Genomic DNA, 54,531 nt, shown 5'->3' with positions numbered 1-54,531 from the left:
CCCTGCACCAGTGTCGGGTAGACGATGAGCTCGACATGCGGGGCGCGGCGGGCGAAGGCGGCGACGACGTCGCGCAGGGCAGCCGCCTGCGTCGATGTGACGATGCCGATGCGCCGCGGGTAGCGCGGCAATTCGCGCTTCCTGTCGTCGTCGAACAAGCCTTCGCTGGCCAGCTTGTCGCGTAGACGCAGGAAGGCCTCGTAGAGGTTGCCGAGGCCGGCGCGGCGCAGCGCCTCGACGTTGAGTTGGAAGTCGCCGCGCGGCTCGTAGAGGCTGGCCAGGGCGCTGGCCTCGACCTGCTGGCCGTTCTCGAGCCGCCATGGCACCAGCTGGGCGCGCGAACGGAACATCACGCAGCGCACCTGGGCGTTCGCATCCTTGAGGGTGAAATAGACGTGGCCGGAGGCCGCGCGGGTCAGGTTGGAGACCTCGCCGGCGATCCAGCTCAGCGGCAGGGCCCGCTCGATGCTGGCGCGCACGCGACGGTTGAGCTCGCTGACGGTTATCACTTCGGACGGCATGGCGCACGATTATAAGTGCGGTCGACTCGCCCATCAGAAAATGGAAATTCAGCGTTCGCTGATATGTCTGCGCTTTGATCGAATTGTTCTCCGGGTGCGCAGTTGCATCGACTGCGCGAGGTTTTTCACGAACGACTCACAGACTTTTCCACAGTTTTTGTGAATAACTCGCCCTTGCATGCCGCGCGGGATTCCGCGGGGAAGAGGCGTTCTTATCCGGCTCTTCTCGCGCTTGCCGAAGTGGCTGGCACGGACTAAAGTGCCGGCCAGACCTCGCCTTCAATGCTCAAGGAGTTGCCGTGTTTTCAATCATCCAGGCCGCCGGTTGGCCCATCTGGTTCCTGCTCGTCGCGTCCGTGATCGCGGTGGCCCTCATCATCGAGCGTACCGCCGCGCTGCGCCCCTCCAAGGTGGTGCCCGACGGATTGCTGCAGACGGTCGCCACCGAACTAAAGCGCGGCAGCATGGGTGAAGAGGCCTTTCGTCGCCTCGAGACGCATTCGCCGCTGGGGCGAGTCTTCGCCGCCGGACTGCGCAACGCCAGGGGGTCGCGCGAGATCATGAAGGAGTCCATCGAGGAGGCCGGGCGCGGTGTGGCCCACGATCTAGAGCGCTTCCTCACCAGCCTCGGCACCATCGCCTCGATCAGCCCGCTGATGGGGCTGTTCGGCACCGTCGTCGGCATGATCGAGATTTTCGGTTCGGCGACGGGAGCCGGCAACAATCCGCAGGCGCTGGCCCACGGCATCTCCGTCGCTCTCTACAACACCGGCTTCGGTTTGCTGATCGCGATTCCGGCGATGATTTTCTACCGCCACTTCCGGGCGAGGGTCGACGGCTTCATCGTCGAGATGGAGCAGCAGGCGATCAAGCTGGTCGAGCTCGCGCAGGGAGACCGGGCGTGAATTTCCAGCGCGGCCGTGCTCGCGAGGAGCCGGAGATCAACCTGATCCCGATGATCGATGTGCTGCTGGTGATCCTGATCTTCCTCATGATCACCACGACGTATTCCAAGTTCGCCGGCCTCGAGATCAATCTGCCCACCGCCGATACGCAGCAGGCACAGGAACAACCCAACGAGGTCAATGTCGTCGTCACGGCCACGGGCGACGTGCTGGTCAACAAGGCGCCGGTGAGCGGGCGCGATGTCGGCAGCATCAGCGCGGCGCTGCGTCGCGCGGCAGGCGATGCGCGCGAGCCGGTGGTCATCATCAATGCCGATGCCAAGGCGACGCACCAGAGCGTGATCGACGTGATGCAGGCGGCGCAGCTCGGCGGCCTCTCGCACATCTCCTTTGCCACCCAGCAGGCGCAGAAGAAATAGGCTGGCTCGCGCCCCGGCGTCATGTCTGTCGCAGTGCTGACCGACGCTTGGCGTAGCCGCGGCCCGCTGGCATGGCTGCTGTTGCCCGTGGGCCTGCTGTTCTTCGCGATCGTCGCTGTGCGACGCCGGCTCTATCGTGCCGGTCTCCTGAAGTCCACGACGCTGCCCGTGCCCGTGGTCGTAGTCGGCAACATCACCGCCGGCGGCGCCGGCAAGACGCCGCTGACCATCTGGCTCGCGCGCGCGCTGCAGGCGGCAGGCCGTCATCCGGGGGTCGTCAGTCGGGGTCATGGACGCGACGATGATGCCGTGCGAGAAGTCGGCGCTGGCGCCACGGCGGCCGAAGTCGGCGACGAACCCCTGCTGATCCATCGTCGCGCCGGCTGCCCCGTGGTCGTAGGCCGCGACCGCGTCGCCGCCGCCGTTGCGCTGCTTGCGGCGCATCCGGAGTGCGACGTGATCGTCGCCGATGACGGTCTGCAGCACTACCGGCTCGCGCGCGACATCGAACTCGTGGTCTGCGATGCTCGCGGTGTCATGAACGGCTGGCCGCTGCCGGCGGGACCGCTGCGGGAGCCGGTGTCGCGGCTGCGCGAGGCCGACGCGCTGGTCCTCAACGGCTGCTGCTCCGCGGTTGCGCATGGCGTGGCGGTGTTTCGCATGGACCTCGAAGGTGCGCGCTTCCACCGCCTCGACGGTCGGGCGCAATCCTGCACTGCCGCCGAACTGGCCGGCAAGCGGCTGCATGCGCTGGCCGGCATCGGCGATCCGGCGCGCTTCTTCGCGCACCTCGAGGAGCTCGGCCTGTCATGCGAAACGCATGCATTTCCCGATCATCACCGTTACGCCGGCGCCGATTTTCCGCGCGAGGGCGATGCGATCGTGACGACCGAGAAGGATGCAGTAAAATTTCCACCGGATCTGGCGTTGCCCGTCTGGGTGTTGCCGGTCGCTGCCCGCCTTGAGCCGGACCTTGCACAATTTGTCGTGGAGAGAATCGATGGACGCCCGCCTGCTTGAAATCCTCGTCTGCCCGGTCTGCAAGGGGCCCCTCGACTATCGCAAGGACAAGGCGGAACTGGTCTGCAAGCCCTGCCGTCTCGCCTACGCCATCAAGGACGACATTCCGATCATGCTCGAGGAAGAGGCGCGGCAACTCGCGGCCACCGAAGAGTGACCGCCCGTTGACAGCCTTCCGCGTCGTCATTCCCGCCCGCTACGCGTCGACGCGCCTGCCGGGCAAGCCGCTGGCGGACATCGGCGGCAAGCCCATGGTGGTGCGCGTGGTCGAGGCCGCGTTGAAGAGCGGCGCCTGCGAAGTCTGGGTCGCCACCGACGACCAGCGCGTGGCCGATGCGGTCGTCGCCCACGGCCATCGCGTCGCGATGACCCGGGCCGATCATGCCAGCGGTACGGATCGCATCGCCGAGGTGGCCGAAGCTTTCGGCTGGCTCGACGACGATATCGTGGTGAATGTCCAGGGCGACGAGCCGCTGCTCGATCCGGCGCTGGTCGCTGGCGTGGCGCAGGCGCTGGCGGCCGATCCGCAGGCCGCGATCGCGACAGCGGCGCACGCCATCGCCGATGCCGGCGAATTCATGAATTCCAACACGGTCAAGGTGGTCACGGACGTTGCCGGCCGCGCGCTCTATTTTTCGCGGGCACCGATTCCCTGGCCGCGCGATGCTTTCGCGAGCGACCGCGCGACCTTGCCCGGTGGGTTGGGCGCGCGCCGCCATATCGGCCTGTATGCCTATCGCGTCTCGTTCCTGCGCCGCTACGGCCAACTGGCGCCGGCTCCGCTCGAGCGGTTCGAGTCGCTCGAGCAACTGCGCGCGATGTGGCACGGCTTTCACATTCGCGTCATTGATTGCGTTTATGCTCCGGCGCCGGGGGTCGATACGGCCGAGGATCTGGAACGCGTGAGAGCGGCGTTTGCTGCACTGCACTAATCAGGCCGGCTATCAGGCGATAGATAAAATCGAACAAGCCGTACAATCAATAGTGTCAATATTAGTGAAAACCGATAAATCCAGCTCGACACCATGACATACCAAAGGAGATCTTCATGCGTTTGATTCTGTTGGGCCCCCCCGGCGCCGGCAAAGGCACCCAGGCCAATTTCATCAAGGAAAAATTCGGCGTTCCCCAGATCTCGACCGGCGACATGCTGCGCGCCGCGGTCAAGGCCGGCACACCGCTGGGCATCGAAGCCAAGAAGATCATGGATGCGGGCGGCTTGGTCCGAGACGACATCATCATCGGCCTGGTCAAGGATCGACTCAAGGAAGCCGACTGCAAGAACGGCTACATGTTCGACGGCTTCCCCCGCACCATCCCGCAGGCGGAAGCGATGAAGGACGCCGGCGTGGCGATCGACTTCGTGCTCGAGATCGACGTGCCGGACAGCGAGATCGTGACCCGCATGAGCGGCCGTCGCGTCCATGTGGCCTCGGGCCGCACCTACCACGTCAAGTTCAATCCGCCGAAAGTCGAAGGCAAGGACGACGAGACCGGCGAAGACCTGATCCAGCGTGCCGACGATGCGGAAGAAACCGTGCTCAAGCGCCTCGAGGTCTATCACCAGCAGACCAAGGCGCTGGTCGGCTATTACGGCAAGTGGGCCGAGAGCGGGGCCGCCGGTGCGCCCAAGTACCGCAAGATCGATGGCATGGGCAAGGTCGATGCGATTCGCGACCGCGCCTTCGACGCGCTGAAGTAAACAGGGAGAGACTGCACGAATGGCAGCCAAGAAAATGAACGCGTTCTACGCGCAATCGGGCGGCGTCACCGCCGTGATCAACGCCTCGGCCTGTGGCGTGATCGAGACAGCGCGCAAGCACAAGGACAAGATCGGCAAGGTCTACGCCGGCCGCAACGGCATCATCGGCGCGCTGACCGAAGATCTGATCGACACCAGCAAGGAATCCACCAAGGCCGTCGCCGGCCTGCGCACCACGCCGTCGGGTGCCTTCGGCTCCTGCCGCTTCAAGCTGAAGAGCCTCGAAGCCAACAAGCGCGAGTACGAGCGCCTGATCGAGGTGTTCAAGGCCCACAACATCGGCTACTTCTTCTACAACGGCGGCGGCGACTCGGCCGACACCTGCTACAAGGTGTCGCAGCTGTCCGAGACCCTGGGCTACCCGGTGCAGGCCATCCACGTGCCGAAGACGGTCGACAACGACCTGCCGATCACCGACAACTGCCCGGGCTTCGGTTCGGTGGCCAAGTACATCGCGGTATCGACGCTCGAAGCGACCTTCGACGTGCGTTCGATGTGCGCGACCTCGACCAAGGTCTTCGTGCTCGAGGTGATGGGTCGCCACGCCGGCTGGATCGCCGCCGCCGGCGCCATGGCCTCGACCAAGGACTGCGAACTGCCCATCGTGGTGCTGTTCCCCGAGGTGCTGTTCGACCAGAAGAAATTCCTCGCCAAGGTCAATGGCCTGGTGAAGAAGTTCGGCTACTGCACCGTGGTCGTGTCTGAAGGCTGCCACTACCCGGACGGCAAGTTCCTCGCCGAGCAGGGTACCCGCGACGCTTTCGGCCACGCTCAACTGGGCGGTGCCGCGCCGGTGGTCGCCAACATGGTCAAGGATGCCCTCGGTTACAAGTTCCACTGGGGCGTCGCCGATTACCTGCAACGTGCCGCGCGCCACATCGCTTCCAAGAGCGACGTGGATCAGGCTTACGCCATGGGCAAGGCCGCCGTCGAATTCGCCCTCAAGGGCCACAACTCGGTGATGCCGACCGTCGAGCGCGTTTCCAACGCGCCCTACAAGTGGAAGGTCGGCATGGCGCCGCTGTCCAAGGTCGCCAACGTCGAGAAGATGATGCCCAAGAACTTCATCACGGCCGACGGCTTCGGTATCACCGAGAAGTGCCGCCAGTACCTGGCGCCGCTGATGAAGGGCGAAGACTATCCGTCCTACAAGGACGGACTGCCGCAGTACGTGACGTTGAAGAACGTCGCGGTGCCGAAGAAACTCAGCAAGTTCGATCTGTAAGCACCAGAGCGTGCGCCTGGAGTCGAGGGGAAAAGTCGGCTCCGGCGATACGCCGATAGTAGAAAAAATGGACAGCCCGAACAACGAGAGAATGGGCCGGATTTTCGGCGTGAAACAATGAGGAGGCAGTTATGTCAGCAGGACTGATGTTCGCCGTGGCGTGCGCGCTGGTGGCGATCGCTTATGGCTTCATAATGAGTCAGTGGATCATGGGCTTGCCCACCGGCAACGACCGCATGCGCCAGATTTCCGGCGCGGTGCAGGAAGGTGCCCAAGCGTATCTGAAGCGCCAGTACACCACTATCGGCATGGTCGGTGCCGTCTTGGCGGTGTTGATCGGTGCGTTCCTGAGCATGTCCACCGCCGTTGGTTTCGTCATCGGCGCGTTGCTCTCCGGTGCGGCCGGCTTCGTCGGCATGAACGTCTCGGTCCGCGCCAACGTGCGCACGGCCGAAGCGGCGCGCAACGGCATCAATGAAGCCCTCAACGTCGCTTTCAAGGGCGGCGCCATCACCGGCATGCTGGTGGTTGGCCTCGGTCTCCTCGGCGTCGCCGGATACTATGCCTACCTCAAGGCCACCATGGGCAATGTCCCCATGGTCGACATCCTGCACCCCCTGGTTGGCCTCGGCTTCGGCTCCTCGCTGATCTCCATCTTCGCCCGTCTCGGCGGCGGCATCTTCACCAAGGGCGCGGACGTCGGCGCCGACCTGGTGGGCAAGGTCGAAGCCGGCATCCCCGAAGACGACCCGCGCAACCCGGCGGTGATCGCTGACAACGTCGGCGACAACGTCGGCGACTGCGCCGGCATGGCCGCCGACCTGTTCGAGACCTACGCCGTCACCATCATCGCCACCATGCTGCTCGGCGCGCTGATGCTCAAGGGCTACGCCGAACAGGCCGTGACCTATCCGCTGGTGCTCGGCGGCTTCTCGATCATCGCCTCCATCATCGGTACGCTGTTCGTCAAGCACTCGCCCGGCCAGAAGATCATGACCGCGCTGTACAAGGGCCTGATCGCCGCCGGCGTGCTGGCGCTGATCGCGTTCTACCCGATCACGACGAACTTCATCGACGACCACGCGCTCGACGCCGTCATGGGCATCAGTGGCGGCGCCCATATGCGCCTCTACGGTGCGGCCGTCATCGGTCTGGTGCTGACCGGCCTGATGGTGGTGATCACCGAGTACTACACGGCGACGGAATACGCCCCGGTGCGTCACATCGCGCAGGCCTCGACCACCGGCCACGGCACCAACGTCATCGCCGGTATCGGCGTGTCGATGCGCTCCACCGCGCTGCCGGTGCTGTCGGTGTGCGCCGCCATCTGGGCGTCCTACGTCCTCGGCGGTCTCTACGGCATCGCCATCGCCGCGACCTCCATGCTGTCGATGGCCGGCATCATCGTCGCGCTCGACGCCTACGGCCCGATCACCGACAACGCCGGTGGTATCGCCGAGATGGCCGAGCTGCCGAAGGAAATCCGTGACGTCACCGACCCGCTCGACGCCGTCGGCAACACCACCAAGGCGGTGACCAAGGGCTACGCCATCGGCTCCGCCGGTCTGGCCGCGCTGGTGCTGTTCGCCGACTTCACCCACGGTCTCGAAGCCATTAAGCCGGGCGTCAAGTTCCTGTTCGACCTGGCCGACCCGGCCGTCATCATCGGCCTGTTCGTCGGCGGCATGGTGCCCTACCTCTTCGCCGCCATGGGCATGGAGGCTGTCGGTCGCGCCGCCGGTTCCATCGTGGTCGAGGTGCGTCGCCAGTTCCGCGAGATCAAGGGCATCATGGAAGGCACGGCCAAGCCGGAATACGGCACCTGCGTCGACATGCTGACCAAGGCCGCGATCAAGGAAATGATGATCCCGTCGCTGCTGCCCGTCCTGGTGCCGATCGTCGTCGCCGTCGCCATGAACTTCCTGATGCCTCCGATCGACGGCGTCGGTGCCGGCGTTCGCGCCCTCGGCGGCGTGCTGATGGGTACCATCGTCACCGGTCTCTTCGTCGCCATCTCCATGACCACCGGCGGTGGCGCGTGGGACAACGCGAAGAAGTACATCGAGGAAGGCAACTTCGGCGGCAAGGGTTCCGACGCGCACAAGGCGGCGGTGACCGGCGACACCGTGGGTGACCCCTACAAGGACACGGCCGGCCCTGCGGTTAACCCGCTGATCAAGATCATCAACATCGTCGCGCTGCTGATCGTGCCGCTCGTGGCGTGATGGTCGCCTGACGCAGCTTCGTTTCAAGCAAACGGGCAGTCCCTCGCGGGACTGCCCGTTTGCTTTTGGGCGGCCTCCGCTAATCCGCCGGGTCGAACTTCAGCAGTGCCGGCTCGATATGGCACCATGCCCCTTCCGCCAGTCCGAGCGCGTCGAGCGTGATGCCGCCGATGGCGACGCGGCACAGGGCATCGCAGTGATTGCCGGCGGCGGCCAGCATGCGCTTGACCTGGTGGTACTTGCCCTGTTCGAGGACGATCTCCAGGCGATGCGCATCCAGCTGCCGTACCTGCGCCTTCAGTGGCGCGGGTTCGTCGTGGAGCTGGACGCCGTCGCGCAGTTGCGCCAGCAATGCGGGCGTCACCGGGTCGTGCGTGGTCGCCACATAGACCTTGGGCACGTGGCGCCTGGGCGAGGATTGCGCGTGGATGAAGGCGCCGTCGTCGGAGAGCAGCAGCAGTCCGGTGGTGTCGTGGTCGAGGCGGCCGACCGGCTGCACGTCGCGCCACGCGAACTGCTCCGGCAACAGCGTCAGCACGGCGGGATGATGGCCCGGCCGGCGCGAGCATTCGTAGCCGGCGGGCTTGTTGAGGGCGAGGTAGACCTTGGCGCGACAGGTCCAGGGTTCGTCGTGGACGGTGAATTCCAGGCCCTCGGGCTCGAAGGCTCGGTCGTATTGCGTCACCGGCTCGCCGCCGACGCGTACCGCGCCGTCGGCGATCAACTGGCGGCACCACTTGCGCGTGCCGAAGCCCTGCGACTGCAGGATCTTGTCCAGCGTCATCGTTTTCATGCGAAGCGCCCGCCCAGTTCTTCAAGTCCCAGAGACTGCAGCAGTTCGCTCAGGCGCTCGGCGGGACGGCGGCGCGGCAGGTCCTTGTAGCGGGCGATGATCAGCTCGTTCTTCATCGAATGTTCCCAGCCGACCAGCTCGGTGACGCTGACCTGGTAGCCGTGGGCCTCGAGCTGCAGGCAGCGCAGCACGTTGGTGACATGGCTGCCGAATTCCCGAGTGTGCAGCGGGTGGCGCCAGATTTCGGCGAGCGGACTGGAGAGAACCTTGCCCTTGTTCCTGCGCAGCGCCGCCGCCACCTCGGCCTGGCAGCAGGGAACCAGAACGATGAAGCGGGCCTGCTTGGCCAGCGCGAAGCGGATGGCATCGTCGGTGGCGGTATTGCAGGCATGCAGCGCGGTCACGATGTCGACCGACGCCGGCAATTGGTCCGAGGCGATCGATTGCTCCACCGACAGGTTGAGGAAGGTCATGGCGGCGAAGCCCAGTCGTGCCGCCAGCTCGCGGGATTTCTCGACCAGCTCGGCGCGGGTTTCGATGCCGTAGATATGCGATCCCGCCTCCCGCCCCTTGAAGAACAGGTCGTAGAGGATGAAGCCCAGGTAGGACTTGCCGGCGCCGTGATCGACCAGCCGAATCGCCGTACCGCCAGCGCCGACTTCTTCGAGCAGGGGCTCGATGAACTGGCAAAGGTGATTGACCTGCTTGAGCTTGCGCCGGCTGTCCTGGTTCATCTTGCCGTCGCGCGTGAGGATGTGCAGTTCCTTCAGCAGTTCGGTCGATTGGTCGGCCCTGATTTCGTGCATTTCGCTGTCGTCGTCCGGATGGGAACTGCCATTATCATGCGGGTCGTCGTCAAAACGGACCCTCCATGCAAACAGAACACTACATCGCCGGCAAGGATGCCTCCCTCGAATCGTCCATCGCCACCATGCAGGGCAAGCTTGCGGCGCTCGGCTTCCATGTCGAGGAGCGCTCGTGGCTGAATCCGGTGGATGGCATCTGGTCGGTGCATGTGCGCGACCGGGATTGTCCGCTGCTGTTCACCAACGGCAAGGGCGCCTCCAGGCTGGCCGCGCTGGCGAGCGCTCTCGGCGAATTCTTCGAGCGCCTTTCCTGCAATTACTTCTGGACGCATTACTACCTCGGCGATCAGTTCGCCAGGCGCGGCTTCGCCCATTACCCGCGGGAGCAATGGTTCCAGCCAGGCGCCAACGGCGAATGGCCGGAGCAACTGCTGACCCCCGAGCTGCACCAGCTCTACAACCCGGAAGGCACGATCGACGCCCAGTCCCTGGTGGATCTCAATTCCGGCGATGCCGAACGCGGCATTTGCGCGCTGCCTTACGTGAGGAGCCGCGATGGCGCCAGCGTCTGGTTCCCGGTTAATATCATCGGCAACCTCTATGTCAGCAACGGCATGTCGGCCGGCAATACGCAGGACGAGGCCCGCACCCAGGCCCTGTCGGAAATTTTCGAGCGCCACGTCAAGTTCCGCATCATCAGCGAAGGCCTGTGCCTGCCGGATGTGCCGGAGCAGGTCATCGCCCGCTATCCGCGCATTGCGGCGGGCATCCGCGCCTTGCGCGAGGCCGGCTTCGGCATCCTGGTCAAGGATGCCTCGCTCGGCGGCGAATACCCGGTGATGAACGTGACGCTGCTCCACCCCGGCGACCAAGGCTGCTTCGCCAGCTTCGGCGCCCACCCGCGTTTCGAGATCGCCCTCGAGCGCGCGCTGACCGAGCTGCTGCAGGGCCGTGGCCTCGATGCCCTCGGTGGCTTCCCCGCGCCCGGCTTCGACCTGGACGAAATCGCCGCCTCGCCCAACCTCGAGATCCACTTCGTCGATTCGAGCGGCATCGTCAGCTGGAACTTCCTCGGCGACACGCCGGACTTCGAGTTCTGCGACTGGAACTTCAGCACTACCACCGCGGACGATTATCGCTGGCTGGTGGACCGGGTCCACCGCGCCGGCCACGACATCTATATTGCCGACTTCACCCATCTCGGCGTCTATGCCTGCCGCATCCTGGTGCCCGGCATGTCGGAAATCTATCCGCTGGACGACCTGGAGTGGGAGAACAACAGCGTCGGCAATGCCATCCGCGAAGCCATCCTGCACCTGCCGCAACTGGACGACGACGAATGCGCCGATCTGCTGGAGACGCTGAACGAGTTGGACCTTCCGGACCAGCGATCCGTCGCCGAGCTGATCGGGCTGGCCGCCGATGCCGGCTCGTTCTGGAGCGACCTGCGCGTGGGCGAGTTGAAAACTCTGCTGGCCCTGGCCATCGGCGACGAAGCCGCGATCCGCGAAGGCTGCGAATGGGTGCGCCACTTCGAACAGATCGACGCCGGCCGTCGCAGCGTTTATCGCTGCATCGAGACGCTGCTCGATCTGGGCGGCGCCGATGGCCACCGTGGGGCGCTAGGACATCTCTACGGCGACGCGATCGTGGCAAGCGCCGAGGCCATGCTGCGGCAGGAACAGCGTTTCTTCGGCATCGCGGCGCCGGGCATGGATCTCAAAGGCTGCGACACCCACCGGCGGTTGCTGGCCGCTTACGACAAGCTCCCTCGCTAAGGGGCTTCGGGCGCGCTTACGCCGCTCCGGGGCGTTGCGTCCGCATCGCCGGTGTCGGGTGGTGCCGACATCGACGGATCCTCCGTCACGCCGCCGCCAGCGGCCTTGTCGGCGAGCTTCTGCAGGCGTTTTTCTTCCTGCTTGCGTTTTTTTGCCAGTTCCTTCTGGCGCTTTTCGAATTGGTAGTTTGGCTTGGCCAAGACGTTTCCTTTGAGCGATATCTACAAACCACACTGTAGCGCCTGACGAGAAGGCCACGCAAGTGCGACGAACGTTTCTTTAGCTCAGGCGTGGCGGCGAAAATCTCCGAGGCGGAAGCCGAGCAGGAAAAGCGTGGCGAAGTAGGCTGCCATGCCGGCGGCGACGATCGCCGACAGCCGCAGGATGCGCTCGCCGAAGGGCATCGCCAGCCATGCCGATTCGCTGCCCATTGAGAACCACAGCGTGGTCCCCAGCGCGACCAGCGCGATGGCGATGCGCGTCGAAAAGCCCATCCAGCCGGGGGCGGGAACGAAAACGCCGCGGCTGCGCAGGCCCCGGTAGAGCAGGGCGGCGTTGAGGCAGGAGGCCAGTCCGATCGACAGCGCGAGACCCGCGTGCCTGATCCAGCCGATGAAGGCCAGGTTCATCGCCTGCGTCGCGGCGAGCGTGATCAAGGCGATCTTCACCGGCGTGCGAATATCCTGCCGGGCATAGAAGCCGGGCGCCAGTATCTTGACGAGGATCAGCCCGGCCAGGCCGATGCTGTAGGCGACCAGCGCGCTGCGTGTCTGCAGCACGTCATTCGCGGTGAAGGCCCCATGCTGGAACAGCGTCGCCAGCAGCGGCACGGAAAGCATGGCCAGGGCAAGCGCAGCCGGCAGCGTCAGCATCAGGGTCAGTCGCAGCCCCCAGTCGAGCAGGGCGGAGAAATCTTCCCTGCGCCGGTCGGCATGGGCCTTGGCGAGGCTGGGCAGCAGGATGGTTCCGAGCGCGGCGCCAAGGAGGCCCGCCGGGAATTCCATCAGGCGGTCGGCGTAGTAGAGCCAGGAGACGCTGCCCGAGGGCAGGAAGGAAGCGAAGACGGTATTGATCAACAGCGAAACCTGCGCGACCGAGACGCCGAGCACCGCGGGGCCCATCAGCAGCAGGATGCGATGAACCCCGTCGTCCCGCGGCGACCAGTCCCAGCGCGGCAGCATGCCGATCTTCTGCAGTGCCGGCAGCTGCAGCGCGAGTTGCAGGATGCCGCCGAGGAACACCGCCCAGGCCAGTGCCAGCACCGGCGGGTCGAACCATGGCGCGGCGAACAGCGCCATGCCGATGAAGCTGAGGTTGAGCAGCACCGGGGTGAAGGCGGGCAGGGCAAAGCGGCTCCAGGTGTTGAGCACGCCGGCGGCGAGTGCCACCAGCGACATGAACAGGATGTAGGGGAAGGTGATGCGGGTGAGTTCGACGGTCAGCGCGAACTTGCCGGCGTCGGGGGCGAAGCCCGGCGCCGTGACGTAGATGAGTAGCGGTGCGCCGACGATGCCCAGCGCCGACACGAAGATAAGGATCACGAACAGCAGGGTGGCGACGCGATCGACGAGGTTTTTCGTCTCGGTTTCGCCCCGGCGGTTGCGGTATTCGGCGAGGATGGGGACGAAGGCCTGGGAGAAGGCGCCCTCGGCAAACAGGCGGCGCAGCAGGTTGGGCAGGCGAAAGGCCACGAAGAAGGCGTCCGTCAGCATGCCGGCACCGAAGGTGCGGGCGATGACGAAGTCGCGCACGAAGCCGAGCACGCGAGAGAGCAGGGTCATGCCGCTGACGGTGGCGAGCGAGCGCAGGAGATTCATGCTTGCGAAGGGCCGCCCCGAGCAAGCTGCCCCCCCGTGGGGGGCAGCGAGAAGGGTTTGCGAGCGTGGGGGGGCAACATGCCTCGAATGGTATCCGTTCGGCCTGTTGCGGGGTGTCTTGCAATACGCCATGGAAGCCCCTATAATCTCGCCCTTTCTTTCCAGAACACCCACCGGACACAACCATGGCCAATAGCGCACAAGCCCGCAAGCGCGCCCGTCAGGCGAACAAGCAGCGCGCCCACAACATGAGCCTGCGCTCGACGCTGCGCACCGCGATCAAGAAGGTCCGCAAGGCGATCGATGCCGGCGACAAGACCGCCGCCCAGGCAGTCTTCAAGGAATCCCAGTGCGTGATCGATTCGATCGCGGACAAGAAGATCGTGCACAAGAACAAGGCCGCTCGCGACAAGAGCCGCCTGTCCGCCGCGATCAAGTCGATGCAGTAAGCGTCACGCGCGGTTTCCTGCCGTATCCAGCGGCCCCGGAGCGCAAGCTCCGGGGCCGCTTCGTTTGATGTTCGGCGCCGGGATTGTGGCAGGATGGCAACAAAAAAACCTGCTGGGACAATAGGCTGGGTTGCTTTATTCGATTTGACTACATATACTCGTCGCATCTGGTTGATGGAAAAGGGTTCCATCATGCAAGTCCACCAAGTGGCCAAGTACGGTTTCCGCATCCGGACCCGGGGCGGGATGCTGGTCGAGAATCTGATGATTCCGGCGCGCGACGATGTGGAGGCGCACCGCAAGTTGCGCCAGATCTACCGCGACTGCGAGATACTCGACTGCGTCTGCGTGCGCGGCACGGTGCGCACGCCGGTGAGCAGCTTCGAGGACGTGGTCAACCTGATTACCCGCTGAGCCGCATGGCTCAGACGAACCACCCCGTGGCGGCGAGTTCGTCGAGCAGCGCGCGGTAATCCTGCGCACCCCGGCTGCTGGCGGCGTGGGTAAAGATGTCGCGATTGACCGAGGGGGCTTCGGCCACGGCGACGTTCTCGGAAATCACCGTTTCGCAAAGCTCCGCGCCGAAGTGTTCGCGCATGCGGCTCTGCACCTCGAAACTCATGTTGCGGCGGCGGTCGAAGCGGGTCAGCAGGTAGCGCCGCTCGACCCGGCGCCTTAGCACCGGCTCCAGCGCCGCCAGCGTGCGTTCGATCTGCAGCGCGCCGCGCAGGCTGAGGAAATCCGACGACACCGGCACCAGCAGGCGGTCGGCGGCGAAGACGGCATTGAGGGAGAGCACGCCGAGGAAGGGACAGCAGTCGATGACGGTGTTGCCGCCCTCGCTTACGGCGCCGAGTCCCGCATTCAGCTTGTTGAGGATGTTCGGCCCCTTGCCGAACACGGAGTCGACCTTGATCAGTTCGGCGTGGGCAGGGATGAAGCGACCGATGCCGGGCCAGTCGATGACGATTTCCGCGAGGGGACGGTTGTCCTGGTAGAAGGAGAAGACGCTGCGGGCGACGTCGCTCGGCGCACTGCCGTGGATCGCCGACAGATGTGCCTGCGGATCGAGGTCGAGCATCAGCACCTGCCGCGCGCTGCGGGCGAGCGCCGCGCCGAGGTTGAGCGCGGTGGTCGTCTTGCCGACACCACCCTTCTGGTTGAAAACAGCGATACGCACGCCGCCATGCCCTCCCTACACTGCTTGGTATAATATCGCTCTTCTCGCAAGCACGGCGGCCGTACTTGGAACAGGCCGCCGTCGTTTTTTTTGCATCGGGGTTTTTCGATGTCGCATCTCATGAACACCTACGCGCGGCAGTCCGTCGCCTTCGTTCGCGGCGAAGGCAGCCATGTCTTCGACGAGGCCGGTCGCCGCTATCTCGACGCCCTCGCCGGCATCGCCGTCAATACCCTCGGCCACGGCCATCCCTCGCTGACGAAGGCGCTGGCCGAGCAGGTCGCGCGGCTGATGCACGTTTCCAACATCTATCGCGTGCCCGAGCAGGAGCGCCTCTCCGACCGCCTTGCCGCGCTTTCCGGCATGGACGAGGTGTTCTTCTGCAACTCCGGCTGCGAGGCCAACGAGGCGGCGATCAAGCTCGCGCGCATGTACGGCCACCAGCAGGGCGTCGACACCCCGGCGATCATCGTCATGGAGAAGGCCTTCCACGGCCGCACCCTGGCGACGCTCTCCGCCACCGGCAACCGCAAGGTGCAGGCCGGCTTCGAGCCGCTGGTCTCCGGTTTCGTGCGCGTGCCTTTCGACGACCTCTCGGCGATCGAGCATGTCGCCGCCAACAATCCCAACGTCGTCGCCGTGCTGTTCGAGCCGATCCAGGGCGAGGGCGGCATCAACATCGCGCATGACGACTACATGCGGAGCTTGCGCCGCATCTGCGACGAGAAGGGCTGGCTGTTCATGGTCGACGAGGTACAGTGCGGCATCGGCCGCACCGGCGCCTGGTTCGCCCACCAGCGCGCTGGCATCAAGCCCGACGTGATGACGCTGGCCAAGGGGCTCGGCTCCGGCGTGCCGATCGGCGCCTGCCTCGCCGCGGGCAGGGCGGCCGGGGTGTTCAAGCCCGGCAACCATGGTTCGACCTTCGGCGGCAACCCGCTGGCGTGCGTAGCCGCCTTGACCACGCTCGAGGTCATCGAGAGGGATGGCCTGATGGCGCGAGCCGTCCATGTCGGCGATTTGATCCGCAAGCGCATGGGCGAAGCCCTGGCCGGCGTCGCCGGTGTCGTGGATATCCGTGGCGACGGACTGATGATCGGCATCGAACTCGATCGCCCCTGTGGCGAGCTGGTCGGCCAGGCGCTGGAGGCCGGCCTGCTGATCAACGTCACTAACGACAACGTCGTGCGCCTGCTGCCGCCGCTGGTGTTCACCGACGCCGACGCCGAGCAGCTGGTCGCGCTGCTGGCGCCGCCGATCCGCGACTTCCTCGGGGCCTGACCATGGCGACGCTGCGCCACTACCTGCAGTTCAAGGATCTGTCGCGCGAGGAGATCGACCATCTGTTCGAGCGCACGCGCTGGATCAAGGACAAGTTCAAGCGCTACGAGGCCTACCATCCACTGCACGATCGCACGCTGGTGATGATCTTCGAGAAGGCCAGCACGCGCACGCGCCTGTCGTTCGAGGCCGGCATGCACCAGCTCGGCGGCTCGGCCATCTACCTCAACACCCGCGACTCGCAGCTCGGCCGCGGCGAACCGGTCGAGGACGCGGCGCAGGTGATCTCGCGCATGTCCGACGTGGTGATGATCCGCACCTTCGAGCAGGAGATCATCGAGCGCTTCGCCGCCAACTCGCGTGTGCCGGTGATCAACGGCCTCACCAACGAATACCACCCCTGCCAGATCCTCGCCGACATCTTCACCTTCGTCGAGCATCGCGGCCCGATCCAGGGCAAGACCGTGGCGTGGATCGGCGACTCGAACAACATGTGCAACACCTGGCTGCAGGCGGCGGAAGTGCTCGACTTCAACGTCCATGTGTCGACGCCGCCCGGCTACGAGGTCGAGCCCGAGCGCGCCGGCCTCTACGGCACTGACCACTTCGAGGAGTTCGCCGATCCGATGGATGCGGCGCGCGGCGCCGACCTGGTGACCACCGACGTGTGGACCTCGATGGGTTTCGAGGCCGAGAACGAGGCGCGCATGAAGGCCTTCGCCGACTGGCAGGTCGATGGCGAGATGATGAAGGTGGCCAGGCCCAATGCCCTGTTCATGCACTGCCTGCCTGCGCATCGCGGCGAAGAGGTCGCCGCCGAGGTGATCGACGGCCCGCACAGCGTCGTTTGGGACGAGGCCGAGAATCGCCTTCACGCGCAGAAGGCGCTGCTCGAATTCCTGCTCCTGGGCAGGGTGAAGGAGTGAAGCCATGAAGAGACTGCTTGCCGCACTTTTCCGTGCCGCCGTGGTGCCGGCGCTGACTCTAGTGCCAGCCTTCGGGCCCATGGCATTTGCCGCCGATGCCGACGGCCGCCAGTTCGTCGAGATGTCGCCCGAGGCGCGCGCCGAGATGCGCGCCGAGATGCTCGATTTCCAGACCGCGCTGCATTCCATCATCGCCGCCCTGGGCGAGCGCAAGTTCAACGATGCGGCCGATACCGCCGAGAAGATGATCGGCGTCTCGGCCATGGGCCGCCATCGCATGTCGCCGCCCAATGCCCGTCCCGGCATGTTCATGACCAACGAGATGCACGCCATCGCGCGCGGCATGCACGTCGCCGGCAGCGATTTTGCCAAGGTCGCGAAGGCGAACAAGGACGGCAAGGGCGACCCGACCAAGGCGCTCGTCGCGCTGCAGGCCGTCACCGGCGCCTGCGTCGCCTGCCACCGCAGCTACCGTACCCAGTAAATTTTCAGGAAACAGCAATGAGCGAAGCAAAGAAAGTGGTGCTGGCCTATTCGGGCGGCCTCGATACCTCCGTCATCCTAAAGTGGCTGCAGGACACCTATCAGTGCGAGGTGGTGACCTTCACCGCCGACCTCGGCCAGGGCGAGGAACTCGAGCCGGCGCGGGCCAAGGCCATCCAGCTCGGCATCAAGCCGAAGAACATCTTCATCGACGACTTGCGCGAGGAGTTCGTGCGCGACTTCGTCTTCCCGATGTTCCGCGCCAACACCGTCTACGAGGGCGAATACCTGCTCGGTACCTCGATAGCGCGTCCGCTGATCGCCAAGCGTCTGGTCGAGATCGCGCGCAAGACCGGCGCCGACGCCATTTCGCACGGCGCCACCGGCAAGGGCAACGACCAGGTGCGCTTCGAGCTCGGCGCCTACGCCCTGATGCCCAACGTCAAGGTCATCGCGCCGTGGCGCGAGTGGGACCTGCTGTCGCGCGAAAAGCTGCTGGCCTACGCCGAGAAGCACGGCATCCCGATCGAGATGAAGCACAAGAAGGGCGGCTCGCCCTACTCGATGGACGCCAACCTGTTGCACATTTCCTTCGAGGGACGCCACTTGGAGAATCCCTCGGCCGAGGCCGAAGAGTCGATGTGGCGCTGGACCGTCGCCCCCGAGAAGGCGCCGAACAAGCCCGAGTACCTCGACCTCGAGTTCAAGGCCGGCGACCTCGTCGCCATCGACGGCAAGAAGATGAAGCCGCACCAGCTGCTGGCCGCGCTCAACGAGATCGGCGGCAAGCACGGCATCGGCCGCCTCGACCTGGTCGAGAACCGCTATGTCGGCATGAAGTCGCGCGGCTGCTACGAAACGCCTGGCGGCACCATCCTGCTCAAGGCCCACCGCGGCATCGAGTCGGTCTGCCTCGACCGCGAAGTCGCGCACCTCAAGGACGACCTGATGCCGCGCTACGCCAGCCTCATCTACAACGGCTACTGGTGGAGCCCCGAGCGCCGCGCGCTGCAGGCGCTGATCGACCACACCCAGCAGAGCGTCAATGGCTGGGTGCGCGTCAAGCTCTACAAGGGCAGCGTCAGCGTGGTCGCCCGCGACTCCAAGACCGACTCGCTGTTCGATCCGACCATCGCCACCTTCGAGGACGATGCCGGCGCCTACGACCAGAAGGACGCGGGCGGCTTCATCAAGCTCAACGCCCTGCGCATGCGCATCGCCGAGAACGCGCGGCTGAAGCGCGCCGCCACGCCGGCGGGCAGGAAACCGGCAGCCAAGGCCAAGAAAAAGTAAATGTTCGGTTTCACGGAAGAGCAGGTGGCGAACTGGGGCATGACCTTCGGCCTCGGTGCCTTCATGCTCTACATGCTGTTCATCATCGGCGAACTGGCGTACCGCTCCAAGGCCGGCAAGGTCGGCACCTTCGTGCTGTTCTTCGTCCTGTCCTTCGGCATGCTCGGCTTCATCGCCAAGAACGTGATCGAGAAATTGTGGGGGATCTGAAAATGTCGCAGTTCGATAATGTCGCCGTCGTCAAGAAGGCCAACGTCTATTTCGACGGCAAGTGCGTGAGCCACACCGTGCAGCTCAGTGACGGCACGAAGAAGAGCGTCGGCGTGATCCTGCCGGCGACGCTGACCTTCAACACCGGCGCGCCCGAGATCATGGAAACCGTCGCCGGTGCCTGCCGCTACAGGCTCAAGGGCGAGGACTGGAAGACCGCCGCTGCCGGCGAATCCTTCAAGGTGCCCGGCAACTCCTCGTTCGACATCGAGGTGACGGGCGAGCCCTACCACTACGTCTGCCACTTCGGGTAAGGCCATGCCGTCCTTCGACATCTCTTCCGAAGTCGACATGGTGGCGCTGAAGAACGCCGTCGACGTCGCCGGCCGCCAGGTCGGCAACCGCTACGACTTCAAGGGCACCAGCGCCAAGATCGAGCTCAACGAGAAAGACAAGACCATCACTATCTTCGGTGATTCCGAGTTTCAGCTCGGCCAGGTCAAGGACATCCTCTTCCCCGAGATGGAGAAGAAGGACCGGGAGAGCACCAAGCGCCTCGACGCCGGCGACATCCAGTCGATCTCCGGCAACAAAGCCAAGCAGGTGCTCAAGGTCAAGAGCGGCATCGAGAGCGAGCTGGCCAAGAACATCGTCAAGCTGATCAAGGAAAGCAAGCTCAAGGTCCAGGCTAGCATCCAGGGCGACGCCGTACGTGTCACCGGCGCCAAGCGCGACCTGCTGCAGGAAACCATCGCGCTGGTGAAGAAGTCCATCACCGACTACCCGCTGCAGTACGGCAACTTCCGCGATTGAGTCGCTGGCGCGGTTCCGCCGCGTCTTGTCCGTTTCGATTGGAGCGCGACGCGGCGGCGCCGCCGCCAGGCGCGCTGCTCCATCCACGCGCGCCCGCTAAGTCAGTCGCATCGCCCCTGCCGCCGTCGCCGCCGCCTCGTGCGGGCGTTCGCGGCAATTTCTGCACTCGCAGGTCTCTGATCGAATCGGTGCATGTGGCGATTCGGTGGTGCGCTTATCCCGTCGTGCCCGAGTTGATTGCGCTGCAACCTCTCAACTTTGACCGCGAAGCTTCTGTTCAATAGTTCGGAGAGTGTTCTGGATTTCGCGTTCTCTGAGCTCTGGGTCAATGTCTTGGATGTATTCCATGACCGAGAAATCGTCCCCTCGCTTACGATTTTGCGGAGGCTCGAGTGCCTCAATAAGCAGTGCCTCCAAGGTCGATATGAGTGTCGGAAGCGTTACCTTCGGCGGTACTTCAACGAGCTTACCGTCGTCTGTGACGTCGAGTAGTCCAAACCATGAGAAACGATTCCATCGGCTTCCTAGGCGATCGATCGTGTGTTCGAAAAGGCGCCGCCCAAGTGGACGGTCAACGGAACGACCTACGTATACGACCGTGTGATGGTCGTAGAGAATGTAGATGCCCCTTTGGCCACCGAAGTCGACGGGCTTCGACAATGCCTGTTGCTTTCCAAAGATGCGAGGATCGTTTCGCCATACAACCATATCTCGCTGCCAATACATGCCGAGGCAGCGAATTACAGATTCGTCTGTTTCGATATCAGTGACAGCTGTTGGCTCTGCCTTTTCTGGTGCCGGCGATGTCGGCAGCGCGTTGGTGACCTTTGCTATCGTGGGAGTGATGTTCGACTCAGCAGAACGAAGAGCATAAATCCCACGACCGACTTTCACGAACGGTGACTTGTCACCCTCGTATTTGATCGAGGTTGTGATCTGCGCGTTTACCGTTGCATCAGGTGTTGCACCCTCCGTCCTGTAATACCCACGTGACAGTACTTGCTCCGAAATCTCTGCGTAATGTAAAGGTCGGTCGGCTTCTTGGAGGACCTTCTCGATAGCTTCTCGCCATGACATGGACATCTCGAGTCTCCGGCAGTAAATTGAACAAATTGCGCTAAATCCAAGAAATTAGGCCGCCAGCTCCAGCGGCGTAACTTCAGCTTCGATACGTTCGTGCATGTCGCGGTAGGTCACCTCGAGGTCGTACTGGGCCTGCAGGTTGATCCAGAACGCGGCGTCGGTACCGAACAGACGGGCAAGGCGTAGAGCGGTTTCGCCGGTGATGGCCCTTTGACCAGCGCAGATTTCGTCGATGCGGCGCTTCTGCATACCTGCCAGCTTGGCCACCTTGTAGCGCGCGATGCCAGCGGTTCGATGAAGTCCTTCAGCAGCACTTCGCCGGGATGCACGGGCGCGAGGCGGCCGCCGGTGCTGACATCCCGGAAGTTCGTGCTCTTCAGCTTTGCGCGTTCGATTGCCACCATGGTCCAAGTCCAGCGTGAAATGTCAAATTCTCTCTCATTCCACATGCAAGTGCCATTTGTGTTTGATTCCCTTAGTCATGTCCGCAAGGGTCTATCAAGGCGGCGGCGACGGTGGCAGGTGCGACGCGACTGACTTAGCGGACGCGCGTGGATGGGGCAGCGTGCCTGCCGGTGGCGTCGTCGCCTTGCACTCCAATTGCCGTTCCGCCATCGCCGATTTTTCAGCTTTTGCTCAGGCCCGCGATCCACTTGGTGTAGAGCCGATCGGCCGCCGCGCGCATCGCAGGGATGCGCTCCGCCATGCGCTCGTCCATCTGCTCGGGCGTCTGCACCGAGGGGCCAGAGGCGGCATTCTCGTCGGCCCAGTGGCGGCACCAGAGACGGATCATGCTTTCGGTCATCTCGACATGGCATTGCATGCCGAGATGCGGGCCGAGGACGAAAGCTTGATTGTCGCAGTGGGCGCTCTTGAGGATGCGCGTGGCGCCGGGCGGGATGGAGAAGGTTTCGCCGTGCCAGTGGAAGGCTTCGAACTTCGTCATGTCGCCGAGCCAGTCGGTGGCGGCGGGGCTGGCGGTTTCTACTTCGCCCCAGCCGAGTTCCTTGACGCGGTTCCTGGTCACCGCGCCGCCGAGCGCCTTGCTCATCAGCTGGCCGCCGAGGCAATGGCCGATCACCGGGATGCCGCGCTCGACGGCGGCGCGGATCAGGGCGAAGGTCGGCGTCAGCCAAGGCAGGTCGTCGTTGACGCTCATCGGCCCACCCATGAAGCAGAGGCCGGAGAATTCGTCGGGCGCGGGCGGCGGGGCCGCGCCTTCGTCGATCTTGATGAGCGTCCAGGGGACCGAATGGGCCTCGAGGAAAGTGGCAAAATAGCCGGGACCCTCCCCGGAACTGTGACGGAAGACGGCGACGGGCTTCATGGGCGCTGATGAGTGATCGAGATGACGGAGCAGTCATTCTATTCCCCGACGATTTCCGATTTGCGGCTGCGGTTTGCGAGGGCGCCTGTCGTGCGTCACATCGTCGAACCGGGCGCGCCATTGGTTCAGCCGCTGACGCCGGCCGCAGTGCTGGTGCCCATCGTCAAGCGGGCGAGCGGGCTCACCGTTCTGCTGACCCAGCGCACCGCCCACCTGCGCGACCATGCCGGCCAGGTCAGCTTCCCCGGCGGCCGCTGCGAGCCGGGCGACGACGGTCCGGTGGCGACGGCATTGCGCGAGGCCGAGGAGGAGGTGGGCCTGGCCGCGGCGCAGGTCGAGGTGATCGGGCGCCTGCCCGAGTATCGCACCAGCACGGGCTTCGCCGTCACGCCGGTGGTCGCCCTGGTGACACCGCCGCTCAACCTCAAGCTCGACGACTTCGAGGTGGCCGAGGTGTTCGAGCCGCCGCTGTCCTTCCTCATGGACCCGGCCAACCACCAGCGAAGCCGCATCGAATGGCAGGGCGCGCTGCGCGAATTTTGGGCCATGCCCTGGCAGGGCTATTACATCTGGGGCGCGACGGCGGCGATGCTGGTCAGCCTGCATGCCCTTCTGGCCGAGGGCGATTGAGCACGAAGGACCTGGGGTTGCTGCACTGCACAAATCCTCGTCTAATATGATATTGTTTCGAAATTCCCGCCGACCGTGCCAGCAATGAGCCTTTTCAGCATCATCCTCGCGCTCGCCCTCGAACAGGTGAAACCCCTGTCGGGCGCACGCGTCGATGCCCTGCTCGCCGCTTATGCGCGCCAACTCGAGGCCTGGTTCAATGCCGGCGAGCACCATCACGGCATCGTCGCCTGGTGCGTCGGCGCCGCCCTGCCGGCGGCCATCGTGCTCGGCCTGCAGATCGCGCTGATCTGGTTCGCGCCGCTGCTGGGCTTCGTGCTCAACGTCGGTGTGCTCTATCTCACCGTCGGCTTCCGCCAGTACAGCCACTACTTCACCGACATCCACATGGCGCTGCGCCTGGGCGAGCTCGACCGTGCCCGCTCCCTGCTCGGCGAATGGCGCGGCGTCAATTCCGAGCGCTGCAACTCGGGCGAAGTGGCGCGCCTGGCCATCGAGCAGGCCCTGCTGCAATCGCACCGCCACGTCTTCGCGCCCTTGCTGGCCTTCGCCCTGCTCGGCCCCGCCGGCGCCGTTCTCTATCGTCTGTCTCTGGCATTCTCGCGGCTGTGGGGCGAGCAGGGCGACCGCGTGTCGCAGGAATTCGCGCGCTTCTCGCGCCAGGCCCACAACGTCATCGACTGGCTGCCGCAGCGTGCCACCGCGGCCGCCTTTGCCGTGGTCGGCGATTTCGAGGATGCGATTTATTGCTGGCGCACCCAGGCGCAGGTCTGGCCCGATGCTTCTGCCGGCATCCTGCTGGCGAGCGGCGCCGGCGCGCTCGGCGTTCGCCTCGGCATGCCGTTGCAGGCCGGCCTGGAAGGCGACGACCGACCCATTCTCGGCACCGGCGATGATGCCGATGCCGATTTCATGCAGAGCACCATCGGTCTGGTGTGGCGCACTCTGGTTCTCGGCGTGCTGTTGATCGCCCTGTTCTGGGTCGCCAGCTGGGTCGCTTGACGGAGTTCGCCGGCGCATACGACACAGCGTGCCTGCCGGCGGGTGTAAGGTTTTTTGCTTTCATAACAGGAGAAGAAAATGGCTGACAAGAGGGAAGTGGTAGCACTGAGTGCCGTGCGCAGCGCGGTGGGTACGTTCAACGGCGCGCTCGCCGGCATCGAGCCGTCCGAGCTTGGCGGCCTGGTCTTCAAGGAGGCGATCGCCCGCGCCGGCATCGATCCGAAGCAGATCAGCTTCGCCACGGTCGGCAACTGCATTCCGACCGAGTCGCGTTATCCCTACGTCGCGCGCGTGTCGACCATCCAGGCCGGCATGTCCATGGATTCGACCGCTTTCGCGGTCAACCGCCTCTGCGGCTCGTCGCAGCAGGCCATCGTCAACTCGGCGCAGGCCATCCTGCTCGGCGACGCGGACTTCGCCCTCGGCGGCGGCGTCGAGGTGATGTCCCGCGGCGCCTACCTGCTGCCGGCGCTGCGCTCGGGCGCGCGCATGGGCGACACCCAAGCCATCGACGCCATGGTGTCGGTGCTGACCGACCCGTTCGGCGTGGGCCACATGGGCATCACCGCCGAGAACCTCGCTGCCAAGCACGGCATCACGCGCGAGCAGCAGGATGCCTTCGCCGTCGAGTCGCAGACGCGCGCGGCCAAGGCGATCGCCGAGGGCCGCTTCAAGTCGCAGATCGTGCCGCTCACGTTCAAGACGCGCAAGGGCGACGTGGTGTTCGACACCGACGAGCATCCGCGCGCCGGCACCACCATGGAATCGCTGGCCAAGATGAAGCCCGCGTTCAAGAAGGACGGCACCGTCACCGCCGGCAACGCCTCGGGCATCAACGACGCCGCCGCCGCACTGATCCTGGCCGACGCCGCCAAGGCCGCCGCCGCCGGCTGCAAGCCGATCGCGCGCCTGGTCGCCTACGCCATCGCCGGCGTGCCCAACGACGTGATGGGCGAAGGCCCGATCCCCTCGACCAAGGTCGCGCTCGCCAGGGCCGGCCTCACGCTCGACAAGATCGACGTGATCGAGTCCAACGAAGCCTTCGCCGTGCAGTCGCTGACCGTGGCCAAGAACCTGGGCTTCGATCCGGCCAAGACCAACGTCAACGGCGGCGCCATCGCACTCGGCCACCCGGTCGGCGCCACCGGCGCGGTAATCGTGACCAAGCTGCTGCACGAGATGATCCGCGTCAATGGCCGCTATGGCCTCGCCACCATGTGCATCGGCGGCGGCCAGGGCATCACCACGATCTGGGAACGCATCTAAGCGTCGCCCCGCAGCAAGCAGGGGCCGGCCTCGCAAGGGGCCGGCCCTTTTTCATTGGAGCAGGGTGGCGAGGTGGCGCGCGGCCTGCTCGATGCCGTCGGTGGCCGGCGCCGGCGGCACGGCAGCCGAGAGGACTTCATCGAGCACGGCGCCGAGCGCTCCGCTCCGCAGTTCGTTCCCGGTGATCTCGCGGGCGCGGGCGTTCTTGCTCAACCACTCGATCAGGCAGTCCTGCTCGGGCCAGTCCTCGCGGCGCTGGTAGAGCACGGCCGTGCCGTTGCATGCCGCCTCGGCGAAGGTGCCATAGCCCGGTTTGGTGACGACGGCGTCGCTTGATGCGAGCAGATCGGCGAAGGGCCAGCCGAGCGGCTCGAAGGCCGACATATCGGAGCGCGCCACCTGCCATGCGGCGGGAACGAGCCAGTGCGTGTTCACGCGCGCGGGCCAGTCTTCGACCGGCAGTCGTGTCGGGATGCCGCCGAGCGCGACGAGGACGAGGCGAGATGCCGGCGAGATGCCGAGTGTTCTGCAGAGCTCGACGCGACGTCCGCGGCCGATGCTTGCGATGGGACCGATGCCGATGACACCGTCGAGTTCGTGCATCGGCATGCCCGGCGTGGTGCGCAGGAAAGCGGCCGAACGGTAGGCAGTCAGCATCTCGGCGTGGACGGGTGGCGCCCAGGCTTTCGCACCGAAAAAGTGTTCGAACAGATCGGCCCAGTTGAGCGAGCACATCGCGATGGCCGGAATGCCGGCACGCGCGGCGCCGGCCAGCGGCCGGTAGGAGACATTGGCGAACACGGCGTCGGCGCCGACGCGTTCGAGCAGCCGCGCCTCGCGTTCGACGTCCGCCGCAAAGTCCGCGTGGGCTGCACGGTAGGCGGCAGCCGTGGCAGGGCCATCGATGGTCAACGCGTCGATCATGCGGTAGCCGAAGTCGCTCGCAGCCGCGATCAACTCGAACGGCGCCGCCATGCGCTGAGCGAGTTTTTCCGGCGGCAGCGCTGTGCGCAGGGTCAGGCGCAGGTCGGGGCGCAGCTCCGCGAGGCGATTGAGCACCGGCGCCGTCTGCGCCAGGTGGCCGAAGCCATGCGAGGAAATATCGACGAACAGGTGCGCCATCACCGTCCGGTGATGGCGAGGAAATGGGCGTAGCGGCGCGGGTCGATTTCCCCGGTGGCGAGGGCCTGCTTGACGGCGCAGTCGGGCTCGTTGCGGTGGCGACAGTCGCGGAAGCGGCAGCCGGCGACCAGAGCGCGGAATTCGGGAAAGCCATGTTCAATTTCGCCGAAGCTCAAATGGCCGAGGCCGAATTCCTGCAGGCCGGGCGAGTCGATCAGGCCGCTGTTGTCGTCGAGGCGGTAGAGGCGGGCGTGGGTAGTGGTGTGCTTGCCGGAATCGAGCGCCGTCGAAATTTCGCGGGTCGCGGCACCGGCCCCGGGAACGAGCGCGTTGGTGATGGTGGATTTGCCCATGCCGCTCTGCCCGACCAGCACCGAGAGCTGGCCGGCAAGCCAGGGCAGGAGCGGCGTCACGTCCGTATGGGCGTGGAGTTCGACGATGGGCAGATCGACGCTGGCAAACGCCGCGATGAAGGGTGCGAGCTGGGCGCGGGCACCCGCCAGGCGGTCGGCCAGGTCGACCTTGTTGAGCGCGATCACCACGCGCATCTGTTCGTGCAGCGCGGCGACGAAGGCGCGCGAGATCAGTTCGTCGCTGAAGCCGGGTTCCGTCGCGACGACCAGGACGATCTGCGTCGCATTGGCGGCGATGAGCTTCTGCTTCCACTCGTCGCTGCGGTAGAGCAGCGACTTGCGCGGGGCGTGGGTGAGGATCTGGGCTTCGCTGTCGTGCAGCGGGCCGAGGCTGACGCGGTCGCCGCAGGCGTAGGGGCTTTTCTTGCCGCGCGGAATGCCGTTGACGACGCGACCATCGTCGAGGGTGATTTCGTAGTGCCGTCCGAAGGCGGCGGTGACGATGCCGGTGAGGCTCAAAGGCTGAACAGCGCGTCGATCTTGGCCGCGCCGTCAAAGTCCCTGGCCGTGAGGCCGCCTGCGTCGTGGGTGGTGAAACTCACGGTGCAGTGGTTGTAGCCGACCTCGAGGTCGGGATGATGGTCGCTGCGGTGGGCGATCCATGCCACCGCATTGACGAAGGCCATGGTCTCGTAATAGTTGGCGAAGCGGAAGATCTTGACGATGCGGGTGGCATGACGCGCCCAGCCGTCGAGCGTGGCCAGCCGCGTCGCGATCTCGCTGTCGTGGAGTGCGTTCAGGGGAGCCATATCACTTGAACTTGTAGTAGGTCTGGGCAAGCCAGGCGGCGACGTTGGCCTCGTCCTCGGGGAAGAACTTGGCGCCGGTCTGCGCGCTGCAGGCGGCAACGCGCTGGCGCAGGCTGGTCGCATCATTGATCTTGCGGTCGGCGCGGGTATAGACGGCACTGCCGTCGCCGCCCCAGCGTTGCACGTGGCAATTCACGCACTGTTTGTCGTGGAGGGCCTTGCCGGCCTTGACGTCGATCTTATCTGCGGCACAAGCGGCGCCGGCGAGGGTGGCGAGCAGGGCGGCGGTGAGCAGGGGTGAACGCATGGAGTTCTCCTTTCAGGCGGACTTAAGGTGGGCGATGCGCTGGCTGGCGGGCGGATGCGAATCATAAAACAGCGAGTGCAGCGGGTCGGGAGTCAGCGTCGCGGCGTTGTCGCGGTAGAGCTTGACCAGCGCGCTGACGAGGTCGCCGCCGCCGGCCTGCCGCGCGGCATAGGCGTCGGCCTCGAACTCGTGGCGGCGCGACAGCCACGACATCAGCGGGCCGAAGGGGAAGGCGAACACCGGCAGTACCAGCGAGAAGAGGATCAGCGCCATCGCCGTGCCGGGGTGGGCGACGCCGAGTCCGCCATAGAACCACGGCTGGTCGATCAGCTGGCCGAGCAGCCAGAGGAAGGCGAGCGACAGCGCGGACATCGCGGCGATGCGCTTCCAGACGTGGCGATGCTTGAAGTGGCCGAGTTCGTGCGCCAGCACCGCCTCGACCTCGGCGGGGGCGAGCTTGTCGAGCAGGGTGTCGAAGAAGACGATGCGCTTCGCCCGGCCGAAGCCGGTGAAGTAGGCGTTGCCGTGGGCCGAGCGCTTCGAGCCGTCCATCACGAACAGGCCCGAGCTGGCGAAGCCGCAGCGCGCCAGCAGCGCCTCGATGCGGGTCTTCATCTCGCCCTCGGCCAGCGGCGAGAACTTGTTGAACAGGGGGGCGATGAAGGTCGGGTAGAGCAGCATCACCAGCAGGTTGAAGCCGAGCCAGGCGGTCCAGACGTAGAACCACCACAGCGAGCCCATCGCGCCCATGAGCCAGAGCACGGCGAGCAGCAGCGGCCCGCCGATCGCCACCGTCAGCAGGAGCTGCTTGGCGAGGTCGGCGATGTAGAGCGCCGGGGTCATCTTGTTGAAGCCGAAGCGTGCCTCGAGCACGAAGGTGCGGTAGAGCGCGGTGGGCAGGCCGACGCAGAAGCCGGTGATGCCGATGCTGGCGAACAGGGCGATCCCGTGGCCGTAACCCGGGCCGGCGAAAGCGCCGCGCCAGAACTGGTCGAAGGCGGCGAGCAGGCCGCCGAAGGTGAAGACGAGCAGCAGCGCGGTATCGACGCCGAGCTCGACCAAGGCCAGCCGGGTCTTCGCCGTGGTGTAGTCGGCGGCCTTGTGGTGCTCGGCCAGCGAGATGCGGTCGGCGAACTCGGCCGGGACCGACCTGCGATGGGCGAGCACGTGGCGTAGCTGGCGCAGCGCCAGCCATGCGCGCAGCGCCGTCGTCAGGGCGAGCGCCGTCAGGAAAACGAGGGGAAAGACCTGTGCCACGGACCGGAAGATGGGGGGAAATATGCCAGAATGCAAGCCATCGCCGATCGCGACGACCGGCAACGCTTGAAAGCGCAAGGATTATGGCACAGGACCAGAACGCCCTCATCTGGCTGGACATGGAGATGACGGGCCTCAAGCCGGACAGCGACCGCATCATCGAGATGGCGATGGTGATCACCAATTCGCAGCTCGAACTGATCGCCGAGAGCGCGGTCTGGGTGGTCCATCAGAGCGACGCCATGCTCGACGGCATGGACGACTGGAACAAGAACACCCACGGCAAATCGGGGCTGGTGCAGAAGGTCAAGGACTCGGTACTCGACGAGGCCGAGGTCGAGGCGCAGGCGCTGCAGTTCCTCAAGCGCCATGTTCCCAAGGGCAAGTCGCCGATGTGCGGCAACTCGATCTGCCAGGACCGCCGCTTCATGGCGCGCTACATGCCTGAGCTCGAGGACTACTTCCACTACCGCAACCTCGACGTCTCGACGCTCAAGGAGCTGTGCAAGCGGTGGACGCCGGAGATCGCCAAGGGCGTCAAGAAGGGCGGCAAGCACCAGGCGCTCGCCGACATCTACGAGTCCATCGAGGAACTCAAGTACTACCGGGCGAACTTCCTGAAGGTCTAGTTTCTGCGGTAGAGGCGCAGCCGCTCGTTCTTGTCGCCGGGGCGGTTGCCTTCCCAGATCCTGGTCCAGCCCGGCTGTGCTTCCTCGCGCGGTGGCCCTTGCACCAGCAGCAGGCGACACTGACGGCGGCCTTCGGGCGGCGCGACCGTGCGGATGCCGGCGAAGTAGTCGAGCGAAGCGCGCTGCGGCAGGCCGAGCCCGCTGCGGGCGATGCAGCCTGAGCCTTCGGGCAACGCCGCCAGCAGCGCGGCCGCGACCGGCCGGTAGGTCTTGCCGTAATCGACCCAGGGCAGCCACAACGCCACCAGCAGCACCCAGCCGACGGCGACCCCGATGGCCCAATGCGTCACCGCCCGCCACGGCGAGCGCGGCAGGCGGACCAGCGCGAATAGCCAGGCTGCGGTAGCGGCGAACGCTACGGTCATGGCGAACCAGGAGACTTCGGCGGTGAAGCCGGGGGCGAGCTTGGCGAAGTTGCGGGCAAGTTTCGGGGGCCAGCCGGCGAGCATGGCGCTCGCACCCAGCCAGACCAGCCCGACGGCGAGCGTGAAGGTCGTCATGCCGAACCAGTCGAGCGCGTTGGCCGCTCCGCGCCGCAACTTCCCGGCGCCGGCAGCGGCAAGCAGGATGAGCGGCAGCAGTGCCGGCAGGGCATGCAGCGCACGGGCCTCGCGGCTCAGCAGCCAGAGCAGGCCGATCAGTGTGCCGGCCAGCGGCAGCAGGAGGGCGGGCTCCGCCAGCCGCCTGCGATTGGCCCACAGCGCCCAGCCGGCGATGGGCCACACCGGAAAGGCCGCCCAACCGAAGAGTTCGAGCAGATCGCCGACGGCGCTCGTTGCCGGCGCCGGAACCAGCAGGCGCCATTCGCTGGACCACCAGGCGGCGAGGTAGCTTGCGTCGGAGAAATACAGCGCGAGCGGCCAGGACAGCGCGAGCGGCAGGGCGACGGCGCTTGCCACCAGCAGGCCGGGCCAGGGTCTGGCGTCGCGCCAGCGCGGGGTGCCGAGCAGGAACAACAGGGGAGCGGTAATGGCGATCGCGGTGAGGCCGTCGGCGAGAAAGCCGCCGCCGAGCCCCAGGCCGAGCAGAATCCCGCCGGCCAGCGGACGCTTGCCGAGCTTGGCCAGGCCCCAGTAGGTCAGGGCCTGGCAGGCCAGCAGGGCGGGAACGGGGTGGGCGTCGTGCAGCGGCACCAGCAGGCCGAGCGTACCGATCGCCAGCAGGGGCGCGGCGAGCCCGGCATCGCGGTCGTAGAGCGTGCGTGCGGTACCTGCCAGCGCGATCAGGGTCAGGCCGCCGAACAACACGGTGGCCAGGCGCGCCGCGTCGTGAAGCGGCAGCAGCCACTGCATGGGCGTCGCGACCACGGCGGCGACCCAGTGATAGAGCGGCGCCGTGCCGGCCCAGGGGTCGCCGGCGATTTTCGGGATCAGCCAGCCGCCGTCCTTCAGCAGGCTGAAGACGATGCCGAGATGGACGGCGTCGTCGGTCTTCCAGGGATCGTGGCCGACGGCTCCGGCGATCAGCCAGACGGCGCAGAGCAGTGCCATCGCCATGGTGGACAGCGGCAGCGAGGATGCCGGCGTTGCGGGCCGTGGCCGGGGGGGCGGGGGCATCGGCGGGCGACGGAAATTAAAAAGGCAGCCGAAGCTGCCTTTTCTGGCGTGCGGCTACGCTCAGGCGGCCGCGCGCTTGCCGTATTTCTGGCGGAAGCGCTCGACGCGGCCGGCGGTGTCGACGATCTTCTGCTTGCCGGTGTAGAAGGGGTGGCAGGCGGAGCAGACCTCGATGTGCAGCGGCTTGCTGTTGGTCGAACGGGTCTTGAAGATGGCGCCGCAGGAGCAGGTCACTTCAATCTCGTTGTAGTTCGGGTGGATGCCTTCTTTCATTTCCTTGGTCCTCAGTACCTCGCTCCGGGGCCGGGGTGGAGCGGAAAACGCGCAATTATCCCGAAAAATCGCCGGGAAATCAACCTCGACGCATCGCGTTACAACAGACCGGCTGTTTGGGCTGTTGCGGCGAAGGCTAACTTGCACCGCAAGTTAAGCCGCGCAGCGGCGGCCGCGGCCAAAACCGGCCATACAAAAAGGGGCGTCAGCCCCTGCGCATCGCGTCGAAGAATTCGCCGTTGTTCTTGGTGGCCTTGATCTTGTCGAGGAGGAATTCCATCGCCTCGAGATCGTCCATGTTGTAGAGCAGCTTGCGCAGGATCCACATCTTCTGCAGCACGGTGGGTTCGAGCAGCAGTTCCTCGCGGCGGGTGCCGGAGCGATTGACGTTGATCGCCGGGTAGATGCGCTTCTCGGCCATGCGGCGGTCGAGGTGGATCTCCATGTTGCCGGTGCCCTTGAATTCCTCGTAGATCACCTCGTCCATGCGGCTGCCGGTGTCCACCAGCGCCGTGGCGATGATGGTGAGCGAGCCGCCTTCCTCGAGGTTGCGCGCGGCGCCGAAGAAGCGCTTGGGCTTCTGCAGGGCATTGGCGTCCACGCCGCCGGTCAGAACCTTGCCCGAGGCCGGCTGCACGGTGTTGTAGGCGCGGGCCAGTCGCGTGATGGAGTCGAGCAGGATGACCACGTCCTTCTTGTGCTCGGTCAGGCGCTTGGCCTTCTCGATCACCATTTCAGCCACTTGTACATGACGCGTGGCCGGTTCGTCGAAGGTCGAGGCGACCACCTCGCCGCGCACGGTGCGCGTCATCTCGGTCACTTCCTCGGGGCGCTCGTCGATCAGCAGCACGATGAGCACGACTTCGGGATGGTTGGCGGTGATGGCGTGGGCGATGTGTTGCATCAGCACGGTCTTGCCCGCCTTGGGCGGGGACACGATCAGGCCGCGCTGGCCCTTGCCGATGGGCGCGATCATGTCGATGACGCGGCTGGTGGTGTTCTCCTCGGCGCGGATGTCGCGTTCGATCCGCAGGTGCTCGGTCGGGTGCAACGCCGTCAGGTTCTCGAACAGGATCTTGTTCTTGCACGCCTCGGGCGAACCGCCGTTGACCTTGTCGAGCTTGACCAGGGCGAAGTAGCGCTCGCCGTCCTTGGGCGTGCGGATCTCGCCCTCGATGGTGTCGCCCGAGCGCAGGTTGAAGCGGCGCACCTGAGACGGCGAGACGTAGATGTCGTCGGTGCCGGCGAGATAGGAAATGTCGGGCGAGCGCAGGAAGCCGTAGCCGTCGGGCAGGACTTCGAGGCAGCCGTCGCCGTAGATGGTCTCGCCCTTCTTGGCGTGCTGCTTGAGCAGGGCGAAGATCAGCTCCTGCTTGCGCAGCCGGTTGGCGCCTTCGATGTCGGCGGCATTGGCCATTTCCAGCAGTTGGCTGACGTGGTAATTCTTGAGCTCCGAAAGGTGCATGGCGCGTGGAGGACGGGGAGAGGGGACGTTGGAAAACGCGAGGCCGCGGATGGACTGCGGCTGCGACCGGAAAACCGGGAGGAGTGGCGGGTGAATCCTGGGTGGTGCGGGGAGCGGTGTGGCCGAAGTGGCTGACGCCGGCGCTACGAATTCGCCGACCGCCGCGGGCCCGAATCCGTTCTGGCTCTTGTTATTGGCGACGGATTCAGGCGCGGACTGTAGCGGTATCAGAGATTGCTGTCAATGAAGGCGGTGAGCTGCGACTTCGACAGGGCACCGATCTTGGTGGCCTCGACGTTGCCGCCCTTGAACAGGATCAGCGTCGGAATGCCGCGGATGCCGTACTCGCCCGGCGTCTTCGGGTTTTCGTCGATGTTGAGCTTGGCGACCTTGAGCTTGCCGGCGTACTCGCGGGCAACCTCGTCGAGGATCGGCGCGATCATCTTGCACGGGCCGCACCATTCGGCCCAGTAGTCGACGATGACCGGGGTGGCCGATTCCAGCACTTCGTTCTTGAAGGTGGCATCGGTGACATAAACGATATGTTCGCTCATGAATTCCTCTAGCGTGAATTGGGGAAGGAGTGGTGCGTCGCGGGCGCCGTCTCGAGGCGGTTCGGGCATCGTGGCCGCGGATGGTGACGCGATGCCGGGGCGACATGACCCCCATCCTAGCAAAATTCGCCGCCTTCTGGAATTGAAAATCCCCGCCTATACTTCATTTGGATTCCAGAAAGGAACACCTTATGACCTACGTGGTGACCGAGTCGTGCATCAAGTGCAAGTACACCGACTGTGTCGATGTCTGCCCAGTCGACTGCTTTCGCGAGGGACCGAACTTCCTGGTGATCGATCCCGACGAGTGCATCGACTGTACGCTATGCGTCTCGGAATGCCCGGCGGAGGCGATCTTTGCCGAGGACGACGTGCCGGCGGCGCAGCAGCATTTCACTGCGCTCAACGCCGAGCTGGCCAAGCAATGGCCGGCGATCATCGAGCGCAAGGAGCCGCCGGCCGACGCCGACGAATGGCTCAAGGTCAAGGAAAAGCTCAAGCTGCTCGAACGCTGAATTGCGGCGGCGCACAAGGCGTGGCGGGCGCTTTTTGCCCGCGACAGTTCTTTTATTGCGGCCGTGCCTGGACTACCATGGACTTGCAGTCCGTCACATCAAACCTATAAGGAGGAGTGGACATGCAAGCGCGCGACATATTGGCCATCAAGGGCGCCGTTCTCTACACGGTATCTCCCGACAACAAGCTTTCCGAAGCCATCGTCATCATGACCGGTCAGGATATCGGTTCGCTGGTGTGTTTCGATGCCGGGCGGATGGTCGGCATGCTGACCTTCCGCGAAGTGCTCAAGGCGGTCAATGACAACGGCGCCGCCTGGGGCAGTGTCCGCGTTGCCGACGTCATGGTGCGCGACCCACTTGCCGCCGAGCCCGGCATGCAGGTGGATGACTTGCGCCGGATCATGCTCGACAAGCACATGCGCTACCTGCCGGTGATGGACGGCGCCACCCTGCTCGGCGTGATCTCCTTCCACGACGTCGCCAAGGCGGTGCTCGAGGACCAGGGCTTCGAGAACCGGATGCTCAAGGCCTACATCAGCGAGTGGCCGGAGGAACGCGCTACGGCTTGAGATGGGCGTGGGGGCGAGAATGCGGGTGGGGGGCTCGGTGTCGCATTGAACAGGATATGGTTGAACAGCTACCCGGCGGGCGTGCCCGCCGAGGTGGATCCCGCCGAGTTCCGTTCGCTCGCCGACCTTTTCGGGCGCTGCGTCGCCGCGCACGCGTCGCGTTGCGCCTATCTCAGCATGGGCAGGGCGCTCAGCTACGAGCGGCTGGACCGCGCGTCGCGCGACTTCGCCGCCTACCTGCAATCCCTCGGGCTCGGCCGCGGCCGCCGCGTGGCGCTGATGCTGCCGAACATCCTGCAGTACCCGGTCTGCCTGTTCGGCGCGCTGCGCGCCGGCTGCACGGTGGTCAACTGCAATCCGCTGTACACGGCGCGCGAACTCGAGTACCAACTCGCCGACAGCGGTGCCGAGGCCATCGTCATCCTGGAGAACTTCGCCCACGTGCTTGAAGCCGCGCTGCCGCGCACGGCGATCCGCCACGTCGTCGTCACCGGCCTGGGCGACATGCTCGGACTCGCCAGGGGCACGCTGATTAACTTCGTGGTACGGCATGTCAAGCGCCTGGTGCCGTCATGGACGCTACCGGGCGCCGTGCCATGGACCACCGCGCTGGCCGGCGGCGCGAAGGCGCGCTTCACGCTGCCCGCTCTCGGGCACGATGACATCGCCTTCCTCCAATACACCGGCGGCACCACCGGAGTCGCCAAGGGGGCGATGCTCAGCCACCGCAACATCCTCGCCAACCTGCAGCAGGCGCACGTCTGGATCCGCGGCTCGGTCAAGGAGGGAGAAGAGACCATCATCACGGCGTTGCCGCTTTTCCATATCTTCGCCCTCACGGTGAGCCTGGCCTTCTTCAGGATCGGCGCCAGCAACGTCCTGATCGCCAATCCACGCGACATCCGGGGTTTCGTCAGGGAACTTGCCCGCCATCGCTTCAGCATCATCACCGGCGTCAACACCCTGTTCAACGCGCTGCTCAACAACCGGGATTTCTCCCGCCTCGATTTCTCCTCGCTCAAGGTCTGCCTCGGCGGCGGCATGGCGGTGCAGCGGGCCGTTGCCGAGCGCTGGCAGGCGGTCACCGGCTGCGCGCTGCTCGAGGCCTACGGGCTGACGGAGGCGTCGCCGGCGGTGACCATCAACCCGCTCGATCTGCCCGAGTACAACGGTAGCATCGGCCTGCCGCTGCCGTCGACGGACGTGACGATCCGCGACGACGCCGGCAGCGACCTCGCCCCCGGCATCGCCGGCGAGCTGTGCGTCCGCGGGCCGCAGGTGACGCGTGGCTACTGGCAACGACCGGACGAAACGGCACTGGCGATGACGGTCGACGGTTTCCTGCGCACCGGCGACATCGCGGTGATGGACGAGAAGGGCTATGTGCGCCTCGTCGATCGCAAGAAGGACACCATCCTGGTTTCGGGATTCAACGTCTACCCCAACGAGGTGGAGGACGTGGTTGCCTTGCACCCCGGCGTGCTCGAGGTGGCGGCTGTCGGCGTGCCCGACGCGCATTCCGGCGAGGTGGTCAAGCTGTTCGTGGTGAAACGCGATCCCGCCCTGACCGCCGAGGCCCTGATCGCCCACTGCCGCGTGAGCCTCACCGGCTACAAGATCCCCCACCAGGTCGAGTTCCGCGGCGAGCTGCCGAAGACCACCGTCGGCAAGATTCTGCGCCGCGCGCTGCGGCCGTAGCCGCGACTCCGCTCGCCGGGAAAAGTCGGTGCTGGCGGTACGCCGAGCGACGCCGCCTCAATGGCGTTCGCCGAACAGCCAGTTCTCGAACTCGCCGCGGGGCATCGGCTTGGCGAAATGGTCGCCCTGCAGGCGGTCCACCCCCATCGAGCGAAGCTTGCTTGCGGTGACCTCGTCTTCGACGCCCTCGGCGACGGTCGTCATGGCGAGCGCCTTGGCCAGGTGGATGATGGCCTGGGCCATCGATTGCCCGGCAGGTTCGTGCAGGCGGCGGACGAAGGAAATGTCGATCTTGAGTTCGCTGACCGGCATCTCGTGCAGTTGCGACAGGGCGGAATAGCCGGTGCCAAAGTCGTCGATGGCGATGTGGAAGCCGATGCGATGCAGGCCGTGAAGGCGCTCCGAGGCGTTGGCGACGTCGAGCAGCGCGATGCTTTCGGTGATCTCCAGCACGATGTCGGACGGGGCAAGGCCGGCCAGCGCCAGTTCGCCGACCAGCTGCTCGGTCACGCGCGGCGAGAACAGCTGCCGTTTCGATATGTTGATCGCGAGGCGCAAGTTGCGGCCGCGCTCGCGCCATGCCACCAGTGCCGGCAGCGCCTGCAGCCAGATCTGGTGGCCCAGCTCGTTGATCATGCCGGTGCTTTCGGCGATGGGAATGAAAGTGGCGGGGCTGACCCAGCCGAAATCCGCATCGTGCCAGCGCGCCAGCACCTCGGCGACGAGACACTCGCCGTCGTCGGCGTTGACGATGGGCTGGAACCACGCCTGGATGCGCCTGCCACTGACCGCCTCGACCAGCTTGTTCTGGATGTAGAGTTCGCGCTTGCCGCCGCTCTTGTCCGACACTTCACCGAAAAAGCACGTCTGGTTGCGTCCCTGGGTTTTCGCGAAGAACATGGCGCGGTCGGCATGGGTCAGCAGGCTGTCGACCTCGTGCGCATCGTCGGGATAGACGGCCACACCCATGCTGAAGGTGATCGCGTATTCGCCGTCCTCGATCTTTATCGGGGCCTTCAGGGCCCCGGTGATCTTGTGCGTGACCAGACGGGCGTCTTCCTCGCCACCCAGGCCCGGCAGCAACAACACGAACTCGTCGCCACCCCAGCGCGCGAGGGTGTCACCGGCCCGCAGCTGCGAGCGCAGGATGTTGGCGAAGGCGACCAGCAGACGGTCGCCGGCCTTGTGGCCGAGGCTGTCGTTGATCTTCTTGAAGTGATCGAGGTCGAGGAAGCAGACCGCTACACGCTGTTCGGCGCGGCTGGCCATGCGGGTCGCGATCTTGATGCGGTCCTCGAGCAGCACACGGTTGGGCAGATCGGTCAGGGCGTCGTGCAGCGCCATGTGGGTAATCTTTTGCTCATGCAGGTAGGTCTGGGTGATGTCACGCAGCACACCGCGGATTTCCGCTGGCGCATTGTCCGTTCCGGGCTGCGCAACCAGGCGGCATTCGACCCATTGCTCGTGGTTCAGGTCGCTGCGCAGGCGCAGGCGCAGGTCGGCCTGCAGCTTCTCGCCCTTCTGGAAGGCGGTGCAGGTGCGTTGAATCGTCTGGACGTCGTCGCCGTGGATGAATTGGGTAATCGGCAGGCCGACCAGCGACTCCGACCTGTGGGTCAGCCGGTTCCAGCCGGGGCTGGCACGGATGATGCGGCCGGAACAGTCGAGCTCGACCACGGCCTCCTCAAGCATGGAGAGAGTGTCGAGATAGGCGCGCTGTTCGCGTTCGCGTTCACTGATCCGCCTCATCATCGTGCCCAGCGTCATGGCGACGTCGCCGATTTCGTCGTTGCGGCTGGTCGCCGGGGCGAGCAGAGGCACGGCCTGTTCCGGTGAGCCCTGGCCGGCGAAGGACACGGTTGCCGCGTCGAGCGATTCGACGCGGCGGACCGAGCGGCTGAGCCAGCGACCGAGACCGAGCCAGAGCATGACGATAACCATCGTAATGGCGACCAGCGGCCGCAACATGAACTCACTGACATGGATGCTTTCGATGAAGTCGCGGCGCACGATCAGCGTCGGCGCCTGCGGGCTGTCGTGTGGCCAGCGCAGCCGGATCTGAATCACCGCCGGCTGTCCCGGGATCAGGCCCTCGCGTTGCGCGTCGATCGTCAGGCCGGCCTCGGGGTGCGAGCCGGCGACGATGCTGCCGGCTGCCTCGAGGTAGAGCCTGAGCTCGGGACTCAGCAGGCCCTTGAGCGTCGAGGTGTTGAGCGGGCGGAACAGCACCAGCGTTCCCTGGCCGGAGGCACCGAGCCAGAGTGGAACGGCGAGGACGCGGTAGAGCTCGCGATGTTCGGCCGAGTAATACCAGCCGCTCTTGCCGAGTTCGTTGATTGTGCCGAACTTGTGGGCCTCGGCGCCGAAGCGGTAGATCACCTTGCCGCCACCGTCGAGAATGACGAGATCGGAAAACTCGACAAATTCCCATTGCGCGGTGAGGAAGCTGTTGAGCTTGGCCCAGCGGATCGCCTCGGGCTCCTCGAGGATGCGGGTGAATTCGATGCGGCTGCGCGTCTGCTCCGCTTGGGTCAGCCAGGCGCTCTCGACTTTGGGCAGCAGTTCGGCGTAGTAGCTCCGCGTCACGGACTGCTTCTGCTCGACCTCGCGGTTCTGCCGGGTGGTGAAGCTGTTGTAGCCGACCAGCGAGATGCCGACGGCCAGGATGACGATCACCGCCACCAGCCGCAGCAGCGCTTGGCGCCGGATGGTGACGCGTCGTCGCGGCGTGGGCGCGGAACCCGCATGGATGTCGCTCATTGGCGCTGTCCGGCCCAGCGGGCATCGATCAGACTGTGGGCCGAGGTGAGCTTGAGGCCGGGCATCGCGGCGCGCAGGAAGACATCGGTCTCGCCGATCTGCGGGATGCTGAAGCGGGCGTCCGGACTGAAGATTCCCGGCAGAGTCTTGAGCAGGGCGGCGAGATCGGCGTTGCCGGCGAGCATGTCCTCGATGGCGCGGATGCCGCCGGGTTGGTCACGCACGCCGACTTCGCGGTCGAAGTTGAGTCCCGGGATTAGGTCGATCGGCAGGAAGGGCAGCGCGTCGGGACCTGGAACGTTGATGCGAATCAGGGTTTCGCCGCTGGCCGAGCGGGAATGTGCCACGACGGAAAGCAACAGGGCACCACAGGCGGCCTGAAGCGTGCGGCGTCTGCTGGGATTCATGCACAACCCTCCGCTTTCCGGTTCTTCTCGCTCCGGCCGCTTGTGACGAGGCGGCGGCCCAAGCCGTTTTTTGGGCCATGTTAAACTGCGCCCCCAAAGTCCAACAAGGTAATTTGTCATGTCCGGCAACAGCATCGGCACGCTGTTTCGCGTGACCTCGTTCGGCGAATCGCACGGTCCGGCGATCGGCTGCGTGGTCGATGGTTGCCCCCCCGGTCTCGATCTGTGCGAGGCCGACATCCAGGCCGAGCTCGACCGGCGCAAGCCCGGCACCTCGCGCCATGTGACGCAGCGCCGCGAGTCCGATACCGTTGAAATTCTCTCGGGCGTGTTCGAGGGCAAGACCACCGGCACGCCCATTGGCCTGCTGATCCGCAACGAGGACCAGCGCAGCAAGGATTACGGCAACATCGCCCAGAGCTTCCGCCCCGGGCATGCCGACTACACCTACTGGCAGAAATACGGCATCCGCGACTACCGCGGCGGCGGCCGCTCCTCGGCGCGCGAGACCGCGGTGCGCGTCGCCGCGGGCGCCATCGCGAGGAAATGGCTGCAGAGCCGCTACGGCATAGCCATCCGCGGCTGGATGAGCCAGCTTGGCCCGATCGAGATTCCCTTCGTCGATGCCCATGCCATCGATGCCAATCCCTTCTTCGTTCCCAACGCAGGGATCGTGCCGCAACTCGAGCAGTACATGGACGAGCTGCGCAAGGCCGGGGACTCGGTCGGGGCGAAAATCACCGTCGTCGCCGAGAACGCGCCGGTGGGCTGGGGCGATCCCGTCTACGATCGGCTCGACGCCGACATCGCACACGCCATGATGGGCATCAACGCCGTGAAGGGCGTCGAGGTCGGCGCCGGCTTCGCCTCGGTGGCGCAGCGCGGCAGCGAACACGGCGACGAACTGACCCCGGAGGGCTTCCTGAGCAACCATGCCGGCGGCATCCTCGGCGGCATCTCCACCGGCCAGGACGTCGTCGTCAACATCGCGATCAAGCCGACTTCGAGCATCCGCCTGCCGCGGCGCTCGATCGACCTGCAGGGCCGTCCGGTGACGGTCGAGACCCACGGCCGCCACGACCCCTGTGTCGGCATCCGCGCCACGCCGATCGCCGAAGCGATGCTGGCGCTGGTGCTGATCGATGCCGCGCTGCGTCACCGCGCGCAGTGCGCCGATGTCCATTGCCCTCTGCCGCCGATTCCGGGACGGCTGCTAAAATAGCCCCAGACCATCACATCCATCGCTGGAAGGAACACTCCAATGCAAGTCGATCACCACGATCTGTACACCGATTTCCCTGAAATGCGCGACGCGATCGACGTCCTCAAGGGTTGCAATGCCCACTTCTCCCGCCTCTTCGGTACCTACCATCGCCTCACCGGCAAGGTCGAGGATCTCGAAGCGCACGACATGCCGGTCGCCGATTTCACCCTCGAGGACATGAAAAAACAGCGCGTCAAGCTCAAGGATGAGATCTACCACATCCTGTTGGCCTTCCGCTCGGGTCAGCAGCACAAGTAAGCCCCGCCCGAAGGGGCGCGGTTGGCCGCCCCTTTGCTTCCGCCGCCGATGCGCTTCCCCCCGTACTGGCGGCTGTCCGCCTGGTATTTTTTCTACTTCGCCTTCATCGGCGCCTTCGCGCCGTATTTCACGCTCTACCTGCAGTCGCTCGGCCAGTCGGCTTTCGCCATCGGCGTGCTGATGTCGCTGATGCAGGTGATGCGCCTGGTCGCTCCCAACCTCTGGGGCTGGCTGGCCGACCGGCTCGGCCACAAGGTCGCCATCGTCCGCCTGTCGGCGGCGCTGTCGCTGGTCGGCTTTGGCACCTTCTTCTTTTTTCGTGACTTCGCCGGACTTTTCCTCGGCATGGCGGTGATGGCCTTCTTCTGGAGCGCATCCCTGCCGCTGGTCGAGGCGCTGACACTGGCTCAACTCAAGGGTCACCCGGATCGCTACGGCCGCATCCGCTTGTGGGGATCGGTGGGCTTCATCATTGCGGTTACCGCGGCGGGCATGCTGCTCGATGCGACTGGCCTGCCGGCGCTGCTGTGGATCTGCCTGGCGCTGTTGGCCGGAATTCTCGGCATTGCGCTGCTGCTCGGCGAGTCTCCGCCCGATACGATGCCCGCCGTCCATGCTCCGCTCGGACGCGAGTTGCGGCGTCCGGCCGTGGTGGCCTTCCTCGCCGCCTGCTTCTTCATGTCGGCCGCGCACGGCCCCTTCTATTTCTTCTATTCGATCCACCTCGTCGGGGCCGGCTATGGCAAGACGCTTGTCGGCGCCTTGTGGTCGCTCGGCGTCGTCGCCGAGATCTTCGTGTTCATTTACATGCCACGCCTGCTGCGGGCTTTTTCGCTGCGCTCGATCCTGCTCGTCAGCGTTGCGCTGGCCGTGGTGCGTTTCCTGCTGATCGGCTGGGCCGTGGATTCGCTGCCGCTGTTGCTGCTGGCGCAACTGCTGCACGGCGCGACGTTCGGTGCCTTCCACGCCGGCGGCGTGGCGATGCTCAACCGCTGGTTCGCGCCGCAGCACCAGGCGCGGGTGCAGGCGATCTACGGCAGCATCTCCTTCGGCGCCGGCGGCATGCTCGGCGGACTGCTCGCCGGCCAGACCTGGGAAAGCCTCGGCCCGGCCCTGACTTTCACCCTCGGCGCCGGCTTCGCCGCCATCGGCTGGCTGCTGATGTGGCGCGGCATGCACGAGCCGCCGGCTACGCGGCCTGTGCGATAATCCGCAACTTCCCCGCCGTACCTCCGCTGGATCCGCTTTTCATGCCGAAAACGCTTTACGACAAGCTATGGGAAAACCATGTCGTCCGCACCGAAGCGGACGGCACGGCGTTGCTCTACATCGATCGCCACCTGGTGCATGAAGTCACCAGCCCGCAGGCGTTCGAGGGGCTGAAGCTCGCCGGGCGCAAGCCGTGGCGCGTGTCGTCCATCGTCGCCACCGCCGATCACAACACCCCGACCGACCACTGGGAACGCGGCATCGAGGACCCGGTGTCGCGCCAGCAGGTCGAGACACTCGACGCCAACATCCGCGAGGTCGGCGCGCTGGCCTTCTTTCCGTTCAAGGATGCGCGACAGGGCATCGTCCATGTGATCGGGCCCGAGAACGGCGCGACGCTGCCCGGCATGACCGTGGTCTGCGGCGACTCCCATACCTCGACCCACGGCGCCTTCGCCTGCCTCGCCCACGGCATCGGCACCTCCGAGGTCGAGCATGTGCTGGCGACGCAGTGCCTGCTGCAGACGAAGATGAAGTCCATGCTCGTCCGCGTCGAAGGAACGGTCGGCGCTGGCGTGACGGCGAAGGACATCGTGCTGGCGATCATCGGCAGGATCGGCACGGCCGGCGGTACCGGCCATGCCGTCGAGTTCGGCGGCAGCGCGATCCGCGCGCTGTCGATGGAAGGGCGCATGACCGTCTGCAACATGGCGATCGAGGCCGGCGCCCGTGTCGGCTTCGTCGCCGCCGACGACACGACCATCGAATACCTGAAAGGCCGTCCCTTCTCGCCCAGCGGCGAGGTGTGGGACCGCGCCGTCGCTCACTGGCGTACGCTGGTGTCGGACCCTGGCGCTCGATTCGATGCCGTGGTCGAACTCGACGCGGCGGCCATCAGGCCGCAGGTGACCTGGGGCACCTCGCCCGAGATGGTCACCGACATCGGCGGCAGCGTCCCGGCACCGGAGGATTTCGCCGATACGGTCAAGCGCGAAGGCGTGGCCCGTGCGCTGCAGTACATGGGGCTGGCGCCGCGAACCAACATCCGGGACATCAAGGTCGACCAGGTTTTCATCGGTTCCTGCACCAACTCGCGCATCGAGGACCTGCGCGAGGCGGCGGTGGTGGCGAAGGGTCGCCGCAAGGCCGACAGCGTCAGACGCGTACTGGTGGTGCCGGGCTCGGGCCTGGTCAAGCGCCAGGCCGAGGCCGAGGGCCTGGACAGGATTTTCATTGCCGCCGGCTTCGAGTGGCGCGAGCCCGGCTGCTCGATGTGCCTGGCGATGAACGCCGACCGGCTCGAGCCGGGCGAGCGTTGCGCCTCGACCTCCAATCGCAACTTCGAGGGTCGCCAGGGCAATGGCGGCCGTACCCATCTGGTCAGTCCGGCGATGGCGGCCGCGGCCGCCATCGCCGGCCACTTCGCCGACGTCCGAGAAATCATCTGAGAGGAGAAACACCATGTTCCGATTCATTTCCGCCACCGTCGCCATCGCCGCCTTCGTGCTTGCCGGTTGCAATACCGTGCAGGGCGTGGGCAAAGACATCGAGAAGGGCGGCGAGGCCATCCAAAAAGCGACCAAGTAAATGCGCGCTTTCACCCGCCTTGACGGATTGGTGGCGCCGCTCGATCGCGCCAACGTCGATACCGATGCCATCATCCCCAAGCAATTCCTCAAGTCGATCAAGCGCTCGGGCTTCGGCCCCAACGCCTTCGACGAATGGCGTTATCTCGACCGCGGCGAGCCGGGCAGGGACAACAGCCAGCGACCGCTCAATCCCGAGTTCGTGCTCAACCAGCCGCGCTACCGGGGCGCCTCGGTGCTGCTGACGCGCGACAACTTCGGCTGCGGCTCTTCGCGCGAGCACGCACCGTGGGCGCTCGAGGACTACGGCTTCCGCGCGTTGGTCGGCACGACCTTCGCCGACATCTTCTACAACAACAGCTTCAAGAACGGCCTGCTGCCGATCAAGCTGCCGGCGGCCGAGATCGACGAGATGTTCGCCCAGGTCGCGGCCGCGCCCGGTTATCGCCTGAAGATTGACCTCGCCGCGCAGACCGTGACGCGTCCCGACGGCAAGGTGCTGAACTTCGACGTCGACGCCTTCCGCAAGGAGTGCCTGCTCAACGGCTGGGACGACATCGGCCTGACGCTGCGCCATGCCGACGCGATCCGCGAGTTCGAGGCGAAGCGCCGAATCGATCAGCCCTGGTTGTTTGCATAGGAAATCCAGATGAAAATTTGCGTACTGCCGGGCGACGGCATCGGCCCCGAAATAACCGCCGAAGCGGTGCGAGTGCTCAATGCCCTCGACCTCAAGTTCGAGATGGAAGAGGCGCTGCTCGGCGGCTGCGCCGTCGATGCCACCGGCAATCCCTATCCCGAGGCCACGCAGAAACTGGCGCAGGCGGCCGACGCCGTGCTGCTCGGTGCCGTCGGCGGTCCGAAGTGGGACAGCTATCCGCGCGAGCAGCGGCCTGAGCGCGGCCTGCTCGGCATCCGCAAGCAGCTCGGCCTGTTCGCCAACCTGCGCCCGGCCATCCTCTATCCCGAACTGGCCAACGCCTCGACGCTGAAGCCCGAGGTTGTGGCGGGGCTGGACATCCTCATCGTGCGCGAGCTGACCGGCGACATCTACTTCGGCCAGCCGCGCGGCATCGAGATGCGCGATGTGGACGGCAAGCACCAGCGCTTCGGCTTCAACACCATGCACTACACGGAGAGCGAGATACGCCGCATCCTCCGCGTCGCCTTCGATGCGGCGAAGAAGCGCAACAAGCGCGTCTGCTCGGTCGACAAGATGAACGTGCTCGAATGCACCCAGCTCTGGCGCGACGTCGCCATCGAGGTCGGTGCGGAATATCCGGACGTGGAACTCTCGCACATGCTGGTCGACAACGCCGCGATGCAACTGGTCAAGAACCCGAAGCAGTTCGACGTCATGGTCACCGGCAACATGTTCGGCGACATCCTTTCCGACGAGGCCTCGATGCTGACCGGTTCCATCGGCATGCTGCCGTCGGCCTCGCTCGACGAGAACAACAAGGGCCTTTACGAGCCCAGCCACGGTTCGGCGCCGGACATCGCCGGCAAGGGCGTGGCGAATCCGCTGGCGACCATCCTGTCGGCGGCGATGATGTTGCGCTATACCTTCAATCAGGAGGCAGTGGCGCAGCGCATCGAAGGCGCCGTGAAAAAAGTCCTGGCGCAGGGCTTCCGCACCGGCGACATTTATGAGTCAGGCATGAAAAGGGTCGGTACCAGGGAAATGGGCGACGCCGTGCTGGCGGTGCTGTGAAATTCAATTGTTGAGGTGAGCATCATGAAAAAGGTAGGTCTGGTCGGATGGCGCGGCATGGTCGGCTCGGTGCTGATGCAGCGCATGCGCGACGAGGGCGATTTCAAGCTGATCGAACCGGTGTTCTTCACGACCTCCAACGTCGGCGGCAAGGGGCCGGCGGAAGCCGGCGGCGTGCCACTAAAGGACGCGGCCGACATCGAGGCGCTGAAGGTGCTCGACATCGTCATCACCTGCCAGGGCGGCGACTACACGAAAGAAGTGTTTCCCAAGCTGCGCGCGGCCGGCTGGAACGGCTACTGGATCGATGCGGCATCGAGCCTGCGCATGGCCGATGACGCGATCATCATCCTCGACCCGGTGAACCTCGACGTGATCAAGGCGGGTCTGTCCAAGGGCGTCAGGAACTACATCGGCGGCAACTGCACGGTGTCGCTGATGCTGATGGGTTTGGGCGGACTGTTCCGTCACGACCTGGTCGAGTGGGTCTCGGCCATGACCTACCAGGCGGCTTCGGGCGCCGGCGCGCAGAACATGCGCGAGCTGATCTCGCAGATGGGCACGCTGCACGATGCCGTGAAGGCCGAGCTGGCCGACCCGGCCTCGGCCATCCTCGACATCGACCGCAAGGTGGCCGAGACCATGCGGGCATCGTCTTTCCCGACCAAGAACTTCCGCAACGTGCCGCTGGCCGGCAGCCTGATCCCGTGGATCGACGTGCCGGTCGAGGGCGGCCAGTCGAAGGAGGAGTGGAAGGGCGGCGCCGAGTGCAACAAGATCCTCGGCAAGCCGGCGTTCCGCTCCCCCGGCAGCATCCCCATCGATGGGCTCTGCGTGCGCGTCGGCGCCATGCGCTGCCATTCGCAGGGCCTGACCATCAAGCTCAAGAAGGATGTGCCCCTCGACGAGGTCAGCGACATCCTGGCCAAGGCCAACGACTGGGTCAAGGTCGTGCCCAACGAGCGCGAGATCTCCGAGCGTGACCTGACTCCCGCTGCCGTCACCGGTACGCTGACCGTGCCGGTCGGCCGCCTGCACAAGCTGGCCATGGGCCCCGAGTATCTGGGTGCCTTCACCTGTGGTGACCAACTGCTCTGGGGCGCCGCCGAGCCGCTGCGCCGGATGCTGCGCATCCTGTTGGATTGATGTTGCGCTGGTGCGATGCGTCACTCCTGAGGCAACGGTTGAGCTTGCATCGCTATGTCTATGATGTTATTTTGATTGCTGGAAAAAGTTCCCCACGGGGAGGCGCCGTGCATAAACATCACAAGCGAAACACCCTTCGAGCGTCCGCGCTCGCCCTTGCTCTGGCGGCCTTTCCGCTCGTGGCAAGCGCTGCCGGACTCGGCAAGCTCACTGTACTGTCGGGGCTGGGCCAGCCGCTCAGAGCTGAAATCGATGTTACCGCCAGCCGCGAGGAAGTCGGCAGCCTGGCGCCACGACTGGCGCCGGCCGAAACCTTCAGGCAGCAGGGCATTGAGTTCGCCGCCGCGCTCGCGAGCGTGCGCATGGCCATCGACAAACGGCCCAGCGGTCAGCCTTATATCAAGATCACCAGCGACCGGGCGCTGAGCGAGCCCTTCATCGACATGCTCGTCGAACTGTCCTGGGGTTCCGGACGTTTGGTGCGCGAATACACTTTCCTGCTTGATCCGCCAGCCGATGTGACCCAGAAGGTTGTCGCGACGCCGGTGGCATTGCCGGAAACCAAGGTCGAGAAACCGGTCGCGACCGAGCCGGCAAAGCCGGCTGCAGAGGTGAAGGCCGAGGAGCCGAAGGCCGAGGAAGCGAAGGCGGAACCCAAGGCCGAGGAGCCGAAAGCCGAGGAAGCGAAAGCGGAATCCAAGGCAGAACCGAAAGCCGAGCAAGCGAAGGCGGAGCCCAAGGCGAAACCCGAGGTCAAGGTGGCGGCCAAAGCGATGGAAGGCCGCGAGGTCAAGCGCGGCGATACGCTAGGCAAGATCGCCGCCGAACTCAAGCCCGAAGGCGTCAACCTCGATCAGATGCTGGTGGCGCTGTACCGCGGCAACCAGGAGGCGTTCGACAGCCACAACATGAATCGCCTGCGTGCCGGCAAGATTCTCAAGGTCCCCGAGACCGGCGAGGTTGTCGCGGTCGATGCGGCCGAGGCGCGCAAGATCGTCGTCGCCCAGTCCTCCGACTTCAATGCCTATCGCCGCAAGCTCTCCGAGGCGGTGGCCAAGGCGCCGGTCAAGGAAGAGGAGCCCAAGCAGGCGGCGGCCGGCAAGATCACGCCCAAGGTCGACGACAAGGCGCCCGCGCCCGCGGCCGGCAAGGACAAGCTCGAGGTCTCGCGTACCGAGGCGGCCAAGGATGCCAAGGGCGACAAGGCGAAGAGCCAGGCCCGCATCACCGCGCTGGAAGAGGATCTGGTTGCGCGTGATCGTGCGCTGAAGGAAGCGAATTCGCGCGTCGCCGAACTCGAGAAGAATGTCGGCGACCTGAAGAAACTCGCGGAACTGAAGAGCCAGGGCGGTGCGCAATTGCAGCAGCAGGCACAGAAACCTGCCGATGCGAAGAAGCCCGAACCGCCTGCGCCGGCGAAGACGGCCGAGGCCGCCAAGGCGCCGGCTGCGCCGACCGCAGCCCCCGCCGCGCCGCCTCCTCCCCCGGCTCAGCCGGCGGAGGCTGAGAAGCCTGCCGAGCCGCCGAAGACCGCGGAAGCCCCGAAACCGGCCGAGCCACCGAAGCCCGCCGCGCCGCCGCCAGTGAAGAAGAAGGTCGCGCCGCCCCCCCCGCCGCCGGAACCCGACTTCATGGAGGAATATGGCACGCTGGTGATGGGCGGCGGTGGCGTCATCGCGCTGGTGCTCGGCTATCTCGGCTTCACCGTCATGCGCAAGAAGCGCCAGGCCAAGGCCGCCGACACCGAACCGCTCAGCGAGATTACGGGAACCGATCTTTCCGCCAATTCCGTGTTCGGCACCACCGGCGGTCAGAGCGTCGATACCGGTGCCGCCTTGCATACGGATTTCGGCCAGGGACCGGCCAGCGCCGAAGAGGGTGTCGATCCGGTAGCCGAAGCCGACGTCTACATGGCCTACGGCCGTGATGCACAGGCCGAGGAAATCCTGATCGAGGCGCTGAAGAAGGAACCCACCCGTCTCGCCATCCACGTCAAGCTGCTCGAGATCTACAACGCGCGGCGTGCGGCGAAGCCGTTCGAGACGCTTGCCTTGGACCTCAAGGGTCTCACCGGTGGCAGCGGACCCGAGTGGGAGAAGGCGCTCGCCATGGGGCGTGTGCTCGATCCGAACAACGTGCTTTACGGCGCAGCCGCGGCACCGGCCGTGGAGCAGGCCCCCCGCCCCCGAGCCATGTCGCCTCGACCGTGATCCTGATGCCCGATCAGCCCGAGAAGATGCAGGCGACGGTGACCATGCCGGGGCAGCTCGCCCACATGGCTGCGGCAGCCGAGGCGCGCCCGCCGGCTGAAGAGGTCAGTTCGCTCGACTTCGACCTCGATCTCGGCGGCCCGGCTGAAGCTGCCCCTGCACCGGGCGCGGCGGCTCCCGCTGCTGCCGAAGCTTCAGGTCTGGCTTTCGATCTCGATCTCGGTGGGCCGGCGGCGACCGAAGCCGCCGTTGCGCCCGCCGCTGCCGGCCTCGACATCGACCTCGGCTTCGGCACCGAAGCCGCTCCCGCCGCACCCGACCTGGGCATCGACTTCGCGCTCGACGCCACGCCGGCGCCGGCCGCTCCCGCGGCATCGGCCGAGCCGCTCGCCGCCCCGTCCGGCGGTCTCGACTTCGACTTCGATATCGGGACACCCACTCCGGCCCCGGCTGCTGCTGCCGCAGCGCCGGCGCTCGATCTCGGCGGCCTCAGCCTTGAGCTCGGCGAGCCCGCCCAACCCGCAGCGGCGGCCCCGGCGGAGGACAATCCCGAGGTCGCGACCAAGCTCGAACTTGCTCAGGCGTACGAGGAAATGGGCGACAAGGACGGTGCCCGCGAACTGCTGCGGGAGGTGCTTAATGAGGGCAGCGCCGGGCAGCAGGAAACCGCGCGCGCCAGGCTCGCCCAGCTCGGTTGAGCCTGCCCGCGACATGGCGCCAACCGCCCCGGCGGCTGGCGCCATTTTTCTTGGCTGCTGACGCGATGCTCCATCCTGCCGCCTGGATCGCGCTCTGGGGTGTGATGGCCATCCTGCTTCAGGTACTCGAGCCGCGCTGGTTGGCGGCGATAGCCGTTCCCGTCCTGGCGTTGGCCGCGTACTTCGCCGGACGCGAGGTCCTGCGCCTGTTGCGACGCGCACGCTGGCTGTTGCTGACGATCGGCATCCTCTTCGTCTTCGCGACGCCAGGGGAGCGCTTGCCGGTTCCCTTCGGTTCCGTCGGGCTGTCGGTCGATGGACTGGTCGTCGCCGGCGAGCACCTGTTGCGCCTGGTCGTGCTGTTGGCGACGCTGGCGTGGCTGTGGCGGGCGCTCGGCTATGAGGGCCTGTTGAGCGGCCTGCACTGCCTGCTGCATCCACTCGGCTCGCTGCGCGATCGTATCGTGGTGCGCCTCGTACTCGCCCTCGACTACGTCGAGCGCGATGCGCGGGCGCGGGATTGGCGCGCGTGGCTTGGTGCCGGGCTCGACGCCGATGACGGCGGCGAGCCGACCGACATCGTGCGCCTCGCCGTGAGGCCACTGCGCCTGGTCGATCGCACGGCCCTGCTGGCCTGCGGCGCGGTCCTGATGCTGATGCTCTTCAAATGAGAGTCGCACTCGGCGTCGAATACGACGGCACGGCATTCGCCGGCTGGCAATCGCAGGCCAACGGCAACACGGTGCAGGACGTGCTCGAGAAGGCGCTGGGCCGCATCGCCGGGGAGCGCGTGCGCGTGACCTGCGCCGGGCGTACCGACGCCGGGGTGCATGCGTTGGCTCAGGTCGTTCATTTCGACACCGATGTGGCGCGCCCGCAGAGCGCATGGATTCGCGGTTCCAACAGCCATTTGCCGCCCGCGGTCGCGGTGCGTTGGGCGCAACCCGTCGCCGATGGCTTCCATGCGCGCTTTTGCGCGCTGTCGCGCAGCTACCGCTACGTCCTGCTCAACCGTTCGGTGCGCCCGGCCCTGCAACAAGGTCGCGTCGGCTGGTTCCATCACGCCCTCGACGTCGCGGCCATGGGCGAAGCTGCCCAAGCGCTGCTTGGAGAGCACGACTTCTCGGCATTTCGCGCCGCCGAATGCCAGGCGAAATCGCCGGTGAAGGTGTGTTATCGCGCCGACATCGCGCGCGACGGCGACCTGGTGACTTTCGACTTCCGCGCCAGCGCCTTCCTCCACCACATGGTTCGCAACCTCGTCGGAGCGCTCGTCTATGTCGGCAAGGGGAAGCACTCGCCGCAGTGGGTCGCCGAGCTTCTCGCCAGCCGCGACCGCACGCTCGCCGCGCCGACCTTCGACCCCGCAGGCCTTTACTTCGCCAGCGTCGAGTACGCGCCCGAGTGGGGCCTGCCGCCGCCCGGCGGGGTTATCATCCGCCCATGAGGAATCTTCGCGCCGATCCGCCCGGGCAATGAGCCGCACCCGTATCAAGATCTGCGGCATCACGCGCAGGGAGGACCTGCTCGCCGCCGTAGCGGCGGGGGCGGACGCGTTCGGGCTCGTCTTTTATCCGCCGAGCCCGCGCTTCGTGACCCTCGCTGCAGCCGCCCGGCTGTCCCGGGAGGTGTCGCCATTCGTCAGCTGTGTCGGCCTCTTCGTCAATGCCGATCCGGCTGTCGTGCGCGAGACGCTGGCCGCCGTCCCGCTCGACCTGCTGCAGTTCCATGGCGACGAGGACGCCGTCTATTGCGAACAGTTCGGGAAGCCCTATATCAAGGCGGCGCGGGTCCGGCCGGGGCTCGATTTGGTAGAATTCGCCCGCGCGTTTACTTCGGCCCGCGGGATCCTGCTCGACGCCTATGTCGAGGGTTACGGCGGGGCGGGGCAGACCTTCGACTGGAGCCTGATTCCCCGGAATCTGCCGCTGCCTGTGGTGCTCTCGGGCGGGCTGACGCCCGCCAATGTGCGCGACGCCGTCACAGGATTGCGGCCAGCGGCGGTCGATGTGAGCAGCGGAGTCGAAGCGGCCAAGGGCATCAAGGATGCGGGGAAGATCGCGGCGTTTGTCGCGGCGGTGAATGAAGCGGATATTCAACTGAATGCCTGAAAATACCTACAAATTACCCGACGAACGCGGCCATTTCGGAAAATTCGGCGGCATCTTCGTCGCGGAAACCCTGATGCCCGCGCTCGAGGAATTGCGTCTGGCCTACGAGGCGGCGCTGTGCGATCCGGCCTTCCGCGCAGAATTCGAATACGAGCTCGAGCATTACGTCGGGCGGCCGAGCCCTATCTACCATGCCAAGCGCTGGTCGGAGCTGCTGGGCGGCGCCCAGATCTACTTGAAGCGCGAAGATCTCAACCACACCGGCGCCCACAAGATAAACAACTGCATCGGCCAGGCCCTTCTGGCCCGGCGCATGCGCAAGCCGCGGGTCATCGCCGAAACCGGCGCCGGTCAGCACGGCGTCGCCACCGCCACCGTCGCGGCGCGCTACGGCATGGAATGCGTGGTCTACATGGGTAGCGAGGACGTCAAGCGCCAGGCCGCCAACGTCTACCGCATGAAGCTGCTCGGGGCCAGGGTCGTGCCGGTCGAGTCGGGCTCCAAGACGCTCAAGGATGCGCTCAACGAAGCGATGCGCGACTGGGTCACGAACATCGCCGACACCTTCTACATCATCGGCACCGTCGCCGGTCCGCACCCGTATCCGATGATGGTGCGCGATTTCCAGTCGGTGATCGGACGGGAGTGTCTCGAGCAGATGCCGGCGCTGGCGGGGCGGCAGCCCGACGCGGTGATCGCCTGCGTCGGCGGCGGCTCCAACGCCATGGGCATCTTCTACGATTACATTCCGCACGGCGAGGTCAAGCTGATCGGCGTCGAGGCGGCCGGCCACGGGTTGGAGAGCGGCAAGCACGCCGCGTCGCTGACCGCGGGGCGGCCCGGCGTGCTCCATGGCAACCGCACCTATCTGCTGCAGGATGACAACGGCCAGATCATCGAGACGCATTCGATCTCCGCCGGCCTCGATTACCCCGGCGTCGGCCCCGAGCATGCCTGGCTCAAGGATTCGGGTCGCGCCGAATACGTCACCATCACCGACGCCGAGGCGCTGGCCGGCTTCCACGCGCTGTGCAAGTACGAAGGCATCATCCCGGCGCTCGAATCGAGCCACGCCCTGGCCTATGCGGCCAAGCTGGCGCCGACGCTCGGCAAGGACAAGGTGCTGCTGGTCAACCTCTCCGGCCGCGGCGACAAGGACATGCACACCGTCGCCGAAAAGTCGGGCATCCAGTTCTGATCATGTCGAGAATCGCAAGCAAGTTCGCCCACCTGCAGGCGCAAAGCCGCAAGGCGCTGATCCCCTTCATCACCGCCGGCGACCCCGAGCCGGGGCAGACGGTGCCGCTGATGCAGGCGCTGGTCGCGGGCGGCGCCGACATCATCGAGCTCGGCGTGCCCTTCTCCGATCCGATGGCGGACGGCCCGACCATCCAGCGTGCCTCGGAACGTGCCCTGGCCTATGGCATCTCGCTGCGCATCGTGCTCGGCATGGTGCGCGAATTCAGGAAGCACGACGCCGACACGCCGGTCGTGCTGATGGGCTATGCCAACCCGGTCGAGGCCTACGGCGTCGAGGCCTTCGCCCGTGACGCCAAGGCGGCCGGCGTCGATGGCGCGCTGATCGTCGATTACCCGCCCGAGGAATGCGCGGAGTTCGCCGCGACGCTCAAGGCTGCCGGGCTCGATCCCATCTTCCTGCTGGCGCCGACCTCGGTCGAGGCGCGCTACGCCGAAGTCGGCGCCATGGGCAGCGGCTACATCTACTACGTCTCGCTCAAGGGCGTCACCGGGTCGGCGGCGATCGACCTCGACGAGGTGGCGCGGCGCATTCCGGCGATCCGCGAGAAGGTCGGCTTGCCGGTCGGCGTCGGTTTCGGCGTTCGCGATGCGGCCACCGCGGCGCGCATCGCCGCGGTGGCGGACGCCGTCGTCATCGGCAGCCGCATCATCGAAATTATCGAACAGAGTCCGCCCGGCGAGGCGCCGGCGCGGGTCGGCGAGTTCCTGCGCGGCGTGCGTGTCGCGATGGACGCGAAAGGATAATCGGCATGAGCTGGATCCAGAAACTGCTGCCGCCCAAGATCAAACGCAGCGAGGGCGCGAAGAAAACCATGCCCGAGGGCCTGTGGTCGAAGTGCCCGGCCTGCGAGGCCGTGCTCTACAGTTCCGACCTCGAGAACAACCTCAATGTCTGTCCCAAGTGCGGCCATCACCATCGCCTGCGCGCCCGCGCCCGGCTCGATCTGCTGCTCGACCCCGAGGGTCGCTTCGAGATCGGCGCCGAGGTGTTGCCGCTCGACCCGCTCAAGTTCAAGGATGGCAAGCGCTACGTCGACCGCCTGGCCGCCGCCAATGCCGATACCGACGAGGCCGATGCGCTGATCGTGATACAGGGCGCGATCAAGACGGTGCCGGTCGTCGTCGCCTGCTTCGAATTCGAATTCATGGGCGGCTCGATGGGCTCGGTGGTGGGCGAGCGTTTCGTCCGCGGCGTCAAGGCCGCCGTCGAGCAGCAGCTGCCCTTCATCTGCATCACCGCCTCGGGCGGCGCCCGCATGCAGGAAGGCCTGTTCTCGCTGATGCAGATGGCCAAGACCACGGCGGCGGCCACCCAGCTCGCGCGTCAGGGCCTGCCCTTCATCACCATTCTCACCGACCCGACCATGGGCGGCGTCTCCGCGTCCTTCGCCTTCGTCGGCGATGTCGTCATCGCCGAGCCCGGTGCGCTGATCGGCTTCGCCGGTCCGCGCGTCATCGAGCAGACGGTGCGCGAGACACTGCCCGAGGGCTTCCAGCGTTCCGAATTCCTGCTGGAGAAGGGCG

The 54,531-nt window shown here is 65.8% G+C and carries 60 protein-coding genes and 1 pseudogene (2 of these 61 cut by a window edge); 41 read left to right on the top strand and 20 right to left on the bottom strand.

From position 1 onward, the window contains the following. Window positions 1-521: the 5' portion of an exodeoxyribonuclease VII large subunit gene (xseA, locus tag EJE94_RS14210; RefSeq protein ID WP_121243141.1), read on the bottom strand. Its footprint begins 796 nt before the window's first position; 521 of the gene's 1,317 nt are visible here — the first part of the coding sequence; its start codon is at window positions 519-521; the stop codon falls past the left edge of the window. A gap of 299 nt (window positions 522-820) precedes the next feature. Between xseA and EJE94_RS14205 the strand changes: the two genes are divergently transcribed. The 8 genes from EJE94_RS14205 to EJE94_RS14170 all read left to right on the top strand — a co-directional run bounded on the left by EJE94_RS14205 (window position 821) and on the right by EJE94_RS14170 (window position 8,077). Beyond that, complete coding sequence (locus EJE94_RS14205; RefSeq protein ID WP_121243140.1) at window positions 821-1,426, top strand: MotA/TolQ/ExbB proton channel family protein; 606 nt, start codon at window positions 821-823, stop codon at window positions 1,424-1,426. Further along, entirely contained in the window at window positions 1,423-1,845 is a 423-nt protein-coding gene (locus tag EJE94_RS14200) for an ExbD/TolR family protein (RefSeq protein ID WP_121243139.1), read from the top strand. Before EJE94_RS14205 ends, EJE94_RS14200 begins: the two co-directional genes overlap by 4 nt. Before the next feature lie 33 nt (window positions 1,846-1,878). Further along, window positions 1,879-2,865: a tetraacyldisaccharide 4'-kinase gene (lpxK, locus tag EJE94_RS14195; RefSeq protein ID WP_243642628.1), complete on the top strand. Its 987-nt coding sequence runs from the start codon at window positions 1,879-1,881 to the stop codon at window positions 2,863-2,865. Continuing rightward, window positions 2,846-3,022 (top strand): Trm112 family protein, encoded by a 177-nt coding sequence (locus EJE94_RS14190; protein ID WP_121243137.1) that lies wholly within the window; start codon window positions 2,846-2,848, stop codon window positions 3,020-3,022. Before lpxK ends, EJE94_RS14190 begins: the two co-directional genes overlap by 20 nt. A gap of 7 nt (window positions 3,023-3,029) precedes the next feature. Further along, window positions 3,030-3,797 (top strand): 3-deoxy-manno-octulosonate cytidylyltransferase, encoded by a 768-nt coding sequence (gene kdsB, locus EJE94_RS14185; protein WP_121243136.1) that lies wholly within the window; start codon window positions 3,030-3,032, stop codon window positions 3,795-3,797. 116 nt (window positions 3,798-3,913) lie between these two features. Beyond that, the gene (gene adk / locus EJE94_RS14180; RefSeq protein ID WP_121243135.1) at window positions 3,914-4,567 is read left to right on the top strand and encodes an adenylate kinase; all 654 of its coding nucleotides are present in this window, start codon (window positions 3,914-3,916) and stop codon (window positions 4,565-4,567) included. Between the two features lie 19 nt (window positions 4,568-4,586). Next, complete coding sequence (locus EJE94_RS14175) at window positions 4,587-5,852, top strand: 6-phosphofructokinase (protein WP_121243134.1); 1,266 nt, start codon at window positions 4,587-4,589, stop codon at window positions 5,850-5,852. Between the two features lie 131 nt (window positions 5,853-5,983). Next, the gene (locus tag EJE94_RS14170; RefSeq protein ID WP_121243133.1) at window positions 5,984-8,077 is read left to right on the top strand and encodes a sodium-translocating pyrophosphatase; all 2,094 of its coding nucleotides are present in this window, start codon (window positions 5,984-5,986) and stop codon (window positions 8,075-8,077) included. A 79-nt stretch (window positions 8,078-8,156) separates the two neighbouring features. Here EJE94_RS14170 and EJE94_RS14165 read toward each other — a convergent pair whose 3' ends face one another. Both EJE94_RS14165 and EJE94_RS14160 read right to left on the bottom strand, forming a co-directional pair. Further along, the gene (locus EJE94_RS14165) at window positions 8,157-8,861 is read right to left on the bottom strand and encodes a pseudouridine synthase (protein ID WP_207856002.1); all 705 of its coding nucleotides are present in this window, start codon (window positions 8,859-8,861) and stop codon (window positions 8,157-8,159) included. 5 nt (window positions 8,862-8,866) lie between these two features. Then, window positions 8,867-9,676: a class I SAM-dependent methyltransferase gene (locus tag EJE94_RS14160; protein WP_121243131.1), complete on the bottom strand. Its 810-nt coding sequence runs from the start codon at window positions 9,674-9,676 to the stop codon at window positions 8,867-8,869. Window positions 9,677-9,741: 65 nt separating this feature from the next. Here EJE94_RS14160 and ycaO point away from each other — a divergent pair, with 65 nt between their 5' ends. Next, a complete protein-coding gene (ycaO, locus tag EJE94_RS14155; RefSeq protein ID WP_121243130.1) occupies window positions 9,742-11,454 on the top strand; it encodes a 30S ribosomal protein S12 methylthiotransferase accessory factor YcaO in 1,713 nt (570 codons plus the stop codon). On the opposite strand, the gene EJE94_RS14150 is transcribed toward ycaO, so the two are convergent. Both EJE94_RS14150 and murJ read right to left on the bottom strand, forming a co-directional pair. Then, the gene (locus tag EJE94_RS14150) at window positions 11,451-11,654 is read right to left on the bottom strand and encodes a hypothetical protein (protein ID WP_121243129.1); all 204 of its coding nucleotides are present in this window, start codon (window positions 11,652-11,654) and stop codon (window positions 11,451-11,453) included. The two genes, ycaO and EJE94_RS14150, sit on opposite strands and share 4 nt — an antisense overlap. Before the next feature lie 84 nt (window positions 11,655-11,738). Then, window positions 11,739-13,271 carry a murein biosynthesis integral membrane protein MurJ gene (murJ, locus tag EJE94_RS14145; RefSeq protein ID WP_121243128.1) on the bottom strand — a complete coding sequence of 511 codons (1,533 nt, stop codon included), beginning with the start codon at window positions 13,269-13,271 and terminating at the stop codon, window positions 11,739-11,741. A 185-nt stretch (window positions 13,272-13,456) separates the two neighbouring features. On the opposite strand from murJ, the gene rpsT reads away from it, so the two are divergent. Both rpsT and EJE94_RS14135 read left to right on the top strand, forming a co-directional pair. Then, window positions 13,457-13,720, top strand: a complete 264-nt coding sequence (rpsT, locus tag EJE94_RS14140) for a 30S ribosomal protein S20 (RefSeq protein ID WP_121243127.1) — start codon at window positions 13,457-13,459, stop codon at window positions 13,718-13,720. Between the two features lie 192 nt (window positions 13,721-13,912). Next, window positions 13,913-14,134, top strand: a complete 222-nt coding sequence (locus tag EJE94_RS14135; RefSeq protein ID WP_124962473.1) for a hypothetical protein — start codon at window positions 13,913-13,915, stop codon at window positions 14,132-14,134. 10 nt (window positions 14,135-14,144) lie between these two features. Here EJE94_RS14135 and EJE94_RS14130 read toward each other — a convergent pair whose 3' ends face one another. Continuing rightward, window positions 14,145-14,900 carry a ParA family protein gene (locus EJE94_RS14130; protein WP_121243125.1) on the bottom strand — a complete coding sequence of 252 codons (756 nt, stop codon included), beginning with the start codon at window positions 14,898-14,900 and terminating at the stop codon, window positions 14,145-14,147. A 108-nt stretch (window positions 14,901-15,008) separates the two neighbouring features. Between EJE94_RS14130 and EJE94_RS14125 the strand changes: the two genes are divergently transcribed. The 7 genes from EJE94_RS14125 to EJE94_RS14095 are packed head-to-tail and all read left to right on the top strand — an operon-like array spanning window position 15,009 to window position 19,906. After that, window positions 15,009-16,181, top strand: a complete 1,173-nt coding sequence (locus EJE94_RS14125) for an acetylornithine transaminase (protein ID WP_121243124.1) — start codon at window positions 15,009-15,011, stop codon at window positions 16,179-16,181. Between the two features lie 2 nt (window positions 16,182-16,183). Then, a complete protein-coding gene (gene argF / locus EJE94_RS14120) occupies window positions 16,184-17,107 on the top strand; it encodes an ornithine carbamoyltransferase (RefSeq protein WP_121243123.1) in 924 nt (307 codons plus the stop codon). A gap of 4 nt (window positions 17,108-17,111) precedes the next feature. Then, window positions 17,112-17,591: a cytochrome c gene (locus EJE94_RS14115; protein WP_121243122.1), complete on the top strand. Its 480-nt coding sequence runs from the start codon at window positions 17,112-17,114 to the stop codon at window positions 17,589-17,591. A 17-nt stretch (window positions 17,592-17,608) separates the two neighbouring features. Continuing rightward, on the top strand, window positions 17,609-18,883 hold the full coding sequence (locus EJE94_RS14110) for an argininosuccinate synthase (protein WP_121243121.1): 1,275 nt from the start codon (window positions 17,609-17,611) through the stop codon (window positions 18,881-18,883). Continuing rightward, entirely contained in the window at window positions 18,884-19,093 is a 210-nt protein-coding gene (locus EJE94_RS14105) for a DUF2788 domain-containing protein (RefSeq protein ID WP_121243120.1), read from the top strand. Between the two features lie 2 nt (window positions 19,094-19,095). Further along, window positions 19,096-19,407 carry a pyrimidine/purine nucleoside phosphorylase gene (ppnP, locus tag EJE94_RS14100; protein ID WP_121243119.1) on the top strand — a complete coding sequence of 104 codons (312 nt, stop codon included), beginning with the start codon at window positions 19,096-19,098 and terminating at the stop codon, window positions 19,405-19,407. A 4-nt stretch (window positions 19,408-19,411) separates the two neighbouring features. Next, a complete protein-coding gene (locus EJE94_RS14095) occupies window positions 19,412-19,906 on the top strand; it encodes a YajQ family cyclic di-GMP-binding protein (RefSeq protein ID WP_121243118.1) in 495 nt (164 codons plus the stop codon). Window positions 19,907-20,158: 252 nt separating this feature from the next. On the opposite strand, the gene EJE94_RS14090 is transcribed toward EJE94_RS14095, so the two are convergent. The 3 genes from EJE94_RS14090 to EJE94_RS14080 form a co-directional block, all read right to left on the bottom strand. Next, window positions 20,159-20,989, bottom strand: coding sequence for an HTH domain-containing protein (locus tag EJE94_RS14090; protein WP_121243117.1), 831 nt, complete (start codon window positions 20,987-20,989; stop codon window positions 20,159-20,161). Window positions 20,990-21,037: 48 nt separating this feature from the next. After that, the gene (locus EJE94_RS15030; RefSeq protein WP_370685664.1) at window positions 21,038-21,400 is read right to left on the bottom strand and encodes a HigA family addiction module antitoxin; all 363 of its coding nucleotides are present in this window, start codon (window positions 21,398-21,400) and stop codon (window positions 21,038-21,040) included. 214 nt (window positions 21,401-21,614) lie between these two features. Further along, window positions 21,615-22,316, bottom strand: a complete 702-nt coding sequence (locus tag EJE94_RS14080) for a type 1 glutamine amidotransferase (protein WP_121243116.1) — start codon at window positions 22,314-22,316, stop codon at window positions 21,615-21,617. A gap of 90 nt (window positions 22,317-22,406) precedes the next feature. Between EJE94_RS14080 and EJE94_RS14075 the strand changes: the two genes are divergently transcribed. From EJE94_RS14075 to EJE94_RS14065, 3 genes are all read left to right on the top strand, one after another. Continuing rightward, window positions 22,407-22,946 carry a CoA pyrophosphatase gene (locus tag EJE94_RS14075; protein ID WP_243642626.1) on the top strand — a complete coding sequence of 180 codons (540 nt, stop codon included), beginning with the start codon at window positions 22,407-22,409 and terminating at the stop codon, window positions 22,944-22,946. Between the two features lie 84 nt (window positions 22,947-23,030). Further along, window positions 23,031-23,948 carry a CobD/CbiB family protein gene (locus EJE94_RS14070; protein ID WP_121243115.1) on the top strand — a complete coding sequence of 306 codons (918 nt, stop codon included), beginning with the start codon at window positions 23,031-23,033 and terminating at the stop codon, window positions 23,946-23,948. A gap of 78 nt (window positions 23,949-24,026) precedes the next feature. Then, window positions 24,027-25,214, top strand: coding sequence for an acetyl-CoA C-acyltransferase family protein (locus EJE94_RS14065; RefSeq protein WP_121243114.1), 1,188 nt, complete (start codon window positions 24,027-24,029; stop codon window positions 25,212-25,214). A gap of 51 nt (window positions 25,215-25,265) precedes the next feature. On the opposite strand, the gene EJE94_RS14060 is transcribed toward EJE94_RS14065, so the two are convergent. The 5 genes from EJE94_RS14060 to EJE94_RS14040 are packed head-to-tail and all read right to left on the bottom strand — an operon-like array spanning window position 25,266 to window position 29,062. Further along, the gene (locus tag EJE94_RS14060) at window positions 25,266-26,336 is read right to left on the bottom strand and encodes a glycosyltransferase family protein (RefSeq protein WP_121243113.1); all 1,071 of its coding nucleotides are present in this window, start codon (window positions 26,334-26,336) and stop codon (window positions 25,266-25,268) included. Continuing rightward, entirely contained in the window at window positions 26,336-27,208 is an 873-nt protein-coding gene (gene rsgA, locus EJE94_RS14055; RefSeq protein ID WP_121243112.1) for a ribosome small subunit-dependent GTPase A, read from the bottom strand. Before rsgA ends, EJE94_RS14060 begins: the two co-directional genes overlap by 1 nt. Beyond that, window positions 27,205-27,498, bottom strand: coding sequence for a 4a-hydroxytetrahydrobiopterin dehydratase (locus EJE94_RS14050; protein WP_121243111.1), 294 nt, complete (start codon window positions 27,496-27,498; stop codon window positions 27,205-27,207). The genes rsgA and EJE94_RS14050 overlap by 4 nt, the downstream gene beginning before the upstream one ends. 1 nt (window position 27,499) lies before the next feature. Next, a complete protein-coding gene (locus tag EJE94_RS14045) occupies window positions 27,500-27,805 on the bottom strand; it encodes a cytochrome c (RefSeq protein WP_121243110.1) in 306 nt (101 codons plus the stop codon). Window positions 27,806-27,817: 12 nt separating this feature from the next. Continuing rightward, window positions 27,818-29,062 carry a M48 family metallopeptidase gene (locus EJE94_RS14040; protein WP_121243204.1) on the bottom strand — a complete coding sequence of 415 codons (1,245 nt, stop codon included), beginning with the start codon at window positions 29,060-29,062 and terminating at the stop codon, window positions 27,818-27,820. Between the two features lie 83 nt (window positions 29,063-29,145). Between EJE94_RS14040 and orn the strand changes: the two genes are divergently transcribed. Beyond that, complete coding sequence (gene orn, locus EJE94_RS14035) at window positions 29,146-29,691, top strand: oligoribonuclease (protein WP_121243109.1); 546 nt, start codon at window positions 29,146-29,148, stop codon at window positions 29,689-29,691. Here the strand turns inward: orn and EJE94_RS14030 are convergent. The 4 genes from EJE94_RS14030 to trxA all read right to left on the bottom strand — a co-directional run bounded on the left by EJE94_RS14030 (window position 29,688) and on the right by trxA (window position 33,599). Then, window positions 29,688-31,307, bottom strand: a complete 1,620-nt coding sequence (locus EJE94_RS14030; RefSeq protein WP_121243108.1) for an ArnT family glycosyltransferase — start codon at window positions 31,305-31,307, stop codon at window positions 29,688-29,690. The genes orn and EJE94_RS14030 overlap by 4 nt on opposite strands. Before the next feature lie 60 nt (window positions 31,308-31,367). Beyond that, window positions 31,368-31,580, bottom strand: a complete 213-nt coding sequence (rpmE, locus tag EJE94_RS14025; RefSeq protein WP_121243107.1) for a 50S ribosomal protein L31 — start codon at window positions 31,578-31,580, stop codon at window positions 31,368-31,370. Between the two features lie 205 nt (window positions 31,581-31,785). After that, window positions 31,786-33,045: a transcription termination factor Rho gene (rho, locus tag EJE94_RS14020; RefSeq protein WP_121243106.1), complete on the bottom strand. Its 1,260-nt coding sequence runs from the start codon at window positions 33,043-33,045 to the stop codon at window positions 31,786-31,788. A 227-nt stretch (window positions 33,046-33,272) separates the two neighbouring features. Then, window positions 33,273-33,599, bottom strand: coding sequence for a thioredoxin TrxA (gene trxA, locus EJE94_RS14015; RefSeq protein WP_121243105.1), 327 nt, complete (start codon window positions 33,597-33,599; stop codon window positions 33,273-33,275). 191 nt (window positions 33,600-33,790) lie between these two features. On the opposite strand from trxA, the gene fdxA reads away from it, so the two are divergent. The 3 genes from fdxA (at window position 33,791) to EJE94_RS14000 (ending at window position 36,384) form a co-directional block, all read left to right on the top strand. Then, window positions 33,791-34,114, top strand: a complete 324-nt coding sequence (gene fdxA, locus EJE94_RS14010) for a ferredoxin FdxA (RefSeq protein ID WP_121243104.1) — start codon at window positions 33,791-33,793, stop codon at window positions 34,112-34,114. 122 nt (window positions 34,115-34,236) lie between these two features. Next, window positions 34,237-34,686 (top strand): CBS domain-containing protein, encoded by a 450-nt coding sequence (locus tag EJE94_RS14005; protein WP_121243103.1) that lies wholly within the window; start codon window positions 34,237-34,239, stop codon window positions 34,684-34,686. Between the two features lie 45 nt (window positions 34,687-34,731). Further along, entirely contained in the window at window positions 34,732-36,384 is a 1,653-nt protein-coding gene (locus EJE94_RS14000; RefSeq protein WP_121243102.1) for an AMP-binding protein, read from the top strand. Window positions 36,385-36,441: 57 nt separating this feature from the next. Here EJE94_RS14000 and EJE94_RS13995 read toward each other — a convergent pair whose 3' ends face one another. Continuing rightward, a complete protein-coding gene (locus tag EJE94_RS13995; protein ID WP_121243101.1) occupies window positions 36,442-39,144 on the bottom strand; it encodes a putative bifunctional diguanylate cyclase/phosphodiesterase in 2,703 nt (900 codons plus the stop codon). Beyond that, entirely contained in the window at window positions 39,141-39,551 is a 411-nt protein-coding gene (locus EJE94_RS13990; RefSeq protein WP_124962471.1) for a hypothetical protein, read from the bottom strand. The genes EJE94_RS13995 and EJE94_RS13990 overlap by 4 nt, the downstream gene beginning before the upstream one ends. Window positions 39,552-39,669: 118 nt before the next feature. On the opposite strand from EJE94_RS13990, the gene aroC reads away from it, so the two are divergent. The 16 genes and pseudogenes from aroC to accD all read left to right on the top strand — a co-directional run. Then, a complete protein-coding gene (gene aroC / locus EJE94_RS13985) occupies window positions 39,670-40,773 on the top strand; it encodes a chorismate synthase (protein ID WP_121243099.1) in 1,104 nt (367 codons plus the stop codon). A gap of 39 nt (window positions 40,774-40,812) precedes the next feature. After that, window positions 40,813-41,073, top strand: a complete 261-nt coding sequence (locus EJE94_RS13980) for an HP1242/YdcH family protein (RefSeq protein WP_121243098.1) — start codon at window positions 40,813-40,815, stop codon at window positions 41,071-41,073. Between the two features lie 48 nt (window positions 41,074-41,121). Next, on the top strand, window positions 41,122-42,282 hold the full coding sequence (locus tag EJE94_RS13975) for an MFS transporter (RefSeq protein WP_121243097.1): 1,161 nt from the start codon (window positions 41,122-41,124) through the stop codon (window positions 42,280-42,282). A 41-nt stretch (window positions 42,283-42,323) separates the two neighbouring features. After that, complete coding sequence (leuC, locus tag EJE94_RS13970) at window positions 42,324-43,730, top strand: 3-isopropylmalate dehydratase large subunit (protein WP_121243096.1); 1,407 nt, start codon at window positions 42,324-42,326, stop codon at window positions 43,728-43,730. Between the two features lie 13 nt (window positions 43,731-43,743). After that, window positions 43,744-43,869 (top strand): entericidin A/B family lipoprotein, encoded by a 126-nt coding sequence (locus EJE94_RS13965; protein WP_121243095.1) that lies wholly within the window; start codon window positions 43,744-43,746, stop codon window positions 43,867-43,869. Next, on the top strand, window positions 43,870-44,508 hold the full coding sequence (gene leuD, locus EJE94_RS13960) for a 3-isopropylmalate dehydratase small subunit (RefSeq protein ID WP_121243094.1): 639 nt from the start codon (window positions 43,870-43,872) through the stop codon (window positions 44,506-44,508). Window positions 44,509-44,517: 9 nt separating this feature from the next. Continuing rightward, window positions 44,518-45,582, top strand: coding sequence for a 3-isopropylmalate dehydrogenase (gene leuB, locus EJE94_RS13955; protein ID WP_121243093.1), 1,065 nt, complete (start codon window positions 44,518-44,520; stop codon window positions 45,580-45,582). A 24-nt stretch (window positions 45,583-45,606) separates the two neighbouring features. Further along, complete coding sequence (gene asd / locus EJE94_RS13950; protein ID WP_121243092.1) at window positions 45,607-46,728, top strand: aspartate-semialdehyde dehydrogenase; 1,122 nt, start codon at window positions 45,607-45,609, stop codon at window positions 46,726-46,728. 107 nt (window positions 46,729-46,835) lie between these two features. Continuing rightward, complete coding sequence (locus EJE94_RS13945; RefSeq protein WP_165904847.1) at window positions 46,836-48,938, top strand: type IV pilus assembly protein FimV; 2,103 nt, start codon at window positions 46,836-46,838, stop codon at window positions 48,936-48,938. Window positions 48,939-48,943: 5 nt separating this feature from the next. Beyond that, window positions 48,944-49,636, top strand: a complete 693-nt coding sequence (locus EJE94_RS13940) for a FimV C-terminal domain-containing protein (protein WP_124962476.1) — start codon at window positions 48,944-48,946, stop codon at window positions 49,634-49,636. Between the two features lie 65 nt (window positions 49,637-49,701). Further along, entirely contained in the window at window positions 49,702-50,307 is a 606-nt protein-coding gene (locus tag EJE94_RS13935) for a CbiQ family ECF transporter T component (RefSeq protein WP_121243090.1), read from the top strand. Then, window positions 50,304-51,020, top strand: a pseudogene (gene truA, locus EJE94_RS13930) (tRNA pseudouridine(38-40) synthase TruA); the annotation flags it as partial. The gene EJE94_RS13935 and the pseudogene truA, both read left to right, overlap by 4 nt. Beyond that, entirely contained in the window at window positions 50,914-51,747 is an 834-nt protein-coding gene (locus tag EJE94_RS13925) for a phosphoribosylanthranilate isomerase (protein WP_275540533.1), read from the top strand. The pseudogene truA and the gene EJE94_RS13925, both read left to right, overlap by 107 nt. Further along, window positions 51,740-52,945: a tryptophan synthase subunit beta gene (trpB, locus tag EJE94_RS13920; RefSeq protein ID WP_121243087.1), complete on the top strand. Its 1,206-nt coding sequence runs from the start codon at window positions 51,740-51,742 to the stop codon at window positions 52,943-52,945. Before EJE94_RS13925 ends, trpB begins: the two co-directional genes overlap by 8 nt. A 2-nt stretch (window positions 52,946-52,947) precedes the next feature. Beyond that, window positions 52,948-53,751, top strand: a complete 804-nt coding sequence (gene trpA / locus EJE94_RS13915) for a tryptophan synthase subunit alpha (protein WP_121243086.1) — start codon at window positions 52,948-52,950, stop codon at window positions 53,749-53,751. 5 nt (window positions 53,752-53,756) lie between these two features. Then, a protein-coding gene (gene accD, locus EJE94_RS13910; RefSeq protein ID WP_121243085.1) for an acetyl-CoA carboxylase, carboxyltransferase subunit beta crosses the window boundary here: on the top strand, window positions 53,757-54,531 show its 5' portion. The gene runs 89 nt beyond the window's last position; the window shows 775 of its 864 coding nt (coding positions 1-775); it begins with the start codon at window positions 53,757-53,759; the stop codon falls past the right edge of the window.

It is taken from the genome of Sulfurisoma sediminicola, assembly GCF_003865015.1.
GTDB lineage: Bacteria > Pseudomonadota > Gammaproteobacteria > Burkholderiales > Rhodocyclaceae > Sulfurisoma > Sulfurisoma sediminicola.
The sequence above is the reverse complement of the archived record's forward strand: the minus strand, read 5'-3'. Positions and strand labels throughout refer to the sequence as shown.

What these genes read in the sequence shown, in the direction of transcription:
- EJE94_RS14190 (WP_121243137.1), top strand. Translation starts at nt 2,846, where the DNA reads ATGGACGCCCGCCTGCTTGAAATCCTCGTCTGCCCGGTCTGCAAGGGG.
- adk (WP_121243135.1), top strand. Translation starts at nt 3,914, where the DNA reads ATGCGTTTGATTCTGTTGGGCCCCCCCGGCGCCGGCAAAGGCACCCAG.
- EJE94_RS14175 (WP_121243134.1), top strand. Translation starts at nt 4,587, where the DNA reads ATGGCAGCCAAGAAAATGAACGCGTTCTACGCGCAATCGGGCGGCGTC.
- EJE94_RS14170 (WP_121243133.1), top strand. Translation starts at nt 5,984, where the DNA reads ATGTCAGCAGGACTGATGTTCGCCGTGGCGTGCGCGCTGGTGGCGATC.
- EJE94_RS14165 (WP_207856002.1), bottom strand. Translation starts at nt 8,861, where the DNA reads ATGACGCTGGACAAGATCCTGCAGTCGCAGGGCTTCGGCACGCGCAAG.
- EJE94_RS14160 (WP_121243131.1), bottom strand. Translation starts at nt 9,676, where the DNA reads ATGCACGAAATCAGGGCCGACCAATCGACCGAACTGCTGAAGGAACTG.
- ycaO (WP_121243130.1), top strand. Translation starts at nt 9,742, where the DNA reads ATGCAAACAGAACACTACATCGCCGGCAAGGATGCCTCCCTCGAATCG.
- murJ (WP_121243128.1), bottom strand. Translation starts at nt 13,271, where the DNA reads ATGAATCTCCTGCGCTCGCTCGCCACCGTCAGCGGCATGACCCTGCTC.
- rpsT (WP_121243127.1), top strand. Translation starts at nt 13,457, where the DNA reads ATGGCCAATAGCGCACAAGCCCGCAAGCGCGCCCGTCAGGCGAACAAG.
- EJE94_RS14135 (WP_124962473.1), top strand. Translation starts at nt 13,913, where the DNA reads ATGCAAGTCCACCAAGTGGCCAAGTACGGTTTCCGCATCCGGACCCGG.
- EJE94_RS14125 (WP_121243124.1), top strand. Translation starts at nt 15,009, where the DNA reads ATGTCGCATCTCATGAACACCTACGCGCGGCAGTCCGTCGCCTTCGTT.
- argF (WP_121243123.1), top strand. Translation starts at nt 16,184, where the DNA reads ATGGCGACGCTGCGCCACTACCTGCAGTTCAAGGATCTGTCGCGCGAG.
- EJE94_RS14115 (WP_121243122.1), top strand. Translation starts at nt 17,112, where the DNA reads ATGAAGAGACTGCTTGCCGCACTTTTCCGTGCCGCCGTGGTGCCGGCG.
- EJE94_RS14110 (WP_121243121.1), top strand. Translation starts at nt 17,609, where the DNA reads ATGAGCGAAGCAAAGAAAGTGGTGCTGGCCTATTCGGGCGGCCTCGAT.
- EJE94_RS14105 (WP_121243120.1), top strand. Translation starts at nt 18,884, where the DNA reads ATGTTCGGTTTCACGGAAGAGCAGGTGGCGAACTGGGGCATGACCTTC.
- ppnP (WP_121243119.1), top strand. Translation starts at nt 19,096, where the DNA reads ATGTCGCAGTTCGATAATGTCGCCGTCGTCAAGAAGGCCAACGTCTAT.
- EJE94_RS14095 (WP_121243118.1), top strand. Translation starts at nt 19,412, where the DNA reads ATGCCGTCCTTCGACATCTCTTCCGAAGTCGACATGGTGGCGCTGAAG.
- EJE94_RS14090 (WP_121243117.1), bottom strand. Translation starts at nt 20,989, where the DNA reads ATGTCCATGTCATGGCGAGAAGCTATCGAGAAGGTCCTCCAAGAAGCC.
- EJE94_RS14080 (WP_121243116.1), bottom strand. Translation starts at nt 22,316, where the DNA reads ATGAAGCCCGTCGCCGTCTTCCGTCACAGTTCCGGGGAGGGTCCCGGC.
- EJE94_RS14070 (WP_121243115.1), top strand. Translation starts at nt 23,031, where the DNA reads ATGAGCCTTTTCAGCATCATCCTCGCGCTCGCCCTCGAACAGGTGAAA.
- EJE94_RS14065 (WP_121243114.1), top strand. Translation starts at nt 24,027, where the DNA reads ATGGCTGACAAGAGGGAAGTGGTAGCACTGAGTGCCGTGCGCAGCGCG.
- EJE94_RS14060 (WP_121243113.1), bottom strand. Translation starts at nt 26,336, where the DNA reads ATGGCGCACCTGTTCGTCGATATTTCCTCGCATGGCTTCGGCCACCTG.
- EJE94_RS14050 (WP_121243111.1), bottom strand. Translation starts at nt 27,498, where the DNA reads ATGGCTCCCCTGAACGCACTCCACGACAGCGAGATCGCGACGCGGCTG.
- EJE94_RS14045 (WP_121243110.1), bottom strand. Translation starts at nt 27,805, where the DNA reads ATGCGTTCACCCCTGCTCACCGCCGCCCTGCTCGCCACCCTCGCCGGC.
- orn (WP_121243109.1), top strand. Translation starts at nt 29,146, where the DNA reads ATGGCACAGGACCAGAACGCCCTCATCTGGCTGGACATGGAGATGACG.
- EJE94_RS14030 (WP_121243108.1), bottom strand. Translation starts at nt 31,307, where the DNA reads ATGCCCCCGCCCCCCCGGCCACGGCCCGCAACGCCGGCATCCTCGCTG.
- rpmE (WP_121243107.1), bottom strand. Translation starts at nt 31,580, where the DNA reads ATGAAAGAAGGCATCCACCCGAACTACAACGAGATTGAAGTGACCTGC.
- rho (WP_121243106.1), bottom strand. Translation starts at nt 33,045, where the DNA reads ATGCACCTTTCGGAGCTCAAGAATTACCACGTCAGCCAACTGCTGGAA.
- trxA (WP_121243105.1), bottom strand. Translation starts at nt 33,599, where the DNA reads ATGAGCGAACATATCGTTTATGTCACCGATGCCACCTTCAAGAACGAA.
- fdxA (WP_121243104.1), top strand. Translation starts at nt 33,791, where the DNA reads ATGACCTACGTGGTGACCGAGTCGTGCATCAAGTGCAAGTACACCGAC.
- EJE94_RS14005 (WP_121243103.1), top strand. Translation starts at nt 34,237, where the DNA reads ATGCAAGCGCGCGACATATTGGCCATCAAGGGCGCCGTTCTCTACACG.
- EJE94_RS13995 (WP_121243101.1), bottom strand. Translation starts at nt 39,144, where the DNA reads ATGAGCGACATCCATGCGGGTTCCGCGCCCACGCCGCGACGACGCGTC.
- EJE94_RS13990 (WP_124962471.1), bottom strand. Translation starts at nt 39,551, where the DNA reads ATGAATCCCAGCAGACGCCGCACGCTTCAGGCCGCCTGTGGTGCCCTG.
- aroC (WP_121243099.1), top strand. Translation starts at nt 39,670, where the DNA reads ATGTCCGGCAACAGCATCGGCACGCTGTTTCGCGTGACCTCGTTCGGC.
- EJE94_RS13980 (WP_121243098.1), top strand. Translation starts at nt 40,813, where the DNA reads ATGCAAGTCGATCACCACGATCTGTACACCGATTTCCCTGAAATGCGC.
- EJE94_RS13975 (WP_121243097.1), top strand. Translation starts at nt 41,122, where the DNA reads ATGCGCTTCCCCCCGTACTGGCGGCTGTCCGCCTGGTATTTTTTCTAC.
- leuC (WP_121243096.1), top strand. Translation starts at nt 42,324, where the DNA reads ATGCCGAAAACGCTTTACGACAAGCTATGGGAAAACCATGTCGTCCGC.
- EJE94_RS13965 (WP_121243095.1), top strand. Translation starts at nt 43,744, where the DNA reads ATGTTCCGATTCATTTCCGCCACCGTCGCCATCGCCGCCTTCGTGCTT.
- leuD (WP_121243094.1), top strand. Translation starts at nt 43,870, where the DNA reads ATGCGCGCTTTCACCCGCCTTGACGGATTGGTGGCGCCGCTCGATCGC.
- leuB (WP_121243093.1), top strand. Translation starts at nt 44,518, where the DNA reads ATGAAAATTTGCGTACTGCCGGGCGACGGCATCGGCCCCGAAATAACC.
- asd (WP_121243092.1), top strand. Translation starts at nt 45,607, where the DNA reads ATGAAAAAGGTAGGTCTGGTCGGATGGCGCGGCATGGTCGGCTCGGTG.
- EJE94_RS13940 (WP_124962476.1), top strand. Translation starts at nt 48,944, where the DNA reads ATGCCCGATCAGCCCGAGAAGATGCAGGCGACGGTGACCATGCCGGGG.
- EJE94_RS13935 (WP_121243090.1), top strand. Translation starts at nt 49,702, where the DNA reads ATGCTCCATCCTGCCGCCTGGATCGCGCTCTGGGGTGTGATGGCCATC.
- EJE94_RS13925 (WP_275540533.1), top strand. Translation starts at nt 50,914, where the DNA reads ATGTCGGCAAGGGGAAGCACTCGCCGCAGTGGGTCGCCGAGCTTCTCG.
- trpB (WP_121243087.1), top strand. Translation starts at nt 51,740, where the DNA reads ATGCCTGAAAATACCTACAAATTACCCGACGAACGCGGCCATTTCGGA.
- trpA (WP_121243086.1), top strand. Translation starts at nt 52,948, where the DNA reads ATGTCGAGAATCGCAAGCAAGTTCGCCCACCTGCAGGCGCAAAGCCGC.